A 57,472-nucleotide genomic window follows, 5' to 3' on the forward strand; every position below is an offset into this window, starting at 1 on the left:
TCTGGTCACGCTAAAACGGGCAGGCGTAGCTAACGTCGTGATCGCCGCAATGGTTGATCGTTGTACGGGTGCATCAAAATCGCAGGGCGCGGTCAATGAAGCATCTGATCCAACTGTCAAGAGAAGCCCTGGCTTATATATAGATTTAGGCACAGATACGGCGCACAAGCTGGTCAAAATACGACCGACCAATGCCAGTGGCGGCACAGTTACTGGTAATGGCAGTTTGCTTTTCCCATTTCGCGTTAAGTTAGCAATTCCTCGTGCTTCTGCTCAGTCGGTTTCAACATCGTCGTCGCCAAAATTCTTTTTTTACTTTGAGACGGATGATGCAAAGGTTGGTGAATTTGGCACCTCTGCTACCGCAGCCGCACAATCCCCTACGGAATTTAGTCTTATTCGATTCAAAGAAAAAAATAGTCAGCGCGAAATTTTGATACGAAAGCAAACTATGTTTGTAGGAAGTATTGGAATAGATCCCAAGGAAACTATTCAATTTTCGGTAGAGGAGATCGGAGATGGAGCTTTTAAAGTTTCATCCAATTCTCCGTTACTCTCTGGAGAATATGGATTTTTACTGCGAGCTGGAAGTGAATCTTACCGGATTTACGATTTTCACATACCTTAATTTAGTTTTTTCGGCTGAATAAATAAGGGGCGCCGCCGGGGGCCGGCGACGCCCCTCTTTTATGCCCGGCGCCCTTGGGGAGGGATATTGCCGGAGCGGAAGGGACGGACCGGGAGGGTCTGTGGGGTGTGGCCCGTCCTTTCCTGTTCAAGACGTCACAGGACGAAGTTAACCGTCGCCCTAAATGAGATGGCGACGTGATTTTGTTGTTCCTCCGCGCCGAATTCCCCGCCGACGCGGAACGTGTCGGTGCCGCCATAGAGGCGCGCGCGTCCGGTCCAGCCGTTGGTGCGGTCTTCCGATACCAGCGTGAACTGGTCGCCATCCTTGAAGGAGGCGGTGGTGTCGCCCAGCGATCCGCCCAGTATCTGGCGCCGGCCGCCTTCCAGTTCGATGCGGACCCAGCCGTCTTCCCTGTTCAGGCTGCCAAAATCATATCCGGCCGTGACCGTGCCGTTGGCGGTCAGTTCGTCGCTGGTGCGGCCCAGCACGGTCAGGTTGAATGCGTCGCCGCCGCCGGTTTCGCTATAACCGTCTTCCTTGAGCCGGTAATAGTCGATGCCGACCGCCGGACGCAGGCTGAAGCGGCCCATGTCGATCTGGTAGGCCGCGCCCGCCGTGGCGGACATCAGCGTGCCGTTCCACTTGCCGTCCGCGGTGCGGGTGACGTCGCCGCTTTCGAAATGGCGGGTGCCGTCGAACTTGATGCGGGCGGCCGACAGGCGGGCGAAGCTGAGCAGCGGCCCCCATTGGCCGCGCCAGTGCGCCGCCAGCTCGAACTGGTCGGAATCGACCGCATTGTTCGAACTGCCGCTGCTGTCGCTGCCATGGATATAGGCGAAGGAACCGCCGAACGCGCCGATGTCGCTCAGATATTCCAGGCCGCCGCCCGCACCCCAACCCGTGATGTCGTAGGAAGCGGTGCTGCCCACGCTCTTGGCGCTGCCGAAGGCGACCTGCTGGAGCCAGAAGCCGAGGCGTCCGTCCTTGGTGCGATAAATGCCGTTGGGGTCGGACAGGATGCGGGCGGTGGCGCGCGAACCCGACGTGACCGCTTCGAACGTGCCGCCGGCATGGTCGGGCAGCATCTGGCGCAGGTTGCTGGTCAGGGTCGCCCCGTCGTCGATCGCCAGATAGGCGCCAGCGACACCGGCGTCATTGTCCAGCGCGTTGAAGATCGCCGAATAGGCACTGGCGGTCGATCCGCTCAGGCCCAGTTCCGATACGCTCTTGGCCGCGACGGACAGGGTGACGGTGCCGGCCGTGCTGTCGCCGGCCACGCTGCCCTTGAACATATAGGGCAGCAGCGTGGCGGTGGCGAGCGTCGGCGAACCGCTGAGCGATCCGGCGCGGACGATGACATAGTCGCCCACCGATCCGCCGACCTGGGTCAGGTTCACCTTGACCTGCGATCCGCTGGCGAAGCTGGCGGCCCCGGCCACGTCATAGACGGTGCTGGCCCCGGTTGCGCCGTTGATGGTGACGCCCAGGGTCGATGTACCGCTGGCGGAGAGCGAGCCGAGCGCGACCGAGCCGGTGGCGCTGCTGCCCAATGTACCGCCATTCAGCACGACGGCGACATTGCCGGCGTTGGCGATCGTGCCCGACAGGGACGATGTGCCACCCAGCGTCAGCGTGCCGGCGCCGCCGCCGAAATCGACCGTGCCGGCGGCCTTGGCGGTGTCCGTCAGGGTCAGGCTGTTGGCACCGGCGCCAAAAGCGATATTGCCGGTCAGGCTGGACGTGCCCGACAGGGCGACGCTGTCATTGCCCGCACCCAGGCTGAGGTCGCCTGTGATGCTGCCGGCCGACACGGTCAGCGCATCATTGCCCGATCCCAGGCGGATATCGCCGATGATGCTGGGGGCGGTGGCGGTCGAGGATGCCAGCGCCTGGGTCAAAGTGACGCCGCTGTTGTTGGCGGACAGGTCGATCGCGATGTTCGATCCCGTCTTGCCGCCGGTGGCGCTGATCTTGCCGGTATTGGCCAGGCTGGACACGGTGCCTGAAGAATCGAGAATCGCGATCGCGCTGCCCTTTTCGGTGCTGCCTGCGGCCGCGCCCACGGCGCCGCTGACGACGATCGATCCCACCGTCGCGCCGGAGTCGATCACCAGGCCGCGTGCGACCGTGCCGTCCTTCGTCGATCCGCTGGCCGCCACCGATCCGCTGACCTCGATCGTGCCGGCGCTCGCGCCGGAGCCGACGCGCAGGGCGGTGGCGTTGCTGTCATAGGAAACGGCCGCAACCGTCCCCTTCACCTGCACGCCCTTGGCGATCGACACGTCGCCGCCCAGGCCGCCGATGACCAGGCCGTTGGCATCGATGCCGTCATAGACGCCATAGCCGGCGATACCGCCATTGACGATCAGGCCGTAACCGGTGTTGCCTGCCGCGACCGCGCCGATGACGGTGTCGCTGTCGGCCGCGCCGATCTGGACCGCTGCCGCCTTGCCATAGGAGATGACGGCGGCCGTGCCTTCGCTGCTGTCGGTCAGTCCGTCGTCATCGACGTCGGTGTCCTTGTCGTCCAGCGTCGGGGGGACGTCGAAAATGATGCCGCCGGTCACATTGCCGGCGATGACGAGCGCGGAACCGCCCTGCAGCAGGTCGTCCGCGTCGAGCTTCGTCACGTCGGTCGGACGGGTCGTGCTGCGGTATCCGGTGCTGGTGATCGTACCCTGGATCTTGACCGCCCCGTTCACATCGCCCAGCAGCGCCGCGCCGATGCTGTTGGCGCCCGCGACGGAGGTGGTGCCGCGCAACGTGACATTGCCGGTCACGTCGTTGGCGACCACGCCATAGCTGTTGTCGCCGATCACGCTGGTGGTGCCGCTGGTCGACAGATTGCCCGTCAGCGCGCCATCGAGGCGGATGCCCGCCGACTGGTTGCCCTCGATCGAGATCGTGCCGCTATGGTCGATATTGCCCGTATGGCCTGCGCCGGACTGGACCCAGATCGCGGTCTTGCCCGTGCCTTTGGCGAAGGGACCGTCAATGTCGCCATCGCTGTCCGTGTCGGTCGCGGTATAATCTTCGGTCAGCGTGATGGTGCCGCTGTTCGTGATGGCGCCGGTCGTGCCGGGCGCAATCAGGATGCCGGTGACATTGTTCGCGTCGTTGATGGTGATGGTGCCCGCGTTCGACACCTTGTTGTTGCTGTCGACCGTGACCGCGGCGCCGCTGGTCAGCTTGATCGAGCCCGCCGCACTGATGGTGATGTCGTCAGCCGCACCGTTGGCCACGGTGGAGGTCTTGACGGCAGCGGTGGTGGCGGTGGCGATGGTGGTTTCGGCCGCGGCGTTGGCCACGGTAAGGGCCACAAGCACGGGCGCGATCGCCGTGCAGGCCAGTAGATGTCGCATGATGTCTCCTCTGCGTATCGCGCTGTATCAAATGCGCGCGTGCGCATGGGACGACGCCGGACCGTGGCTTCCGTCAGGCGATGCGATGAATGGTTGTTCAGAAAGCGAAATCGATCCCGAAGCGGACGGTGCGTGGCCGCAGCGGCGTATAATAGTCGGTGCGCAGGTCGAACGGCGTGCCGAGCGAGAAGCGGTTGCCGTCGCTGTCCATCAGGTTGGTCAGCGACAGCGAATATTGCACCGGCCCGCGGGTCAGGCTGGCGGACAGGCTGGTATCGACATAGTCGCCCTGGGTCTGACCCAATATCGGCCCGACGCCCAGGCGCGACTTGCCGACATAGCGGGCCGATCCGGACAGGTGCAGATCCATCTCGCCGCCGATCTGCGTCCGATAGTCGAACGCCAGCCGGCCGCCCAGATTGGCGACATTGGGCAGGGTCAGGGACCGGCCGTCATAGGAGAGCGCGCGCACGAAATCATTGGGCTGGGTCAGGCGGCTGTCATTATAGATGACGCTGCCGTCCAGGGTGATCGCCGGGGTCGGCCGTACGACGATGCGCCCTTCGACCGTGTAGATGCGCCCGTCGCCGATATTGGCGGTGGTGGGCAGGCCGATACGGTCGGTGACATCGGCCTGGATATTGCGCCAGTCGGTATAGGCGATGTTGGCGCTCGCGGCGAAGAGGTCGCGGCCCGGCACGCCCTTGCGCGCGCCGATCTCCACGGTGGACACGCGATCATTCTGGAACCGGCGCACCCGCTGGTCGTCGACGGCCAGGCCGCCGGGGCGGAAGCCCTGCTGGAAGCGGGCGTAGAGCGTCACGTCGGGGATGGCGTCGGTCAAGATCGAGGCGGAGGGCAGGAATATCGTTTCGCTGCGGTCGGCCTGCGCCTCCGCGCGCGCCAGTTCGCTGTCGGAAAGCGCGGCGACCGGATCGAGCGCCTCGCCCGACAGGCGGCTGTTGGTCAGGCGGCCGCCAAAGGTCGCGATCAGCCCCTTGACCGGTTCGAAGGAGGCTTCGCCGAACAGGGTCGCTTCCTTGACCATGTTGCGCACGCCGGTTGCCGGTGCGGCCATGCCGCGGCCGAACATCGCGACGCCGGGGATGATGACGGGCTGCATCGCGGCGGTGCCGAAGGACGTCAGCGATCGATTGAGGTCGGACGTGCTTTGCAGATAGGAGGCGCCCAATATCCAGCCCAGCCCGTTGTCGAGATCGCGCACCAGCCGGTTCTCGGTCGAAAAGATGGTGACCTTGTTGCGCTGGCGGAACAGGGCGGGCGGTCCGTCCGGCTGGGTCGCATCATAGCTTTCGGCCAATATGTTGCGGACATAGCCGGTCGAAGAGACGAAGCGCAGGCTGTCCCATTGTTTTTCGATCCGCAGATTGGCCAGCATATAGTCCGAATAATAGGGCTGGGCGACGGCGGAGGCGCGTTCCAGCCGGCCGACAGATCGGGTCGCATATTGGGCGTCGTCGCCGTCGATATGCTGGTAGACGCCGTTCAGGTCGATGGTCCAGTCGGCGTCGGGCGCGAAGCGCAGCGCGGCGCGGCCGCCATAGGTGCCGGTGCGGTTGACGTCATCCTTGCCGCGATTGACGTCGTCGATATAGCCGCCATCCCGCACGCCATAACCCACGACGCGCAGCGCCAGCTTCTCCGCCACGATCGGCAGGTTGAGCGTCGCACTGATGTCGCCGCCCGGATCGCCATGCTGGGTGGCGGACAGGCCGGCCGACATCTGTCCGCCATATTCGGCGAGATTCGGCGCATTGGGCATGACGCGGATGATGCCGCCCAACGATCCCGCGCCATAGAGCGTACCCTGCGGCCCCTCCAGCACCTCGACCCGGCCGACATCATAGAGCTTCAGGTCCGGGTCGGGCGCGGCATAGTTCAGGCGCATGTCGCCCAGATACTGGCCGGTGGTCGCCTGGGTCGGTCCGGCGACCCCCGAATCCGCGATCGCGCGGATGAAAAGCTTGTTGCGGCCCGCCCCGGCATGGGTGGAACTGAGGCTGGCGACGCGCGCCAGCAACGTGGCGGTGCCACCCGATGCTTCGGCTGTGGTGAACAGGCCGGCGTCCAGCGCCTCGACCATGCCGGCATAGCGGGGCAGCGGCGTGTCGCGCTTGGACGCGGTGACGATGATCTCCGCCGGCGCCTGTTCGGCTATGGGCGCGATCTGGATCGGGGCGGGCGCAACGGCGGGGCGCGCCGGCGCGATGCGGGCGCGCACGATGCGCCAGCCATTGCCGCCGATCCGCTGCGCCTTTGCGCCGCTGCCCTTGAGGAGTTGCTTGAGCGCCGCCTCCGCGCTCATCCGGCCCTGGACGGGAGGGGTGCGGATGCCGGCCAGCGACTGGTCCGACATGCCGATGCTGGCGCCGGTTTGACGGCCGAGCGCTATCGCTGCCTCGCCCAACCTGCCGGGGGCGATGCTGATATCCTGTCTGTCCGCCCCTGATGCGGGCGTTGCCGTCGCTAGGACGATCGCGATTGCGGGGGCGGTGACGAAAAGGAGGTCAGCTCTGCGGCCCATTCCCTTCTTTCATTGGCCCTTCTTTCATTGGCCCTTCCTGCAAGAGCCAGCCATCGCCCTGACGCACGGCGGTCAGCCCCATCAGCGGCGCGGCCTGCGCAAGGAAGCGCGCCGGATCGCGATCCAGCCGGATCGTGCCGGTAAAACGCATGGCCTGCGCCTGCGGCGTGAAATATACCGTCAGGTCGAGCGAGCGGGCGGCGTCCTCCGCCACCTGCGTCACGGGGGCGTTGCTGTAGACCAGCTGCCCCTGACGCCAACTCGCGACGGCGGCGGGCGCGATGTCCATCACGCGCAGGCCCTGCGCGTCCTCCGCCAGCGCGCGACCGGCAGGCAGGGCGATCGCTTCGGCCTGCGGATTGTAGATCACCTTGCCTTCCGACACGCCGATGCGGGTCGCAGCGTTGGTGTGGACGATGTTGAATATCGTGCCGGCATCTTCGAACACCGTGTCGCCCACGGTCACGCGGAACGGGTTGGCGGCGTCATGGCGCACGGTGAAGGCGGCTTCGCCCGTGTCGAGCGCGGCGAAACGCGCATCCTTGCGATCGAAGCGCATCGTCGTGCCGCCATTCAGTGCGACGCTGGTGCCGTCGTCCAGCGCGATCACGCGGGTTTCGCCGGGGCGGGTGCTGACGCTGTAGATATCGCTGCGGTTGAGGACGGCGATCGAGACGGTCGCGACCAGTGCGGCCGCAATCGCGCCGCCGCCGATCCAGCGCAGCGGACGGCGGGGGCGCACACCCGGATCGTTCGCCGGGACTGGCAATATGGGGGGCATGGCGACCGGATCGGACGGCAGGATGCTGTCCAACTCGCCGTCTGCCAGCATCATCGCGTCATAGGCTGACACATGCGCAGGATCAGCCTCCAGCCATGCGGTGAAGGCGTCCCAGTCGGCAAAGTCGGGATCGCGCGTGCGGATGACCCAGCCCAGCGCCTCCTCGTTTATCATGGCTCCAGCCCCGTTTCTTTTGTGCCCCTTGTCGGCACTGACGCCGCCGCCGCGCTCATTCCGTATCCAGTTTCTGCTTGAGCGTCAGCATCGCACGATAGGCTTTTTGCAAATCCTTCTCCACCGTGGTCAGGCTGACACCCAGTTCATCGGCGATCAGGCGCTGGCCCACGCCTTCGATCCGGAAGCGGCGGAACACCATTTCGACCCGCGGCCCCAGGTCGCGCAGCACGGCGCGGGCCTGGTCCAGCTGTTCGTTGAGGACCATGCGGTCGTCGACGGCGATATCCTCGGTCGGATCGGCCATCACGCCGCCCGCGCCCCCGGCCCAATCCTGTTCGCGCCGCTCGCGCCGCGTGGCCGAGCGATAACGGTCCAGCATCAGATTGTTGGCCATGCGATAGAGATAGGGCAGCGGATCGGAAACGGGGCCAAGATCCTTCGCCTCCAGCTTCATCCACATATCCTGCAACAGATCCTCGGCATCTTCGCCCGCCCCGCGCGCACGCAAGAAGCGGAGCAGGGCGGCGCGGTTGGCCATGAAGATTGCGGAGAGGCCGGTGGCCATGCCTGTCATGCGTCCAGTCAATATGGTCTGGCGCGTTGCCATAGAGGGGCGGGTGGGGTCTTGGCAACGTCCAAGCTGTTTACCTGTCCGCGTCGCTGGGTTAGCGGGAGGGATGATTAGCGGAGCGGCGAGCGGCATGGCGGACGGAATCGGTGCGGAGGGGATCGGCGCGAACGGCATCGGCGTAAACGGCATCGGCGTAAACGGCATCGACAGGGCGGCGTGTCAGGCGGCGGGGATGGACCCGGACCGGCTGGAGGCGCTGGTCGGCGTTCTCGACCGCACCTATCTGGTCACGGGCAAGCTGCCGCACATGCAATTTCTGCTGTCGCGCGACGAGCGGCCGCTGCTATCGGTGACGCGCGGCGCGGCACGGGCGACCGGGGAGCCGCTACGTGACGACGCGCTGTTCCGCATCGCATCGATGACCAAGCCGGTCACGTCCGTGGCCTTCATGATGCTGGTGGAGGCCGGGCGGGTCGCGCTCGATACGCCCGTCGCCGACGTCATCCCCGAATTTGCCGATCTGCGCGTGGGGCAGGCCAATCGCGCCAGGCCCAAGCGGCCGATGCGGATGATCGACCTGCTGCGGCATACGTCCGGCCTGACCTATGGCCTGCAACGCCAGACCCCGATCGATGCGCGCTATCGCAAGCTGGGCCTGGACGAGTTCCAGCAGAAGCGCACGTCAGACCAGTTCATCGCCCACCTCGCCACCCTGCCGCTGGAATTTTCGCCGGGCGACCGTTGGAATTATTCGGTGTCGACCGACGTGCTGGGCGTCGTGGTCGAACGACTGTCGGGCATGGACCTGGAGGCGTTTTTCCGCACCCGCATCTTCGATCCGCTGGCGATGGTCGATACGACCTTCGTCCTGCCCGATGACAAGGCGGACCGCATGACCGACGCCTGGCGGCTGGACGAGGCGGGCGGCCTTGCCATCGCGGACATCGGCGCGCGCAGCGGCTGGCGCCGCACCGGGCGTTTCCTGTCGGGCGGCGGCGGGCTGGTGTCGTGCGTGGCGGACTATCACCGCTTCGCCCGCATGTTGCTGCGCGGCGGCGAGTTGGACGGCGTGCGGCTGCTGGCGGCGGAGACGGTGGAGCAGATGCGCAGCAACCAGTTGCCGGGCGGCGGCGACCTGTCCAGCCTGTCCAGCGCAATGTTCAGCGAAGCGGATTATCAGGGCGTCGGCTTCGGCCTGGGTTTCGCCATGGGCATGGAAAGCCACGAATATTATTGGGGTGGTGTGTTTTCGACCTATTTCTGGATCGATCCGGTCGCACGGCTGATCGGCATTTTCATGACCCAGCATCTGCCTTCCAGCACCTATCCGGTGCGCGCCGAACTGCGCGCTGGCGTGGCCGGGGCCGTAATAGGGCGATAACGGCGTAAGGTTCCATCCGAAAACGGCTGAAAACAGCCGATATTTCTTGCTGCGCTGCAAAAATGTGCATGGCGTGGCGCGGGGGGCTGTGTCATCATCGGGTCCGACTCAGCGAAGGGGGACCGCGCCTGTGAATCTCAAGGGCCAGACCAAGCTTCCCATACCCGCACCGCGGCAGGTGGACCCGGAAGTCCTGGCCCATGAGATTGTCGAGCGCCTGACCTATCGCATCGGCAAGAATGCGGCGGCGGCCAAGCCGCATGACTGGCTGCATGCCGTCATCCTCGCGATCCGCGACCGGGTGATTGACGCCTGGATCATCTCGACGCAGAAAACCTATGAGGAGGAAGGACGACGGGTCTATTATCTGTCCCTCGAATTCCTCATCGGCCGGCTGATGCGCGATGCGGCGTCCAACATGGAAATGCTGGACGACATGCAGGCGGCGCTCGCTTCCCTGGGGGTCGATATCGACATCATCGCCGCGCTGGAGCCGGATGCGGCGCTGGGCAATGGCGGGCTGGGGCGGCTGGCGGCCTGCTTCATGGAGAGCATGGCGACGGTGGACGTGCCCGCCTATGGCTATGGCATCCGCTATGTGAACGGTATGTTCCGGCAGGAGATCAGCGACGGCTGGCAGGTCGAACTGCCCGAAAACTGGCTGGCGCACGGCAATCCGTGGGAGTTTGAACGGCGCGAGGCGAGTTACGAGATCGGTTTCGGCGGACGGGTCGATCCGGCCGAGGGCGAGGATGCCGGGCCGCACCAGATGCGCTGGCGGCCGGCCGAGCGCGTCATCGCCACGCCTTATGATACGCCGATCGCGGGCTGGCGCGGCAAGCGGGTCAACACGCTGCGCCTGTGGGAAGCGCAGCCGATCGACCCGATCCTGCTCGACAAGTTCAATGCCGGCGACCATCTGGGGGCGCTCGCGGAGAGCAACCGGGCGGAATCGCTGACCCGCGTCCTCTATCCCGCCGACAGTTCGGCCGCAGGGCAGGAATTGCGGCTGCGGCAGGAATATTTCTTCTCCTCCGCCTCGCTACAGGACATCGTCCGGCGGCATATTCAATATTTCGGCAGCATCCTGACGCTGCCGGACAAGGCGGCGATCCAGCTCAACGACACCCATCCCGCGGTCGCGGTGGCGGAGCTGATGCGCATCCTGCTGGACGATCATGGCGTGGATTTCGCCGAGGCGTGGGACGTCACCCGGCGCACCTTCAGCTACACCAACCACACCTTGCTGCCCGAAGCGCTGGAAAGCTGGCCGGTGCCGCTGTTCGAACGGCTGCTGCCCCGGCATATGCAGATCGTCTATGCGATCAACAGCAAGCTGCTGGGCGAAGCCCGCAAATCGGGCCAGTTCACCGACAGCGCGATCGGCGCCATATCCCTGATAGACGAAGGCGGCGACCGGCGCGTGCGCATGGGCAACCTCGCCTTTGCCGGCTCGCACAGCGTGAACGGCGTGTCGGCGCTGCATACCGATTTGATGAAGGTCACGGTCTTCGCCGACCTGCACAAGCTTTATCCGACGCGGATCAACAACAAGACCAACGGCGTCACCTTCCGTCGCTGGCTGATGCAGTGCAATCCGGGCCTGACCGGGCTGATCCGCGAGGCGATCGGCGACCGTTTCCTGGACGATCCCGAAGCGCTCCGCGATCTGGACGCTTTCGCCGACGACAGCGGCTTTCAGGAAAAGTTCGTCGCGGTGAAGCGCGCCAACAAGGCCGCCCTGTCGGACCTGCTGCGCAAGCGGGTCAATGCGCGGGTCGACCCCGCCGCCCTGTTCGACATCCAGATCAAGCGCATCCACGAATATAAGCGGCAGTTGCTCAACATCGTCGAGGCGGTGTCGCTCTACGACCAGATCCGCTCGCACCCGGAAAAGGACTGGGTGCCGCGGGTGAAGCTGTTCGGCGGCAAGGCGGCGTCGAGCTATCACAACGCCAAGCTGATTATCAAACTGGCGGGCGATGTCGCCCGTGCGGTCAATCACGACCCGGCGGTGCAGGGGCTGCTCAAGCTGCAATTCGTGCCGAACTACAATGTCTCGATGGCGGAGGTGATGATCCCCGCCGCCGACCTCTCCGAACAGATTTCGACCGCGGGCATGGAAGCGTCGGGCACCGGCAACATGAAGTTCGCGGTCAATGGCGCGCTGACGATCGGCACGCTGGACGGCGCCAATGTCGAGATGCGCGACCATGTGGGCGAGGATAATATCGTGATCTTCGGCCTGACCGCGCAGGAGGTGAACGACCGGCGGGCGCAGGGCTATGTCCCGCGCGAGGTGATCGGCCAGAGCCGCGAACTGGGGCAGGCGCTCGATGCGATCGCCAGCGGCGTCTTCTCGCCCGACGACCCCGATCGTTACAAGGGGCTAGTGCAGGGCATTTACGACCATGACTGGTTCATGGTCGCGGCCGATTTCGACAGCTATTCCGCCGCCCAGCGACAGGTCGATGCGCTTTGGCTGGACCAGCCGCTCTGGGCGAAGAAGGCGATCCACAATGTCGCGCGCATGGGCTGGTTCTCGTCCGACCGCACGATCCGCGAATATGCGGCCGACATATGGAAGATCACGCCATGAGCGTAAGCGAAGGATAGGTCGGTGCTGACGCCGGAACAGATCGACCGGCTGGTCACGGGCCTTGACGACGATCCCTTCGCCACGCTTGGCGTGCATCCGGCTGGAAAGCATTTCACCGCCTGCCTGTTGATGCCCGAAGCGGTCAGCGTGACGGCGCAGACGCTGGACGGCAAGCCGGTCGGCGCTCTGGCGCGGGTCCATGGCGATGGCCTGTTCTTCGGCAATGTCTCCATCCGCAAGCGCCAGCCGCTGCGCTATGTCGCCACCTTTGGGGATGGCGGCACCTATGCGTTGGTCGATCCCTATGGCTTCGGGCCGGTGCTGGGGCCGATGGACGACCATTATCTGGCGCAAGGATCGCACGGCCGCCTGTTCGACAAGCTGGGCGCGCATGTGATGACGCATGAGGGTGTCGAGGGCACGCATTTCGCGGTCTGGGCGCCCAATGCGCGGCGCGTGTCGGTGGTCGGCGACTTCAATCGCTGGGACGGGCGGCGCGGGCTGATGCGCCGTCGCGCCGATGCGGGCCTGTGGGAGATTTTCCTGCCCGAAGTCGGAGCGTGCAGCGCCTACAAGTTCGAGATCATCGGCGCGGACGGCGTGCTGCTGCCGCTCAAGGCCGATCCCTATGCCTTTCAGAGCGAATTGCGACCCTCCACTGCCTCGATCGTCGCGCCGCCGCTTGACCACAAATGGGGCGATGATCGCCATCGGGACCATTGGCGCACAACCGACGCACGCCGCCAGCCGGTGTCGATCTACGAAGTCCATGCCGGATCGTGGCAGCGCGATGATCGCGGCGAATTTCTCAGTTGGGACGACCTCGCCAACCGCCTGATCCCCTATGTCGTCGGCATGGGCTTCACCCATATCGAATTTCTGCCGATCAGCGAATATCCCTATGATCCGAGCTGGGGATATCAGACGCTGGGCCTCTATGCGCCGACCGCACGCTTCGGCGATCCGGCGGGGTTCGCGCGCTTCGTCGATGGGGCGCATCGGGCGGGGGTCGGCGTCATCCTGGACTGGGTGCCGGCGCATTTCCCGACCGACGAACATGGGCTGGCGCATTTCGACGGCACGGCGCTCTACGAACATGCCGACCCGCGCAAGGGCTTCCACCCCGACTGGAACACCGCCATCTATAATTTCGGCCGGCGCGAAGTGGCGCAATATCTGGTCAACAATGCGCTATTCTGGGCCGAGCGCTATCATGTCGACGGGCTTCGCGTCGATGCCGTCGCCTCGATGCTCTACCTCGATTATTCGCGCAAGCCCGGCGAATGGGTGCCCAACGACCATGGCGGCCGCGAAAATGTGGAGGCGGTCGCCTTCCTCCAGCAGATGAACAAGGCGCTATATGGTGCGCAGCCCGGCATCATGACCATCGCCGAGGAATCGACCAGTTGGCCCGGCGTGTCGAAACCGGTCCACACTGGCGGGCTGGGCTTCGGCTTCAAATGGAATATGGGCTTCATGCACGACACGCTGCGCTATCTGCAGCGCGATCCGGTGCATCGCGCCCATCATCATGACGATATCACCTTCGGCCTGCTCTACGCCTTTACCGAAAATTTCGTGCTGGCGCTGAGCCATGACGAGGTGGTGCATGGCAAGGCCTCGCTGCTGCACAAGATGCCGGGCGACGACTGGCAGAAATTCGCGACGCTGCGGGCCTATTACGGCTTCATGTGGGGCTATCCCGGCAAGAAGCTGCTGTTCATGGGGCAGGAATTCGCCCAGCGCGGCGAATGGAGCGAAGAGCGCGCGCTCGACTGGGATCTGCTCGACCATGCGCCCCATCTGGGGGTGCAGAAGCTCGTCGGCGATCTCAACCATCTCTATCGATCCCGCCCCGCCCTGCATGAGCGCGATTGCGAGGCGGAAGGATTTGAATGGGTGCTGGTGGATGGCGCCGCGGATTCGATCTTCGCCTGGCAACGGCGCGCGCCCGGCATCCGGCCGATCGTCGTCATCAGCCATTTCACCCCGATGCTGCGGCATGGCTATCGCATGCGGCTGCCGTCGGGCGGGCGCTGGCGCGAGATATTGAACAGCGATGCGGCCGATTATGGCGGCAGCGGCGCGGGTAACATGGGTCAGGTGCAGGCGGACGAGGAAGGGTGGGCGAACATCACCATCCCGCCCTTTGCAACCTTGATGCTGGAATTGGATTATTGAACACCGACGGCGCGTGCAGGCAGTCGCGGGCGAAATGAGGAGAGGCCCTATGCAGAGCAAATATCAGCCGATCGCACGCGACGCCATGGCCTATGTCCTGGCCGGTGGACGCGGCAGTCGGCTGGCGGAACTGACCGACAAGCGCGCCAAGCCCGCGGTGCATTTCGGCGGCAAGGCGCGGATCATCGATTTCGCCCTGTCCAATGCGCTCAACAGCGGCATCCGCCGCATCGGCGTGGCGACCCAGTATAAGGCTCATTCGCTGATCCGGCACTTGCAGCGCGGCTGGAATTTCCTGCGCCCCGAACGCAATGAAAGTTTCGATATCCTGCCCGCCAGCCAGCGCGTGTCGGAAAGCCAATGGTATGAAGGCACGGCCGATGCGGTGTTCCAGAATATCGACATCATCGAAAGCTATGCGCCCGAATATATGGTGCTGCTGGCCGGCGACCATGTGTACAAGATGGACTATGAGCTGATGCTGCAACAGCATGTCGACAGCGGCGCGGACGTCACCGTCGGCTGCCTGGAGGTGCCGCGGATGGAGGCAGTGGGCTTCGGCGTCATGCATGTCGATGACACGGACAGGATCACCGCCTTCATCGAAAAGCCCAAAAACCCGCCCGGCATCCCCGGCCAGCCCGACATGGCGCTGGCGTCGATGGGCATCTATGTGTTCCAGACCAAATTCCTGATCGAACAACTGCGCCGCGACGCCGACGATCCGAACAGCAAGCGCGATTTCGGCGGCGACATCATTCCCCATATCGTCAAACATGGCAAAGCGGTCGCGCATCGCTTTTCCAGCAGCTGCGTGCGCGCCGAAAGCGAACTGGAACCCTATTGGCGCGATGTCGGCACGATCGACGCCTATTGGCAGGCGAGCGTCGACCTGACCGACGTGGTGCCCAGCCTGGACCTGTACGACCGTAGCTGGCCGCTCTGGACCTATTCGGAAGTCACGCCGCCGGCCAAGTTCGTCCATAACGAAGATGGCCGGCGCGGGTCCGCGACATCGTCGCTGGTGGCGGGCGGTTGCATCGTGTCGGGTTCCTCGCTCCATCGCAGCCTGCTCTTTTCGGGGGTGCGCACCCACAGCTTCTCGTCGGTGACGGAAAGCGTCATCATGCCCAATTGCGAGATCGGGCGGGGGGCGCGGCTGCATAAATGCGTGCTCGACTCCGGGATCATCATCCCGCCGGGCCTCATCATCGGTGAACATCCCGAAGAGGATGCGCAGCGCTTCCGCCGCACCGACAGCGGCATATGCCTGGTGACGCAGCCGATGATCGACCGGCTCGTGGCCTGACGCGCGCCATGACGATCAAACTGCTGTCGGTCGCATCCGAAATCTATCCGCTGATCAAGACCGGGGGGCTGGCCGATGTCGTCGGCGCGCTGCCCGGCGCGCTGGCGGGGCAGGGGGTCCAGGTACGCACGCTGGTGCCCGGCTATCCCGCCGTCATCGCGCGACTGGGCAAGGCGAAGGCGGTGCGCCGCTACGACGCCCTGTTCGGCGCGGGCGCCAGCGTGCTGGCCGCGACCGTTGACGGGCTGGACCTGCTGGTGCTGGACGCGCCGGATTTTTTCGCGCGCGAAGGCGGCCCCTATGGCGATCATGGCGGCAATGACTGGGCCGACAATTGGCGGCGTTTTGCGGCCCTGTCGCGCGCGGGGGCCGACATCGCGGCCGACGGGGTGAAGGGCTGGCGGCCCGACATCGTCCATGTCCATGACTGGCAGGCGGCGATGACCGCCGCCTATATGCGCTCCGGCCGGGCGGCGCAGGTGCCCAAGGTCGTGACGATCCACAATCTCGCCTTCCAGGGACGGTTCAGCGCGGGCATCTTCCCCGATCTCGGCCTGCCGCCCGAAGCCTGGGGCGTGGACGGGGTCGAATATTATGGCGGCACGGGCTATCTGAAGGCCGGGTTGGTGTCGGCCGACGCGATCACCACGGTCAGCCCCAGCTATGCGCAGGAAATCCGCTCGCCGGTCCATGGCATGGGACTGGACGGCCTGATCAACGGCCGGGTCGATCGGCTGCATGGCATATTGAACGGCGTCGATACCGACATCTGGAATCCCGCGACCGATAGCCTGATCGCCAAGCCTTACAGCCTTCGCGCGCCGGGCGGGCGGGCGGTGAACCGCCGCGCGCTCGAACGGCGCTTCGGGCTGGACCATGACGGTGCGCCGATCTTCATCATCGTCAGCCGCCTGACCTGGCAGAAGGGCATGGACCTGATGATCGACGCGGCCGAACATCTGGTCGCGATGGGCGGCAAGCTGGCCGTGCTGGGATCGGGCGATCATCCGCTGGAAGGCGCGCTGCTGGGCGCGGCGGACCGGCATCGAGGGCGGATCGGCGTGCAGATCGGCTATGACGAGCCGCTGTCGCACCTGATGCAAGCGGGCGGCGACGCCATCTTGATCCCCTCCCGTTTCGAACCCTGCGGCCTGACCCAGCTCTATGCGCTGCGCTATGGCTGCGTGCCGGTGGTGGCGCGGGTCGGCGGGCTGGCCGATACGGTGATCGACGCCAATGAGGCTGCGGTGGGCGCGGGCGCGGCGACCGGCATCGTCTTCACCCCGTCCGATCCGATGGCGTTGCATGGCGCGATTAACCGGCTGATGGACCTGTATGGCGACAAGGCGGCGTGGCAGGCGATGCAGCGCGCGGGAATGCGCGCCGACTTCTCCTGGCCCCATAGCGCGGCGAAATATGCGGACCTCTATCGCGCGCTGATCGCGGAGGCGGCGTGAAGCCGGGGGTGTCGGTGGAGCCAAGCGGCACACGCTTTTGCGTCTGGTCGCCCGACGCGACCCAGACATGGCTCTGCCTGTTCGACGCCGCCGATCGCGAAACCCGCCTGCCGATGCTGCGCGATGCCGATGGCTGCTGGCATGTCGAAGCGGCCGGCGTGGGCGCGGGCGCGCGCTATGGCTTGCGCGCCGATGGTCCCTATGATCCGGGCGCGGGCCTGTGGTTCGATCCCGACAAGCTGCTGCTCGACCCCTATGCACCGGCGATCGACCGGGCGTTCCGCTATGACCCCGTGCTGGCGGCGCCGCGTGGCGAGGGAGGCGACGCCGCCCCTTTGATGCCCAAGGGCGTCGTTGCCGCTGCCATCGAACCCTTGCCGCAGGCATCGCCCCGCTTCGCGCCGGGCGGGCTGATCTACGAAGTACAGGTGCGCGGTTTCACCATGCTGCATCCGGACGTGCCGGAAACGCAGCGCGGCACCATCGCCGCGCTCGCCCATCCGGCGGTGATCGCGCATCTGCAAAGCTTGCATGTGGCGGCGATCGAGCTGATGCCGATCAATGCCTGGATCGACGAGCGCCATCTGGGGCCGCTGGGCCTGACCAACGCCTGGGGTTATAATCCGGTCAGCTATTTCGCGCTCGACCCGCGGCTGGCGCCGGGCGGCATCGCGGAACTGCGCGCGACCGTGGCGGCGCTGCATGAGGCCGGGATCGGCGTGATCCTCGACATGGTCTATAATCATGACGGCGAAAGCGACCGCCAAGGACCGACCCTGTCGCTGCGCGGACTGGATGCGCGCGGATACTTCCGTCACGACGCCGACGGACGGCTGATCAACGATACCGGCACCGGCAACAGCATCGCCTGCAACGCGCCGGTCACGCGCCGGCTGATCCTCGATTCGCTGCGACATTTTGTCGCGCAGGCCGGGGTGGACGGCTTCCGTTTCGACCTTGGCCCGGCGCTGGGGCGGATGGCGGACGGCTTCGATCCACAGGCACCGCTGTTGCAGGAGATGCGCGCCGATCCGCTGCTGGCTGACCGCATCCTGATTGCCGAACCGTGGGACATCGGGCCGGGCGGCTATCAACTGGGTAATTTTGGCGAGGGGTGGCTGGAATGGAATGATCGTTATCGCGACGATATGCGCCGATTCTGGCGCGGCGATGCCGGAACGCTGGGGGCGCTGGCGACGCGGCTGGTCGGATCATCGGATATTTTCAGCGACGGCCAGACCCGCAGCGTCAATTTCCTCGCCGCCCATGACGGCTTCACCCTGGCCGACCTGACCGCCTACGAACAGCGTCATAATGACGCCAATGGCGAACAGAATCGCGATGGCCATGGCGAGAATCTGAGCTGGAACAACGGCGTAGAGGGCGTGAGCGACGACCCCGCCGTGCAGGCCGCCCGAACACGCGACGGCAAGGCCCTGCTGTCCACCCTGTTCGCGTCACGTGGCGCGATCATGCTGACCGCTGGTGACGAGTTCGGCCGTAGCCAGCAGGGCAACAACAATGCCTACGCGCAGGACAATGCGATCGGCTGGATCGACTGGGAGAGGCGGAATCGCGATCTGGAGGCGCATAGCTTCGCGCTGGCGGCGCTGCGGGCGGAGACGTCCGATCTGCGCGACGCAGCGCTGCTGTCCGACGCGGACGTCGAATGGCTGGACGAACATGGACAGGCATTGACGATAGGTCAGTGGGAAGACCCGGCGCGCCGCCGCCTGACGCTGCGCTATCGGGCGAGCGGGGTCGCGATCTGCGTCAATGGCGATACGGAACCCTGCCGCTTTCGGCTGGTGGACGGCGATGTCGATGTGGACGGCCGCTCCGTTGCCCTGATGCGACCGGCGCGATGATGGTGAGTCCAGCTGGGTTCGAACCAGCGACCTACTGATTAAAAGTCAGTTGCTCTACCGACTGAGCTATGGACCCCCGAAGCGGTGGAGGCTGCCCTAAAGGCGGCGGGGCGGATGGTCAACTCTTTGGCGCGGCTTTTTGCAGTCGCGCATGAAGATGGCGCACGGTGATCGCCAGATGCGGATCGCGCCATTCGGGGGCGACCGCCAGCAGCGGCGTTAGCACGAAGGCGCGGGTGCGATAGGCGGCATGGGGAATGGTCAGCGTCCGGCTGCGCCATGGGCCGCCCGACCAGAGGATGATGTCGATATCCACGCTACGCGCGCCCCAGCGGCGATAGCGGCGGCGGCCCAGCCTGTTTTCGATGTGCTGAAGGAAATCCAGCATCGCAGGCGGCGAGAGCGGGCTTTCAACCAGGATCGCGCCATTGGCAAAGCGGCGGGCGGAAGGACCGAGCGGCGGGGTGGAGAGAATGGGCGAGATGCACAGCACCCGTGCCTGTTCGCCGATCAGCGCTATGGCCTCCGCCAGCAGCCGGGCGGGCGTGCGCCGCGCGGACAGCGGCCGGTTCGATCCCAGCGCCAGCGCATAGAGATGGCGCGCGTCTATCGCACCGCGTCCCTTGCCTGCGCCTTCATCTGCGCATAGGCGCCCTCGCGCGCGTCGATGGGCAGCGACAGCAGATAGCGCAGGGCGTCCTTATAGGTCAGGAAGAGCCGATCGTCCGCCATGATTGGGACGGTCCGTCCATTATAGAGCCGCTTCAACAGCCGCTTTTGCGGACGGCTGAGGTCGTCGGTATGATCGATCGCGTCTTCGCCAGCGGTCACGCTCACTCAAATGTCCTGCGCGATCCGGCCGTAAAGCTCCGGCCGACGATCGCGGAAGAAGCCCATGCCGGCGCGATGCGTCCGCGCCTTCGCCAGGTCCAGCGTCGCCACCAGCGCGCCCTGATCCTTCGCATCGGCTTCGGCGGCAAAATCGCCCCATTCGTCGGTGATGAAGCTGTGGCCGTAGAAGAGCTGGCCGTCCTCGTCGCCGATCCGGTTGGCGGCGATCACCGGCATACAGTTGCTGACCGCATGGCCGATCATCGCCCGGCGCCACATGCGGCTGGTATCCAGCTCGCTGTCATAGGGTTCGGAGCCGATCGCGGTGGGATAGAAGAGCATCTCCGCTCCCATCAGCGCCATGCAGCGCGCGGTTTCGGGATACCATTGGTCCCAGCAGATGCCGACGCCGATGGTGCCATATTTGGTCGGCCACACCTTGAACCCCGTATTGCCGGGGCGGAAATAATATTTTTCCTCATAGCCCGGCCCATCGGGGATATGGCTCTTGCGATAGACGCCCATGATCTCGCCTGTGTCATCGATCATGGCGAGCGAGTTGTAATGATGATGGCCGTCGCGCTCGAAAAAGCTGGTGGGGATATAGACGCCCAGTTCCTTCGCCAGCTTGCGCATTGCCTGCACCGCGGGATGGGTGTCGGTCGGCTCGGCGCTGGCGAACAGCGCTTCGTCTTCGACCCGACAGAAATACGGCCCTTCGAACAATTCGGGCGGCAGGATGATCTTCGCGCCGCGGCTGGCGGCCTTGCGCACATGGTCCGCGACCTTGGCGATATTCTCGCCCATATCGTCGGAAAAGCTGAGTTGCAGCGCGGCTACTGTCACTTTGGTCATGTCTGTCCCTGAATCTATCAGACGGATGGCATTTGCTGGCTGCAACAATGGAAGCTGCCGCCGCCCGACAATATGGCGTCACTGCGCAGCCCGACAATATCCCGGCCAGGAAAGAAGGGACGGAAGGCGTCGAGCGCGGCCTGGTCGTTGGGCTGGCCATAGATAGGCACGATGACGGCGGCGTTGCCGACGTAGAAATTCATGTAGCTGGCCGGGATCGCCTCGCCGTCCACCAGCACCAGACCGGGGGAGGGGATGTCGATCACCTCGACGCCATGTGCTTTCGCGCGGCCGCGGGCGTCGGCATAGAGGGCCGCATTGGGATCGTCGTCGGTCGTCGCGATCGGCAGCGCCAGCTTGCCCGGCCCGACGAAACGGGCGAGATTGTCGACATGGCCGTCGGTATGATCGTTCAGCAAGCCGTCGCCCAGCCACAGCATGTCCGACAGGCCCAACGCGCCGGCCAGCAGCGTCTCGATCTTGCCGCGGTCCAGGTCAGGGTTGCGATTGGGATTGAGCAGGCATTGCTCCGTGGTCACGAACAGGCCGGAGCCGTCGGTGTCGATCGCGCCGCCTTCGAACACCCAATGCTGGGTGGAAACGGGCATATCGGTGGTCGCAGCCAGCCGCGCGCCGATATCCTCGTCGCCCGGCATCTGATATTTGCCGCCCCAGCCGTTGAAGCCGAAATCGACCAGTGCGCGACTCCCTGCGCCGTTCAGCACCGCGATCGGCGCGGTGTCGCGCAGCCAGACGTCGCCCAGCTTATGGACGATGATCGATACGCCCGGCGCAACCAGCGCGCGCGCCGCTTGCGCATCGCCCTCATTGGCGACGACCAGCCGCACCTCCTCGCCCTTGCCGTCGGCATGGAGGGCGCTGGCGAAGGCGGCGATCTGCGCGCGCGCCTCCTCGAACGCGTCGGGCCATTCTGCGGGGTTGGTCGGAAAGCCGATCCAGGTCCAGTCGTGCGGCGCCCATTCGGCGGGCATGCGGAAAGTCATGGCTTTTGTCCTTGCTCGACCGGGGGCCGATCCGTGATAGCGGGCGTTGCGCGCGCTCCATAGCGTGCCGGACGGCGTGTGGACAGAGGGCGAAGGCCATGAAGAGACGAGTTTCGACGATCGCGGCCGGGCTGCTGCTGCTGTTCTCCGGCCAGGGTCAGGCGGGCGAACTGCCCGACTGGCTGACCGGCGAATGGCTGCAAAAGCGGGACGATCGCTGGACCGAGGAAGTCTGGACGCTGCCGCGCGGCGGCACGATGATCGGCGTTGGGCGGACGGGGCGCGGGGAAACGCTGCGATCCTGGGAGGTGATGCGCATCGTGCGCGCGCCCGACGGAGCGCTGACCCTCCATGCCGCGCCCGAAGGCGGTGCGACGACGATCTTCCCCGTCGTCGCCGAAGGCGTGCGTGACATCAGCTTCGCCAACCCGAACCATGATTATCCCCAGCGCATCCGCTACTGGCGGGAGGGGCGGCTGCTGATGGCCGAAACCGCTAGGATGGATGGCAGCCAGGCGCAGAGCTGGACCTATTCCCCGGCCGGGGAATAGGTCGCTTCCCTCTACTTCCCCGCGCGATCCTTGTCGCGAATGGCGCGGAATTCGTCGCCGTCCACCCAGTTGGGCCAGTCGGTCGTGGTCGCCAGGTCGCGACCTACGCTGTAATAGAGCTTCAGGTCCGCCAGCACCCCGGTCCAGTCCCAATTGGGATCATATTCGTCCTTGGGGCCATGATAGCGGTTCTTGGTATAATCCTCCGCCGCGGCCAGCCCCGCCGCAGTACCGCCCTGCACCAGATCCTCGCCGCCCTCGAAATAGAGCATCGGCAAGCCGTGCTTGGCGAAGCTGAAATGGTCGGAACGATAGTAGAAGCCCTTTTCCGGGGTCGGCTCCAGCGTCGATACTCGGCCTTGCGCGCTCAGCGCCCGGTCGAGATAGGCGTCGAGCTGCGACTTGCCCTTGCCGATCACTACGACATTCTTGGCGAGGCCCGCGACGCTGAGCGCGTCCATGTTCACGCCCCCTACCGTCTTGCTGAACGGGAAGACGGGGTTGTCGCCATAATAGGCCGACCCCAGCAGCCCCGATTCCTCGGCCGTCACCGCCAGGAACACCTGGCTGCGGTCGGTCGGGCCGGCCTTCACATTGGCATGCGCCAGCGCCACCAGCGCCGCAGTGCCGGTCGCGTTGTCCACTGCGCCGTTGCAGATGTCGTCGCCGTCCGGCGCCGCCTGGCAATGGCCCAGATGGTCCCAATGGGCGCTGTAGAGCACATATTCGTCGGGCCGCGTCTTGCCCGGCAGCAGCGCCACGACGTTTTTCGACATATGCTTGCGCAGGTCGTTGTCGAACGAGACCGTCGCCTTGACGCCCGTCAGCGCCACCGCCTTGAAGCCCGGCTTCTTCGCCGCGGCCATCTGCGCGTCGAGGTTCAGGCCCGCGCTGGCGAACAAAGCGGCGGCCTTGTCCTTCTGGATCCAACCGATCGCCTGGCTCTGGTCGGCATTGCCGTTGGCGCTGTCGGCGACATGCTGCGCGCCGGTCCAGCTCGACTGCACCACGTTCCAGCCATAGGCGGCGGGTACCGTATCATGCACAATGATCGCGGCAGCCGCGCCTTGGCGTGCGGCTTCCTCGAACTTGTAGGTCCAGCGGCCATAATAGGTCATCGCCCGGCCGTTGAACGGGCCGGTCAGCCCCGGCGTCTCATAATCCGGGTCGTTGACCAGGATGACCACCGTCTTGCCCTTGACGTCCAGCCCGGCATAGTCGTTCCACCCCTTTTCGGGCGCGTTGATGCCATAGCCGACGAAGACGACCGGGCTGTCTTTGATCGCAATCCTGGGCTGCGTGGTGCGATAGGTGCCGATCACCATTTCGGGGCCGTAGTTGGCGGTGACGGCGCTCTTGCCGCCGGTGAAGCGCAGCGGCGAGACATTTCTGGCATTGATCTCGACCAACGGCACGTCCTGGAACCAGCTACCCTTGTTGCCGGGCTGGAGGCCGAGCTTGCCGAATTCGGCGGCGAGCAGGGCCAGCGTTTTTTCTTCGCCGGGCGATCCGGGCGCGCGGCCCTCATAGGCGTCAGAAGACAGTAACTGCACCAGCCGCTTCATCGTGTCGATCGACGGCTCTGCGGCGGCCGTTGCGGGCAGCGTCGCGGATGCCGCAGCGGGCGGGGTGTCGGCGCCGTCGGTCGCGCAGGCCGACAGGGCAAGGACGGCGGCAATCGCCGCGATGGAGCTACGCATGGAAGTCACCCTTTATTTTACGAATGATCAGGTGATGCCACCGTGCGCGTGCAAGGGCAAGCAAGGCGGTTGCCAACTTACGATGCTTGTCTTAGCCGTTGATACAGAGGGATTTTAGCAGGGGGAATTTTGGGGCATGTATTATTTTGCCAAGTCGGCGCTGCTCGCGCTTCTGGCGACGGGAACGGCGCAGGCCGCACTGGCGCAGGGCCAACCGGATGCGCTCGCCAGGGCTTTCGGCGCGCGCGAAACGGTGATTTCCGCCAGCCTGTCTCCCGATGGGCAGAAGATCGCGCTGATCGCGGCCGGCAACGGGCGCACGACCAAGGCCTATGTGCTGGAGGCGAAGGAGGGTGCAGAGCCCAAATCGGTGGCGGCCACGACCGGCCAGCCGGAGAATCTCTATCGGTGCAACTGGGTGTCCAATGATCGGCTGGCCTGCGAGATTGGCGGCGCCAGCCGCGTGGGAGACGATGTCTACGGGTTCAGCAGCATCTTCGCCGTCGATGCGGCGGGGGGCAATATCCGTGCGTTGAGTCGTCGTCAGAGCCAGAATGCGCTGGGCTTCGATCTGCGTGGCGGCGATATTCTCGATCTGCTGCCGGCCGAAGACGGCGCGGTGTTAATGACGCGATCCTATGTGCCCGAAGCCAAGATCGGCAGTTTGGTGGATAACAAGCTGCGCGGTTTGGGGGTCGATCGGATCGATACGCGGTCGGGTGCAACCAAGCGGATCGAACAGCCAGAGACGTTGGCCATCGACTATATTTCTGATGGTCACGGCACGGTCCGGGTGATGGGCTTGCAAGAGAATAAAGGCTCCGGCTTCGCCAAGGGCACCTTCCGTTACCTCTATCGTCCGCAGGGCAAGTCGGGATGGAGCGACCTGAGCATCTACGACATGCGCAATCGCAGCGGTTTCTACCCGGTCGCCGTCGATGCCGAAAAGAATATCGCCTATGGCTATGAACGGATCGACGGCAGGCAGGCGCTGGTCAGCGTGGCGCTCGATCCAGGCCTCGAAAAAACGGTGTTGTTCACCCATCCCAGGGTCGACGTTGCCGGGTTGGTCACCGTGGGGCGGGATCGTCGTGTCGTGGGCGTCGGCTATACCGAAGAACATAGCGAAGTCGCCTATTTCGACGAGAAGGTGAAGGCGCTCTCGGCATCGCTCGGCAAGGCGCTAGGTGGGAAGGCCGTCCATATCGGCGATATGAGCCAGGACGGGCAACGCGTTCTGGTGTGGGCGGGCAGCGATACCGATCCCGGTCAATATTATCTGTTCGACCGGACCGCCAAGAAATTGTCACCGGTGATGCCCGACCGGCCGGCGCTGGCCGACCGGCTGCTGGCGACAATGAAGCCGGTTACTTACAAGGCCAGCGACGGCACGACGATCCCAGCCTATCTGACCCTGCCGCCGGGCAAGGAGGATGCGAAGGGTTTGCCCGCCATCGTCATGCCCCATGGTGGGCCGGAGGCGCGCGACGAATGGGGGTTCGACTGGCTGGCACAATATTTCGCCGCCCGCGGGTTCGCCGTGATCCAGCCGCAGTTCCGCGGCTCCAATGGGTTTGGCGAACAATGGCTAATCCAGAACGCGTTCAAATCCTGGCGCACCGCCATCGGTGACGTCGCCGACAGCGGACGCTGGCTGGTGTCACAGGGGATCGCCGATCCTTCAAGGTTGACGATCCTGGGCTGGTCCTATGGTGGCTATGCGGCGCTGCAGGCGCAGGCGATCGATCCCAATCTGTTCAAGGCGGTCGTGGCAATCGCGCCGGTGACCGATATTGGCGACATGCTGCGTCGCGGGCGCTGGAATGCGGACTATGTGATCTCTAGCGAGTATCTCGGGCAAGGGACGAAGGCGCAGGAAGCCTCGCCCGCCAATCATGCGGCGGAATTTGCAGCACCCGTACTGATGTTTCATGGCACAGACGACAATAATGTCGACATCAGCCAATCGAAAATCATGCAGGGTAAATTACAGGGCGTGGGCAAGCGCAGCCGCCTCGTGGTATATGACGGACTGACCCATAATTTGAACGACAGCGATGCGCGCGCCGACATGCTGCAGCAGAGCGCCGACTTCCTGCTGGCGGCAGGAAAATGACAGGAAAGGAGGGCGTGGCGACCCTTCTTCCTTTCCCAATCGTTTCAGACATAAAAGAAGGGCGGCTCCTTACGGGGCCGCCCTTCTTTGTAACTCTGCTCGGAAGACCGATTAGCGCGAATAGAATTCGACGACCAGATTCGGTTCCATCTTCACCGGATAGGGCACTTCGTCCAGCGTGGGCACGCGGACATAGCTGACCTTGGCGGCGCCGTCGGGGGCGACATAGTCGGGGATGTCACGCTCGGGCAGGCTCTGCGCTTCCAGAACCAGCGCCATTTCCTGCGCCTTCTTGCCCAGGGTGATTTCGTCGCCCGGCTTCACCAGACGCGACGCGATGTTGCACTTCACGCCGTTCACATAGATGTGGCCGTGCGACACGATCTGGCGGGCCGAGAAGATGGTCGGCGCGAACTTGGCGCGGTACACGACGGCATCCAGGCGGCGCTCCAGCAGGCCGATCAGGTTCTGGCCGGTGTCGCCCTTCATGCGGCTGGCTTCGAAATAGTTCTTCTTGAACTGCTTCTCGGTGATGTCGCCATAATAGCCCTTCAGCTTCTGCTTGGCGCGCAGCTGGATGCCATAGTCCGACATCTTGCCCTTGCGGCGCTGGCCGTGCTGACCGGGACCATATTCGCGCTTGTTGACAGGCGACTTGGGACGGCCCCAGATATTCTCGCCCATACGACGGTCGAGCTTGTACTTGGCGCTGGTGCGCTTCGTCATAGATAATTCCTAGTCATTGCGTCTAACGTTGTTCCCGGTATCGCCTACGTCCGTTTTGCGTTTGTGCGCTCAGGGGCAGGGCCACCGCTTCACCGGGATGCGGAGCCAATTGCGAAGGCGCGCCTATGACCAGAAGAGGGATATATGTCAAGCCTCGACAGGTTGCGTGCGGCGGCTTAGTCGGACAGGCATGACTCCCGAACACTATTCCACCATGGCGCAGGTGCGCGCCGGCGTCGACAATCTCGACCGGCAGATCGTGGCCCTGCTGGCCCAGCGCTTCGCCCATATGCGCGCCGCCGCCCGGATCAAGCCCGATCGCAGCGCCGTCCGCGACGAAGCGCGCAAGGCGGAGGTCATCGCCAACGCCTGCGCCGAGGCGGAGGCGTCGGGGGTGCCGTGCGACCTGATCGCGGGCATGTGGGAAGAGCTGGTCGAAGCGTCGATCGCCTATGAAATGGCGGAGTTCGACCGGACGCGGGGTTAACTTGCCCCCGTTCGGTTCGAGCCTGTCGAGAACCCTGGCGCCAGGGTTCTCGACAGGCTCGAACCGAACGGAAGATGAGCTCACCGCTCCCGCGGTCTCGCCAGGTGCGACAGCACGCCGCGCAGCGTCCGTACCTCCAGATGGTTCCAGCCCGGCTTGGTCAGCAGGTTGCGCAGCGTCAGGCGGGTCGCACCGGCGCGGTCGGGCGGGAAAAAATAGCCGGCCTTCACCAGCAGCGCATCGAGCTGCTCGATCATGCCCTCCAGCTCCGCCTGTGGCGCAGGTTCGCCCAGATCGGTGATGGTGGGCTGTGCCAGATCGGCCTGTTTCGACCATTCATAGGCGCACAGGATCACCGCCTGCGCCAGATTGAGCGACCCGAATTCCGGGTTGATCGGCACGGTCAGGATCTTGCGCGCGACCGCGACATCCTCCGTCTCCAGTCCCGACCGCTCCGGCCCGAAGACATAGGCGGCGCGGCCCTGCGCAGTATGGATTTCGCGCGCGGCTTCCTCCGGTGTGACGACCGGCTTGGTCACGCCGCGCTTGCGGACCGTGGTGGCATAGACATGAGCGCAGTCCGCGACCGCATCGGCCAGCGTTTCGAACACCTGCGCCTGATCGAGGATGAAGTCCGCGCCGGCCGCCGCCGGGCCGGCATCGGGATTGGGCCAGCCATCGCGCGGGGTCACCAGCCGCATGTCGGTCAGCCCGAAATTCAGCATCGCGCGCGCGGCCTTCCCGATATTCTCGCCCAGTTGCGGGCGGACCAGGACGATGACAGGGGAGGGGGCAATAACTTCGGTCATATTTCCGTTCGTCCTGAGTAGGGGCTGAGCTTGTCGAAGCCCCGTATCGAAGGATTTGCGCGCTGCCTGCCTGATTGCGTCCCAATCACCGGCGATCAAACCTTCCTTCTTTCTTCGAGACCAGCCCTTGATCTGCTGTTCGGCGGACAGCGCTTCATCCCGCGAACCAAACTCTTGACTCCACACTAAAATCACTGGGCGGCGGCTGTGCGTATATCCTGTAATTTCGCCTGACTGGTGCCGCGCGATACGCTGTTCCAGATTGTCAGTATGGCCCAGATAATAGCTGCCGTCCGCGCAAAGGAGCATATAGGCATGAAAGCTCATTGTGCGGTCCTTCGATACGCCATTTCGACTTCGCTCAATGGCTACTCAGGACGAACGGAAATAGGAAGCTAACTGGACGGCGATTGAAACTTGGGGCCATTACCGTCTCACTCCCGCCCGACTTCCTTCACCGTCCCGGCAAATTCCTCGAAATCCTTGGCGTCGGTGAAGTCCTTATAGACGCTGGCGAAGCGGATATAGGCGACACTGTCGAGGCGTTTCAGCCCTTCCATCACCAGTTCGCCGATCGCGCGGGCGGGGACTTCGCTGTCGCCGCTGGTTTCCAACTGGCGCTGGATGCCGGAGATCAGCTTTTCCAGGCGACTGGGGTCGATCGGCCGTTTGCGGCAGGCGATGCCGATGGAGCGGGCCAGCTTGTCGCGCTCGAACGCTTCCTTGCGGCCTTCGCTCTTCACCACCCAGATGTCGCGCAACTGGATGCGCTCGAAGGTGGTGAAGCGCGCGCCGCACGCTTCGCACTGGCGGCGGCGGCGGATGGCGTTGCCATCTTCCGTCGGCCGGCTGTCCTTCACCTGGCTGTCTTCATGGGCGCAGAAGGGGCAGCGCATGGGTCTTTTTACTCCGTTCGCCCTGAGCGAAAGTTGAAGCCTGTCCTGAGCGACTGCTGCAGGCAGTCGGTCGAAGGGGGCAGGGCTGAGCGTAGCGAAGCCTTCACTCCGTTCGGGCTGAGGCTTAGACGTCGCTCAGCCCGAACGGATCAGGTATATCAGTAAATCGGGAAGCGCGCGGTCAGGCCCAGCACCTTTTCCCGCACATGCTGCTCGACCTGGCCATCGCCTTCGTCGCCATTGCGCTTCAGGCCTTCCACGACCTCGGCGATCAGGCGGCCGATTTCGCGGAATTCTTCCTCGCGGAAGCCGCGCGTCGTGCCCGCAGGCGTACCCAAACGGACACCCGAGGTGACGAACGGGCTGGCCGTGTCGAACGGCACGTTGTTCTTGTTGCAGGTGATATAGGCGCGATCGAGCGCCTTTTCCGCGGCCTTGCCGGTGGTGTTCTTGGCGCGCAGGTCGACCAGCATCAGATGATTGTCGGTGCCGCCCGACACGATCGACAGGCCGGCATCGGCCAGCGTCTCGCTCAGCGCGCGGGCGTTGGCGACGATCTGATGGGCATAGGCTTTGAATTCGGGCGTCAGCGCTTCCTTGAACGCCACCGCCTTGGCCGCGATGATGTGCATCAGCGGGCCGCCCTGCAAGCCGGGGAAGATCGCGCTGTTCAGCTTCTTGGCGATCGCCTCGTCATTGCTGAGGATGATGCCCGATCGCGGACCGCGCAGCGACTTGTGGGTCGTGGTCGTGGTGACATGGGCGTGAGGGACCGGCGAGGGATGCGCGCCGCCGGCGACCAGGCCGGAAAAATGCGACATGTCGGCCAGCAGATAGGCGCCGACCTCATCCGCGATTTCGCGGAAGCGCTTGAAGTCCCACACGCGCGAATAGGCCGTGCCGCCGCAGATGATGAGCTTTGGCTTGCATTCGCGCGCGATGCGGGCGACCTCGTCCATGTCGATCAGATGATCGTCGGGGCGCACGCCATAGGCGACCGGCTTGAACCACTTGCCCGACATATTGACCGGCGACCCGTGGGTCAGGTGGCCGCCCGACGACAGGTCGAGGCCCATGAAGGTATCGCCCGGCTGGAGCAGCGCCAGGAACACGGCCTGGTTCATCTGGCTGCCGCTATTGGGCTGCACATTGGCGAAGTTCGCACCGAACAGCTCTTTCGCCCGCTCGATCGCCAGCGTTTCCACGACATCGGCATATTCGCAGCCGCCATAATAGCGCTTGCCCGGATAGCCTTCCGCATATTTGTTCGTGAAGATCGAACCGGCCGCTTCCAGCACCGCCTTCGACACGATATTTTCCGACGCGATCAGTTCGATCTTGTCCTGCTGGCGCTTCAACTCGTTACCGATCGCGCCGAAGATGTCCGGGTCCGCGCGGCTAAGCGATTCGCTGAAGAAGCCGTCCTGGCGGATGGCGGGGGCGAGGGTGTCAGTGCTCATCGAAACGTCCTTTCAGAGCGCGGGCTGGGAGAGTTTGTCGACGCGGCCACTATGGCGGCCACCGCCGAAATCGGTGGTCAGGAAAGCGGTGACGCAGGCTTTCGCCATGTCCACGCCGGTCAGGCGCGCACCCATGGCGAGGACGTTGGCGTCATTATGTTCGCGCGACAGGGCGGCCGACAGCGGCTCGCCCACCAATGCGCAGCGGCAGGCCGGGTTGCGGTTGACCGCGATCGAAATGCCGATGCCAGAGCCACATAGCGCAATGCCGCGCTCCGCGGCGCCCGATGCGACGGCTGACGCGAGTTTGTAACCATAATCGGGATAATCGACGCGGTCGGCGGTGGCGGGGCCAAGATCGGCGACCTCATGCCCTTCGTCGCGCAACCATTGCGCAAGCTCCGCTTTCAGGTCGATGGCGGCATGATCGGAAGCGATGGCGATTTTCATAGGTGCAGCCCCTGCGTTCTTGGGGTGATTCGTTCTGCGCGCCTCATAGGGGGACGGGACGGCAATTGCCACCGTCGAGCTTGGCGCTTAAGGCAACGCCCATGGCTGGCACGATTTTATCCATATTGATGCTCGCGGGCATGCTGCTGACCGGCGGCGGCGTCTATGCGATCGTGAAGAAGGGCGACCGCAAGCGCGGCGGCCTGATGATCCTCGCGGGGATCGTCATGTTCGGCAATGTCGCGATCAGCGCGATTCCCGGCCCGGATCTGCCGGCGCTGGAGCAGCGCTAGCCCGAAGCGCCAGCGAGGCCAGCAAATCGGTCTGGGTCACCAGCCCCTGCAATCTGTGATCGGCATCGACGACGATGGCGGCGCGCCGCGCGCCGCTGCTCAGGGGACCGATGAGCCGCGCGACCGGCGTGTCGGCATGGACCAGCAGGGCGCGGCGGGCAATGTCGCCGGCGCGTTCGCCCTCCCGGCCAAGGTCGAGAGCGCCTATGATTCCCTGCACGCGCCCTGCCTCGTCCAGCACCGGCAGCGACAACAGGCCGCGCGCCAGCATCAAGGCGCGCACCTGCTCCATCGGCTGGCTGGCGGGCACATGGATCACGTCGCGCGCCATGATCTGCGCGCAGGGCACCGCGCCATGCAGCCGTTCGGCCGCGCGCAGTTCGGCGTCCGCCAGCAACTGGCGCAGGTCCGCCTGGTCCACGTCCAGTGCATCGCCATAGCCCTGCACCGCGTCGGCCACATCCTGCGCGCTCGGACCGGCGCGCAGCAGCGGCGCGGGATCGGCGGTGCCGTGCGGGGCGGGCGCTTTGGGCGCCACATGGGGATAATTGTGACCGGCGATGCGATGGAACAGGACCGCCACGACCAGCAGCAGCAGGGTGTTCACCCCCACCGGCACCAGCGCGAACAGATAGCTGCTCGCCACCCCCTTTACGCCCAGCGCGGCGGACAGCGCCACCGCGCCGCCGGGCGGGTGGAGGCAGCGGAGCAGCGACATGATGGCGATCGCCGCGCCCACCGCCAGCGCGGCGGCGAAGGTGGGATCGGGAACGGCCTTCGCCACGAAGATACCGACCAGCGCGGAAATGACGTTGCCGCCCAGCACCGGCCAGGGCTGGGCCAGCGGACTGGCAGGAACCGCGAACAGCAGCACCGCCGACGCGCCCATCGGCGCGACCAGCAGCGGATGGGCCAGACCATTGCCCAGCATCAGCCCGCACAGCAGCCCCGTCACCGCGATCCCGCCGATCGCCCCGCTCGCCGCTTTCAGTCGGTCGACAAAGCCCGGTCCCGACGGACCGGCGGGGATGAAGGCGCTGTAATAGCGGCTCCAGATCAGGCGAACGTCGTTTTTCGGGGCGTCGGACATGGCGCGGATCGCTATCGCCGGCCGGACGGTGCGCCAAGCGGGAAATTATGGGGCGGGGTAAAGGGGGCTTTGCACGGTCGCGTCCGGCCGTCAGGCGCGGCTTGCGCTAGCCGGTATCCTGCGTCCCGCATGTCTGGTAGGATCGACGTCATGCTCAACCGATCGGCCTCGACCATCCTGGCAGCGCTTGGCTGCCTGATTGCGACCCCCAGTCTTGCCGCCCCAGGCCATGCCGCGCCGCCAGCGCCGCCGCCGGCCGTTTCGCCCGTGCCGCCTGCTCCGGCGCAGATCCGCGGCCTGTCCTGTACCGCCGACGACCGATCCGTGCGGGAAATCGTGATCGATTTCACCGCTGGCCGGTGGCGCGAAGGCGGCCAGGGCTGGAACAAGATCGCGGCGCAGGACGATGCGACGATCACCCTGGTCCAGCAAGGCGGCGGGATGTTCAGCGGCCTGCTCAGCGACATGCGGCGGCTGGAGCGGCTGGACCGGTCGACCCTTGTCCTGTCGACCGAACTGCACACCGGCCTGATCGACGAAGTGCGCGCCTACCGCTGCAAGATCGTCGCGCCTTTCGATGCGAAGCGTCAGATATAGGGGAGGGCGTAAAAGCGGTTGGTCGGGAAGCGACCAAAAATTGCCACCAAAGGGCTTCTGCGGGCTTCGCTAAAGCTGACATGCGTTATCGGGTCTTGCTGCAACCTGTATCTTGCCACATCATTCGCAGATGAAACTTAATACCATTCCCCTTCGATCGGCTTTGTCTTTTTCGTCACTTTTGCCCGTCTTATTTCTCGCCAGCTTGCCAGCGTACGCATGCTCCTTCCCTCATATCGAAACATCCCCTGCGAAAATCAAACATGCCGCCGAAATCGCATTTTCCCAAAGTGATTCGGTAATCGACGCTGAAGTACTTTCGCCAATGGTCCTTGGCTCCGCGTGGAAAGATGGCCTCACACCAATGGCAGTATTGAGGGTCTTAAACTCATGGAAGGGACCACATGAGAAAGGCGACTTCGTGTTCGTCATCTTTCTCAGCTCTTGCGATATTGCGCTTCAGAAAGAAGGAGAAAAAATAAGAATACTCCTCACTGGTAGCCATGAAATGTATCGAGCAGAGCAATCGTTCAATGGATACGGAAATGCACGAAGGCCATACAACGTCGAAATAGACCGGTTAATTAAGCGAGTGCGTCCCGCATATATATCGGCCGATCCCGGCATGTGGAAACAGCCATCTTTCTCGAAATGAGGTCCGCTTTGAGTAGATTTGGCCGTAAAGCTGACGGTCTCAAATCCACCCTCCCAGCCTCACATGACACAAAAAAAAAGGCCGCCTCGCGGGCGGCCTTTCTCGTTCGTCGACTTCCCGATCGCTCAGCGGATCGGCGAATCCGGGGACAGGCGCATGTCGAGATAATTGTCGACCGACTTCATCAACTGGTCCAGCTCATGCTCGAAGAAATGGTTCGCGCCGCGAATTTCGTCATGATGGATGGTGATGCCCTTTTGCGTGCGCAGCTTGTCGACCAGCTTCTGCACCGCGCTCGCGGTCACCACTTCGTCCGACGTGCCCTGCACGATGATGCCCGACGAGGGGCAGGGCGCGAGGAAGGAGAAGTCGTACATGTTGGCGGGCGGCGCGACCGAGATGAAGCCGCGGATTTCCGGGCGGCGCATCAGCAATTGCATGCCGATCCAGGCGCCGAAGGAGAAGCCCGCGATCCAGGTGGTCTGGGCTTCGGGGTGGAAGCTCTGCACCCAGTCGAGCGCCGCCGCGGCGTCGCTCAGCTCGCCGATGCCATTGTCGAACGTGCCCTGGCTGCGGCCGACGCCGCGGAAGTTGAAGCGCAGCACGGCGAAGCCGCGCTTCACGAAGGTCTTGTAGAGCGCCTGGGTGATGCGGTCGTTCATCGTGCCGCCGCCCTGCGGATGCGGGTGCAGGATCATGGCGACCGGCGCACGCGGGCGGGGCGGGGGGCTGAAGCGGCCTTCGAGGCGACCTTCGGGTCCGGGGAAAATGACGTCGGGCATGGCACCTGTTATCGTTCTGGGCCGTCCTGCCCGCATGGGCTGGCGGCGAATGGATGCGGATCGCACAGACGGTCGCATGGGCAAATGCTATTGCTGGCGCTGCGCGGCAGACCGCCTATATAGAAGCCGCCGCCATTTCCGCAATCAATGAGTAACGCCGCTTGGCCGCCGACCGCCTTTATCTCGATCATGCCGCTACCACGCCGATGCTGCCCGCCGCGCGCGACGCGATGATGGAGGCAATGGCGAACTGGGCCAACCCGTCCAGCCCCCATGCCGACGGCCGCGCCGCCCGCGCCCGGTTGGAGGATGCCCGGCGGCGCATCGCGGCGGCGCTGGGCTGGAGCGGGCATGTGATCTTCACCTCCGGCGCGAGCGAGGCGATCGCGATCGGCCTGCTGCGCGCGAAGGGCGGGCGCATCGTCACATCGCCGGTCGAGCATGACGCGGTGCTGCGCGTGACGAAGGGCGCAGCGCGGCTGGCGGTCGCGTCAGATGGTCTTGCCCTTTCTTCCCGCGAAGGCGGGAATCTATCTCCGGCCCTGTCCTCGAACGCCGCGCAGGAGATGGATCCCCGCCTTCGCGGGGATGACGATCAAGCAGAGGTAGGGACACTCCTTGCCATCCAGCACGTCAATAACGAAACCGGCGTGATCCAGCCGCTCGACCGGATCGACCGCGACGGCGCGATCCTGTTCGCCGATTGCGCCCAGAGCGCGGGCAAGCTGCCCCTGCCGGACGCGGACATGATCGCGATCAGCGCGCACAAATTCGGCGGTCCGCCCGGCATCGGCGCGCTGTTGATCCGCGACCTGGCGCTGATCGAGCCGAGCGGCGGGCAGGAGCAGGGCTATCGCGCCGGCACCGAAAATCTGCCCGCGATCCTGGCCATGGTGGCGGCGCTGGAGGCGCGGGAGGACTGGCTGCCCCGCGCGACCGCCCTGCGCGCGCGGCTGGACGCAGGGATAGAGGCGGCGGGCGGCATCATCGTGGCGCGCGATGCGCCGCGCCTGCCCGTCATTGCCAGCTACCGGATGCCCGGCCTGTCGGCCCGCGCGCAGCTGATCCAGTTCGACCTGGCGGGCATTTCCGTGTCCGCTGGCAGCGCCTGTTCCTCCGGCTCGCTCAAGACCAGCCATGTGCTGGGCGCGATGGGCTGGGACGAGGACGCCGCGGCTGAGGTCGTGCGCGTCAGCTTCGGCCCGCAAACATGCGACAGCGACATGGACAGGTTCCTCGCCATTTGGAAAAGCATGGCGGCCAAGGCTTTTGGGCGAGCAAGCCAATGATCTATCTCGATTATCAGGCGACGACACCGCTCGCGCCCGAAGCCTTCGATGCGATGGTGCCGTTGTTGCGCGACCAGTTCGCCAACCCGCACAGCGCGCATCGCCTGGGCCGCTTCGCCGCCGCGCAGGTGGAGGTGGCGCGGGACGAGATTGTCCGATTGCTCCCCCCCGGCGGCACGTTGCTGTTCACCTCCGGCGCGACCGAGGCGCTCAACATCGCGATCCAGGGCGCGCCGCCGGGCGGCATCGTGACCATCGCGACCGAACATGCCGCGGTGCTGGACACAGCCGAAGCGATGGCCCGGACCGGGCGGGATGTGACCGTGCTGCCGGTCGGACCGGACGGTGTCGTCGATCTGGAAGCCGCTGCCCGCGCCATCGGTCCAGCTGTCGCACTCGTCGTCGCGATGCTGGTGAATAATGAGATCGGCGTGATCCAGCCGGTCGCGGCGCTCGCCGACCTCGCGCACCGCGCGGGTGCGCTGTTCCTGTGCGATGCGGTGCAGGGCTATGGCCGCGTCCCCATTCCGTCCATCTGCGACATGGTCGCGATCAGCGCGCACAAGATCCATGGCCCCAAGGGCGTGGGCGCGCTCTGGCTGCGCGACGGTGTCCGGCCAGCGCCGCTGATCCATGGCGGCGGGCAGGAGGGCGGGCTGCGTTCCGGCACATTGTCGCCCGCCCTGTGCGCGGGATTCGGCGTCGCGGCGCGGCTGATGCGCGACCGGGCGGACAGCGACCGCGCCCATGTCGAAAGCCTCGCCGCGCTGGCCGCCAAGCTCTTTGCGGACTGGACGTTGAACGGCTCGCAAACGGCGCGCTATCCGGGCAATCTCAACCTGCGGCGCGACGGAATCGACGGCGCGCGGCTGTTGTCGGATTGCCGCAATGTTGCTTTTTCGCTCGGTAGCGCTTGCGCAAGCGGGTCCGGGCGGCCTAGCCATGTCCTGCGCGCGCTCGGGCTGACAGATGCACAGGCGCGTGGATCGGTGCGGATCGGCTTTGGCCGCTACACGCGCCGGGAAGAGTTGGAGAGGGCGGCAGAGGCATTGCAGGAAGCGGCAGCCGCACAAGCGGCGCCGTAAAAGGGAGCGCACGCATTAGCATGACCAGGGTCACCTTCATCAGCGCCGACGGCGAGAGACGACAGGAGGTTGACGCGCCCGCGGGATCGGTGCTGCTCGATATCGCCCAGGCCGCCGGCCAGCCGCTGGAGGGCACATGCGAAGGGCAGATGGCCTGTTCCACCTGCCATGTCGTCGTCGATGCCGAAGATTTTGCGCGCCTGCCGCGCGCCAGCGAGGATGAAGAGGATATGCTCGACCTTGCCGCCGCCGCCACCCGGACCAGCCGCCTGTCCTGCCAGATCATCCTGGACGACAAGATGGACCGGCTGACCGTCCGTATTCCCGGTGAATTCAACAATATGCAGGGCATGTGACCGTGAAGATTCTGACCGCTCTGGCGACGCTGGCCCTGCTGGCGGCGCCGTCGATCGCCGCCGACAGGAAGAAGGCGCCGGCCAGGCCGCCCGAACCCACCGGCCGGCTCGATTCGCTGCTGCCGGCTGCGCCGCGCTATCTGGTGCCGCAATCGGCGCTCGCCTCGGTGCGCAACCCGGCGGAGATCGAGAAGGAGACCGGCGGCCGCCTCGGTGTCGCGCTGGTTGATCGGAGTGGCGCGCTGCTGCTGGGCTTCAACCGCGACGAGCGGTTCGCCATGTGCTCGACCTTCAAGGCGCCGTTGGCCGCCGCCATGCTGATCGGCGCGGAAGGCGGCAAGTTCGGGCTGGAGGGAGAGATACCCTTTAGCGGCGACGATATCCTCGATTACGCCCCGGTGGTGAAGAAGAACAAGAAGCGCGGCCGCATGAGCATGGGTGAACTGGCCCAGGCCGCGGTCGAGGTGAGCGACAACAGCGCCGCCAACCTGCTGCTGCCGATGCTGGGCGGGCCGGAGGGGCTGACCGCCTTCATGCGCGCCCATGGCGACGCCGTGACCCGGCTCGACCGCACCGAACCGACACTCAATGAAAATACGGAGGGTGATCCGCGCGACACCACCACGCCGGCCGCCATGGCCGGGCTGATGGGTCGGCTCTTCTTCCGCGACATGCAGCCGACGAGCGTCGACAAGCTGCGCACCTGGTTCAACGCCAGCAGCACCGGCGACAAGCGGATCAAGGCGGGCCTGCCCGCGGGATGGACATCGGGCAGCAAGACCGGGACATGCGGCACCGCTTATAATGACGTGGCGCTGGTGAAGGCGCCCAATGGCGACGAATATGTCCTGGCCATCTATCTCGACCGGCCAACGGTGGACGCGAAGAAGGCCGAGGCCGCGATCGCCGAAACCGCGCGCGCCGCGCTCGATTTCGTGGGCAAGGCGCAGAAGAGCGGGCTGGAGTAGCCAAAAATCATCCGTTCGCTTCGAGCGAAGTCGAGAAGCGCGCAGGAAAGATTTCTCGACTTCGCTCGAAACGAACGGAGACGGGATTGTGCCCTTGCCATCCCGGTCCCCTTTCGCCATATGCCGCGCCGGGAGTCGGGCGGACGTGATCGTCGCGAACCTGGTCAGGTCCTGACGGAAGCAGCCACAGTGATTTCGTCACGGGTCGTTCCGGCTCCCACCCTCCACCTTCATCCAGCTTCGACAATAGCCACCCGAACGGCTAGACGATGACTATGTCCGATTCCCCGCAGCCCTATCGCGTCCTGGCGCGCAAATATCGACCGCGCAGTTTCCGTGAACTGATCGGGCAGGATGCGATGGTCCAGACGCTGGGCAATGCGATCAGGCGCGGCCGGCTGGCCCACGCCTTCCTGATGACCGGCGTGCGCGGGGTAGGGAAGACCTCCACCGCGCGGCTGATCGCCAAGGCGCTCAACTGTATCGGCCCGGACGGGCAGGGCGGGCCGACCATCGACCCGTGCGGCGTCTGCGAACCCTGCGCCGCCATTGCCGAGGGTCGGCATATCGACGTGGTCGAAATGGACGCCGCCAGCCACACCGGCGTGGACGATGTGCGCGAGATTATCGAGGCGGTGCGCTATGCCGCCGTGTCGGCGCGCTATAAGATCTACATCATCGACGAAGTCCATATGCTCTCCAAAAACGCCTTCAACGCGCTGTTGAAGACGCTGGAGGAGCCGCCCGCCCATGTGAAATTCCTGTTTGCCACGACCGAGGTGAACAAGGTGCCGGTGACGGTGCTGTCGCGCTGCCAGCGCTTCGACCTGCGCCGCATCCCTGCGGAACTGCTCGCCGCCCATTTCACCCATGTGGTGGAAGCCGAAAGCGTTGCGGCGGAACCCGATGCGCTGGCGCTGATCGCGCAGGCGGCCGAAGGGTCGGCGCGCGACGGCCTGTCGATCCTCGACCAGGCGATCGCCCATGCGGAAATGGGGCCGGATGGCGCAGACGGCGACGCGCCGATCGTCACCGCCGCCCAGGTGCGCGACATGCTGGGCCTGTCCGATCGTGGATCGGTGCGCCGCTTGCTGGGGCTGCTGCTGGAAGGCGATACGGGCGCGTTGCTGGGCGCGGTGCGCGACCAATATGCGCTGGGCGTCGAGCCGCTTGCGCTGATGCGCGGCCTGATGGAACTGGTCCATGCCGTGACCCTTGCGAAGGCCGGTCGCGACATCGCCAGCCCCGGCCAGTCGGCCGAAGAGCGGGAAGCACTGGCCGACTGGGCCGCGCAACTGGGCTTCGCGCCGCTCCATCGCCTGTGGCAATTGCTGCTCAAGGGGCATGACGAGGTGGCCAGCGCCGTCCTGCCGATCGAAAGCTGCGAAATGGCGCTGCTGCGCGTCATGCACGCCGCGACCATGCCCGATCCGGGCGAACTGGCGCGGATGCTGCGGGAGGGGGCGCCCGCCATGGTTGCGCCTGCTTCCGGTGGAACGCCTGCCGCGCCGTCCTCCGCGCCCGCCGCGCGGCTGCCCGCTACGATGCAGGAAATCGTCGCGCTGATCGACCGGCAAAAGCCGTTGCTGGCCAATCACCTCAATGATTGCGCCGCGCTCGTCTCGCTCAGCCCGCCCGATATCGCCATTCGCCTGACCCATGCGTGGACGCATGGCGACTTCAAGCGCGACCTGGAGCAGGCGCTGAACGCCGCGACATCCGGAACGCGATGGGTCGTGACGCTGGCGGAGAGCGGCGGCGAGCAGACGCTGCTGGAGCAGGAGCAGGCGGTGAAGGCCGCTGCGCGCGCCGATATATTGGAAACCCCGGTGGTCAAGGCGGCGATCGCCGCCTTCCCCGAAGCGGAGTTGGTCGAAACCGACCGGCCCGAACAATGGAGTGCAGGACAATGAAGGACTTGAACGAAATACTGGGCATGGCGAGCCGTGTTCAGGAAGAATTGCAGCGTGCGCAGGACAATCTCGACAAGCTGGAGGTCGAGGGCGCGGCCGGCGGCGGGCTGGTCAAGGTGCGGGCCTCGGCCAAGGGGCGCATCCTGGGCGTATCGATCGACGACACGCTGCTCGCGCCGTCGGAAAAGCCGATATTGGAAGACCTTATCACCGCTGCGTTCAACGATGCGCGCAAGAAGGCGGACGAGATCAGCAATGCCGAAATGGGCAAGATGACCGCGGGCCTGCCGCTGCCCCCCGGCTTCAAACTGCCCTTTTGATGACGGCTTGGCTGGGCGGCGATGGATCGATCACCTGACGTTCATCGTTTCGTCATTATGACAGCTCGCAATTGATTGCTGCGACGGGCATCCCCATAAAGGCGATGAACCGTAGGAGAGGGCCGCTTCTTTCGGCCCCGGAGACTGAATGACTGTGCAATATCCCCTTCTGCCGCTGCGCGACATCGTCGTCTTCCCGCAGATGATCGTCCCGCTGTTCGTCGGTCGCGACAAGAGCGTCGCTGCGCTCGAAGCGGCGATGGAAGGCTCGAAGGAAATCTTCCTCGTGTCCCAGCTCGACCCGGCGGAGGATGATCCGGGCCGGGATTCGCTCTACGACACCGGCGTCGTCGCGATTGTGCTGCAACTGCTCAAGCTGCCCGACGGCACCGTCCGCGTGCTGGTGGAGGGCAAGCATCGCGCCCAGCTCGAAACGATGGAGGCGCGCGACACCTATCTCGTCGCCAATGTCGATGACGTGGAAGAGATTGTGGCGGAAGGCCCCGAAGCCTCCGCGCTGATGCGCTCGGTCGCCGAGCAGTTTGAAAATTACGCCAAGCTCAACAAGAAGCTGCCGGCCGAAACCCCGGTCCAGTTGCGCGAGATCGAGGATGCCGGTCGTCTGGCCGACGCCGTGTCGGCTAACATCAACGTCAAGGTGTCCGACAAGCAGTCGCTGCTGGTCGAGGCCGATCCGGTCAAGCGCCTCGAAATGGTCTTCGCCTTCATGGAAGGCGAATTGGGCGTGTTGCAGGTCGAAAAGAAGATCCGCGGTCGCGTGAAGCGCCAGATGGAAAAGACCCAGCGCGAATATTATCTCAACGAGCAGCTCAAGGCGATCCAGCGCGAACTGGGCAATGGCGAGGGTGAGGAAGGCGATGAACTCGCCGAACTGACCGAGAAGATCGCCAAGACCAAGCTGTCCAAGGAAGCACGGTCGAAGGCCACGGCGGAACTGAAGAAGCTCAAGGGCATGCAGCCCATGTCGGCCGAAGCGACCGTCGTGCGCAATTATCTCGACGTGCTGCTCGGCCTGCCCTGGGGCAAGAAGGGCAAGGTCAAGAATGACCTCAAGAAAGCGCAGGATATCCTCGATGAGGATCATTTCGCGCTGGAGAAGGTCAAGGACCGGATCATCGAATATCTGGCCGTGCAGGCGCGCACCAACAAGCTGAAAGGGCCGATCCTGTGCCTCGTCGGCCCGCCGGGCGTCGGCAAGACCTCGCTTGGCCGCAGCATCGCGAAAGCCACGGGCCGAGAGTTCGTGCGCCAGTCGCTGGGCGGCGTGCGCGACGAGGCTGAAATTCGCGGCCACCGCCGCACCTATATCGGCTCGCTGCCGGGCAAGATCGTCACCAACCTCAAAAAGGCGGGGACGATGAACCCGCTCTTCCTGCTGGATGAGATCGACAAGCTGGGTCAGGATTTCCGGGGCGATCCGGCGTCGGCGCTGCTGGAGGTGCTGGACCCGGAACAGAATAGCAAGTTCCAGGATCATTATCTGGAGATCGACGTCGATCTTTCGGACATCATGTTCGTGACGACCGCCAACTCGCTGAATTTGCCGCAGCCTCTGCTCGACCGCATGGAGATCATCCGGCTGGAAGGCTATACCGAGGACGAGAAAGTCGAGATCGCCCAGCGCCATCTGGTCGCCAAGCAGATCGACGCCCATGGCCTCAAGGGCGACGAGTTCGTGGTGACGGAGGATGCCGTCCGCGACCTCATCCGCTATTATACCCGCGAGGCCGGCGTCCGCACGCTGGAGCGCGAGATTGCGCGCCTCGCCCGCAAGGCGCTGCGCAAGATCCTGGAAGGCGCCTATGACAAGGTCGTCATCACGCCCGACAATCTGGCCGATTATGCCGGTGTGCGGAAATTCCGCCACGGCGTGGGCGAGGAAGAGGATCAGATCGGCGCGGTGACGGGCCTGGCCTGGACCGAGGTTGGCGGCGAGCTGCTGACGATCGAGGCGGTGACCGTACCCGGCAAGGGCATGATCAAGACCACCGGCAAGCTCGGCGAGGTCATGAACGAATCGATCCAGGCGGCTTTTTCCTATGTCCGGGCGCGCTCGCCCGGCTATGGCATCAAGCCCAGCGTCTTCAACCGCAAGGACATCCATATCCATCTGCCCGAAGGCGCAGTGCCCAAAGATGGTCCGTCTGCGGGCATCGGCATGGTGACCTGCATCGTGTCCACGCTGACCGGCATCCCCGTCCACAAGGACGTGGCGATGACCGGCGAGGTCACGTTGCGCGGGCGGGTGCTGCCGATCGGCGGCCTCAAGGAGAAGCTGCTGGCCGCGCTGCGCGGCGGCATCAAGACGGTGCTGATCCCGCAGGAAAACGAGAAAGACCTGGCGGAAATTCCGGCCAACATTCGCGACGGTCTGGAAATCGTGCCGGTCAGCCATGTGGACGAGGTGCTGGCGCGTGCGCTGGCGTCGGTTCCCGAAGCGATCGCCTGGACCGAAGAGGACGACCTCGCCGCCCAGCCGAGCAATGCGCCCGGCCGCGACAGCGATCCCGCGCTTCGGCATTAAGCCAAACCGAAACCGGCGGTTTGCCGTCGGTTTCGGCATATTTCGCGCAGGCGGGCGCAAATTTCGATCGCAGCGAAGGACTTTGTCGCTTTCCCTTTGACAGGCGCAGAAATCCGCGCCTTATTGCGCCGCCTACGCCGCGATTCCTAAATCAACCAACAGCACAAGGGGGTTCCCAAGGCATGAACAAGCAGGATTTGATCAGCGCAGTCGCTGAAAGCAGCGGCCTCAGCAAGAATGACGCGACGAAGGCTGTAGAAGGCGTGTTCGACGCCATCACCGGCGCTCTGAAGAAGGGCGACGAAGTGCGCCTCGTCGGCTTCGGCACCTTCTCGGTTTCGCAGCGCAAGGCTTCGACCGGCCGTAACCCGCGCACCGGCGAAACCATGACCATCAAGGCTTCGGCGCAGCCGAAGTTCAAGGCCGGCAAGGGCCTGAAGGATTCGGTCAACTGACGGATGGGGCGCCTGCCATTGGCGGGCGCCCACCGTTTGACGACCTACCGGCATCGCGGCCGGAAAGTTTTTCAGGAGAGTGATGCGGCGACAGGAAGTTGATCTTCCGCGACGCAGATGCCGAAAGGCGAAGGGGATGAAGAGGCGCCATGCCTTTTCGTCCCCTTCTTTTTGCCCGATCGGCCTCGACCCGCCCGCCTGCCGGCGATAGGAAGGCGGCATGACGGGACGCGCGGGCAGGCACATCTGGATCATTTGCGGGTTCGCGACGCTCTCCGCTTGCGCCGGCGGCGACTATCGTCCGGTGCGCGATACGCCGGTCCGGATCGGCCCGCCCTACAAGGTGCGCGGCGCAACCTATGTCCCGGCGGCGGACCCCGGCTATGACATGCTGGGCTATGCGAGCTGGTATGGTTCGGAATCGGGCAATCGCACCGCCAATGGCGAACGCTTTCGCGCCAAATGGATCACCGCCGCGCACACCAGCCTGCCGCTGCCCAGCTATGTCGAGGTGACCGCGCTCGATACCGGCCGGACCATCCTGGTCCGCGTCAACGATCGCGGCCCCTTCGCCGGGCGCGGGCGGGTGATCGACCTGTCGCGCGGCGCGGCCGAGCAACTGGGCATCCGCGCCCAGGGGCATGCCGCGGTGCGCGTGCGGTTCGTCGATCCGCCGGAAAAGGACAGGGAACGACTGCGCAAGGGGAAGCCCGCGTCGGATCGCCCAAAGGTGCCGGAACGGACGCTCGTCAATCTCCGGGCGCAATTGCAGGCGGCTGTGCCGTCACCATGATTGTGGCGCCATGACCGTGGCGCAGGAGAAGGCGGTGCGCCGCATCGCCTCCAACCATCCGGTCGCCGACGCTATTCTGCGGCGCTGGTCGCAACTGGGCCTGCCCGACGCCTGGCTGTCGGGCAGCCTTCTGGCGCAGGCATGGTGGAACGCCTGTTTCCATCTGCCGCCGCTGCATGGCATCGCCGACGCGGACATCATCTATCATGACGCCGCCGACCTGTCGGAAGCGGGCGAGGCCGCGGCCGCGGCGCATGTGGCGCAATTGTTCGCCGATCTGCCGGTCCGTTTCGACGTCAAGAATCAGGCGCGCGTCCACCTCTGGTATCCCGACCGCTTCGGCATCGCGATTCCACCCTACCGTTCGGCGTTGCAGGCGACCACGACCTATCCGACCACCGTGTCCGCGGTGGCCATCAGCGACGTCGCCCTCTCCGCGCCTTTCGGCCTGGACGATTTTCTGGCGCCCGTCGTGCGGGCCAATGCGACGCTGATCGAGGTCGGTATATGAAGCCAAGACGCAGCGCTGGGCCGCTTGCTGGCCCGATCTGGCGATCCTGCCATGGAGCGCGGCAGTCCGTCATTCGCACCTGCAATGACGGCATAATCGCGATCATCCTGCATCGGGTGCATTTGTCTGCTTGACGGCCGGTAATGGGCCGCATATGTGGCCAACTCTCGCGGGCCGGAAGGCCCTGTGGCGATCGTAGCTCAGTTGGTTAGAGCGCCGGTTTGTGGTACCGGAGGTCGCGGGTTCGGATCCCGTCGATCGCCCCATTTTCTGATTTTCCCCCTGATCCGAGGGGATCGTCTCGCGCCGGGACGGTCATGCCTTTCCTATCATCGGATACGCAAAAGCGGTTCCCACTTGTCCGCGCGATGCTCTATAGCGCCCCCATGACCGATGCGCGCGACAAGGGGCTGACCCTTAATCCCAAATATGACGATCATGGCCTGATCACCGCTGTCGTGACCGACGCGGCCGACGGTGAAGTGCTGATGGTCGCGCATATGAATGCGCAGGCGCTGGCGCTGACGGTCGAAACCGGCCTCGCCCATTTCTGGTCGCGCAGCCGCCAGGCGCTGTGGAAGAAGGGCGAGACGTCCGGCCATATGCTGGAGGTGCGCGACATCCGCATCGATTGCGATCAGGACGCGGTCTGGGTGAAAGCGGTCCCGGCCGGCCCGACCTGCCACACCGGCGCGCGGTCCTGCTTTTTCCGCCGGGTCGGGCCGGATGGCCTGACGCCCGTCGATCTTGCGGCTGATCCGTCCATCGATGCCGCGGGCTAGCCTCGCGCTTCTTCTCCTGCTGGCGGCGTGCCAGCGCGCGCCGACGGCCGCCGACGCCGCCGCATCGGATGCTGGTGGTGCGCCGGCGTCCGGGCTGGAACGGGCCGCTATCGAAAGCGGGGCGATCACCGATACGGGCAAGACGTCGCCCGTCGGCCTCTACCAGCGCAGCCATGAAGCCGGGCGCGATCTGCTCTGCGTCATGCCGGCCAAGGATGCGGCCTTCCGCTTCGGCTTGCAGGCCAATTTCGGCGAGGACCAGAGCTGTCGCGGGCAGGGTATGGCACGCCGCGCGGGCGACAAGCTGATCCTCAGCTTCAAGGGCGGCGACCGCTGCATCGTGGTCGCCCAATATGATGGCGACCAGGTGGCGCTACCGGGCGTGGTCGACATGGCCTGTGCGGACCTGTGCGAGGGACGCGGCACGCTGGAGGGAGTCAGCTTCCCCCGCATCGCCAACGACGCCGCCAGCGCGCTGCGCGCCCGCGACAGCGACGGCAAGGCGCTCTGCGAGGGCTAGCGGCCTTGGAGCGATTTCTAATCCGATGGAATCATCTGATGACTCGGACATCGCGTAAATCCAATAATCTGGAGCGGCTGGTCCGATGCAATCGGACCGCGAACCGCTCTAGTGGCCGATATAACGCCCCGGCCGGTGATTGACGATCAGCACCGCATTGATGGCGGCGGCGGACAGGATCGACAGGCCGAACCGCTCGACGCTCAGGATCGGCAAGGACGCCAGCAGGATCGCGATGTCGCACAGCATCTGGGTACGCCCCGCATTCCAGCCGCGCGACCGTTGCAGGATCAGCGCGACGACCCCGACGCCGCCCACGCCCGCGCCATGGCGGGCGATCGCCAATATGCCGAAGCCGATGATCGACCCGCCGAACAGGGCGGCGAAGAAGGGGCTGATTCGCGCGATGTGCAGCGCCGCCGGCATGGCCAGCCCCACGCCCATGATCGCGACATTGGCGAATAGCGTCTTCAACCCGAACGCCACCCCCATCGCCCGGCCCGCGAAGAGAAAGAAGGGAATGTTGATGAGCAGGAACAGGAGCGCGGGCGACCAGTGGAGCAGATAGGATAGCAGCAGCGCGATCCCCGCCATCCCGCCGGTCACCAGATTGGCGGCCTTCAGCATCATCAGCCCCAGCGCGATGAAGGCGCAGCCGATGGCGATGGCATAGCCGTCCTCGGCCAGGCTGTGGGGGCGGGGAGAAGGGGCGGTGATGGTCATGTGGGCAAGGTTCCTGGGATCATGCCCGGCCATCCTCTTGCCCATTTTTCGGCGTCATATGTGCTTATGCGCTGCTGATAGCGGGACGGCGCGTCCCGTTCAACCGCCGGTATCGACCTGTGCCGGCCCGAAGGCGTCGATCGCCTGGAACAATCGGATCAGCGCCTCGCGCTCCTCCGCACCGATCTCCGGCCGCCACATCTCGAACAGCAGCACGACGCGCGTCTCCGCGCTGCGGTTCCACGCCTCATGCTCGACGCTGTCGTCGAAGATCAGCATTTCGCCCCGGCGCCAGTTGCGCGTCTCCGCGCCGACGCGCAGCGCGCAATCGGGTGGCGTCAGCAGCGGCAGGTGGCAGATCAGCCGGGTGTTGAGCAGGCCATGATGCGGCTGGATATGGGTGCCGGGCTTGAGCAGCGACCATAATGCCATCGGCGATCGGCCTGCGATCACCGGCATGGGCGCCAGCGCCAGTGCCTCCATCACCGCGGGGCAGCGCTGCGCATTTTCCGCGACCGGTGCGCCGCCCTGCCAGAAATAGAGCGCGCCCCAACTGGGATCGTCGCGCAGCGGATTGTTGGGCGCAGGGCGATCGGCGGCGGTCTGGACATAGGGGGCGAAATCCGCCTCCTGCGCGCGCACGGCGTGCAGCTCCGCGACGATCGCATCGGTCATCGCCTCCATCGGCGCGACCCAGTCGAACTCGTCCCGTTCGTAGAAGGCGCGCTGGGGCAGGCCGGGGAAATAGAACATGCTGGGCTGTTGCAGAAACAGGTCGCGCTTGCCCAGCAGCAGGTCGGTGGCGTGGGCGATCCGGGGCAGCGGCGGCAGGTCGGCAATCGCGGCGGTCAGATGATCCTCGAACCGCTGGCTCGACCGGGCGACGCTGGCCTGCGCCTGTTGCAACAGCGGCTGGAGCTGCGGCGGCGCGCCGGTCGCGGCCGCCTGCGCCAGCGCCGCGCGGAACCAGCTTATCGATCCGCGCTCGTCGTCGCGCCGCAGCGCATTCTGCCCCATGGCGAGCAGCGCCGGCAGGTTGCGCATGTCGCTGTCCAGGATGCGCCGCAGCGCCGCCGCTTCGCCATCCAGGTCGCCGCTGCGGTTGCAGGCCTGCGCCAGCAGCATCGCGGGCGGATCGCCCATCTCGCGCAGCGTCGCCAATGCACCATCGGCATCGCCGCGGCGCAGGGCGGCCACCGCCGCCTCCTGCAGTCTCGTCTCTCTCGCCGGATCATTCATGCCACTGCCATATCCGGCGGCGATGCGGCGCGAAAGCGGCTTATTCGGCGGCGGCGGGGATCAGGCCCGGTCCGCGCCGTTCCAGCACGATCGCCAGCAGGAAGACGGCGAGGCCGCCCAGCGCCAGCGCGGCGCCGATCCAGCCCGTCGAAACAAGACCATAGCCTGCCGCGATCGACAGACCGCCCAGCCAGGGACCGATCGCATTGGCGACGTTGAAGGCGCTGTGGTGCAGCGCGGCGGCCAGTGTCTGCGCGTCGCCCGACACGTCCATCAGCCGCGCCTGCAACGGCGTGCCCAGCCCCCCGCCAATGCCGATCAGGAAGACGATCAGGCTGAGCGTCCAGATATTGCCGGCCATCAGCGGGAACAGCGCCAGCGACGCGGCGCTCCATAGCAGCACTCCGATGACGGTGCGGTTGCGCGCCTTGTCCGCCAGCCAGGCCACCGCCAGATTGCCCAGCGTCATGCCGATACCGAAGATCGCCAGGATGAACGGAACATAGGTTTCCGACACATGGGTGACTTCCATCATGGTCGAGGCGACATAGGTATAGACGGCGAACAGGCCGCCGAAACCGATCGCGCCGGTCAGCAGGGTCAGCCATACCTGCCCCTTGCCCAGCGCCGTCAACTCGCGCATTGGGCTGGCCTTTGCGTCGCCCGCGTCGCGCGGGGCGTAGAGCGCCACCAGCGTCATCGTCGCCACGGCCAGCGCCGCCACGACGAAGAAGCCGGAGCGCCAGCCCAGCGCCTGCCCCATCCAGTTGGCGACCGGCACGCCGATCACCGTGGCCACGGTCAGGCCCGACATGACCTTGGCGATCGCCAGCGTGCGCTGTTCGATCGGCACCAGATTGGCGGCCACCAGCGCCGCGACGCCGAAATAGGCGCCATGCGGCACGCCGCTCAGGAACCGGAACAGCAGCATCCAATGATAGCTGGGCGACAGGGCGGACAAGCCGTTGGCGAGCGCGAACATCGCCATCAGGCCGATCAGCAGCGTGCGCCGCGGCAGGCGCGCGCCCAGGGCGGCGATCACCGGCGCGCCCGCCACCACGCCCAGGGCATAGGCGCTGATCGCATGGCCGGCGGTCGGCAGGTCGATGCCCAGATCCCGCGCGAAGAAAGGCAGCAGGCTCATGGCCGCAAATTCGGTGGTCCCGATCGCGAACGCGCCGACCGCCAAGGCGAACAGGACGAGCGCGGGGGGCGCCTTATGGGGAAGCGCGGTCTGGAAAGGGGCGCCCATGGCAAGCTCCATGCTGCAATGCAAAATTATACGGAAGTCGCGCAGATGGGCTTGATGACAGCGCTGGTCAACCCTGCATTCGTATGAGTTTTCTGCACCTGCGTCATCACGCGGTGCAATCGTTGCCGAGCGCGCGCAAGGCGCTCGCGCGCGGCGTCGGATCGTCTATAGGCTTGGCGCATGGACAGAAACGGCGGACAGGATACGGGCAGGGTGGCGCTGATGGGGGCGGGGGCGGTGCTGGCGTCGCTCATCTCGGTCAATTTCGGCGCGGCCTTCGCCAAGACGGTATTTCCGCTCCTCGGTGCGGCGGGCGTCTCGGCGCTGCGCATCAGCCTGGCGGCAGCCCTGCTATGGCTGATCCGACGTCCATGGCGACAGCGCGTGCCCGCGGGCGCGGGCTGGTGGCTGGCCGGCTATGGCGCGACGCTGGGACTGATGAACCTGTGCATCTATCTGGCGTTCGAACGCATACCGCTGGGCGTGGCCATCGCGATCGAGGTGGCGGGGCCGCTGGCGGTCGTGCTGTTCGGGTCGCGGCGGCCGCGCGATTTCTGCTGGCTGGCGGCGGCGGTGGCCGGCCTGCTGCTGTTGCTGCCGCTGCACAGCGACGCCCCGCTCGATCCGGTCGGCGTCGCCTTCGCCTGCGCGGCCGGCCTGTGCTGGGCACTCTATATCGTGGCGGGCAAGCGGGTGTCGGGCGCGGTCGGCGGGGATGCCGTCGCCTGGGGGATGCTGGCCGCGGCGATCCTGGTCCTGCCGCTGGGCGTCGCCCATGCAGGCGCGGCGCTGCTATCGCCCGGCATCCTGCTCGTCGGGCTGGTCATCGCTATCCTGTCGAGCGCCTTGCCCTATTCGCTGGAGATGGAAGCGATGCGGCGCCTGCCCGCCCATGTCTTCGGCCTGCTGGTCAGCGCGTCGCCGGCCGTCGGCGCACTGGCCGGTTTTATCGTGCTGGGCGAGCGGCTGACGCCGCTTCAGTGGATTGCGATCGCGTGCATCATGGCCGCGTCGGCCGGCAGCGCGCTGACCGCGGGCCACAAGCCCGCAATCGAGGATGCGCCGCAATAAGCGGACGGCCTACCCGCTTACCTGGGCCTGGCTGACGTCCAGCATCTTGCCGTCGGTAATCACCACCATGTCGCCAACCTTTGTGACGCCAAAGAGCTTCTTGGCGAATGCGACAGGCACGCCGATGCAGCCATGGGTGCCGCGCCCCCATTGCACGTCGCTGCCGTGGATGAAGACGCCGTCGCTGGTCAGCCGCTGCGCGAAGGGCATGGGCGCATTGTCATAGGTGCGCGAAAAATAGTCGGCCTGTTTCGCCATGATCGGGAAAGCGCCCTTGGGGCTGGGTTTGTCGGTCGCGCCATATAGGATCACTGCCGCGCCGATCTCATAGCCTGCGCGGAACACCGACAGGGTCTGGGCGCGCAGGTCGACGGTGATGATGACCGGGCCGGTCGCCGGCGAGCCCTGTTCGTCCCAGGCATAGTCGCCATGGCGGAACGGCCCGTCGATCTTGAGCACGCGCTTGACCCGCAACGCGCCCGGATCGACCGCCATGCCCTGGTCGCTGCGCCGCTCGATCGGCTTGGCGGGGGCGGGGGCAGGGACGGAGGGAGGGGAGGGTGTAGCGGCGGGCGCGGCCGCCGTTTCGGACGACGCATGGCCTTCCAGCGCCGGCCGATCGATCGATGCGAACACAACCAGGCCGGTCAACGCCACTATCCCGCCGATCGCCAGCTTCGGCCCGACCTGTTTCAGGAAACCCGCCATCTCTATCCTCATGCCTCCATGCCCGGCCAGCATAGGCGCCAAAGGTTAATCCTAGCCTTCCCGCGCCACTTCCGCCGCTGCGATCGCGGTCAGATTGAGGATGCCGCGCGACGTGACGCCGGGCGTCAGCACATGGATCGGCTTGCTCAGGCCCATCAGCATCGGCCCGACCGTGGGCGAACTGGATGACGCCGACAGTGCGGTCAGCGTGATGTTCGCCGCGTCGAGGTTCGGCATGACCAGCAGGTTGGCCGGCCCCTCGAACCGCGAATCCGGGATCAGCCGTTCGCGCAGCGCCTGGCTGAGCGCCGCATCGGCATGCATTTCGCCGTCCACCGCCAGTTCGGGCGCAGCGTCGCGCACGATCTTGAACGCTTTGCGCATCTTGCGCGCGCTGTCGGTGTGCGACGCCCCGAAATTGGAGTGGGACAGCAAGGCCGCGCGCGGCGTCAGCCCGAAATGCTGGATCTCGGTCGCCGCCAGCAGCGTCATTTCGGCGATCTGCTCGGGCGTCGGGTCCGGCACCATATGGGTGTCGGTGATGAACAGCGCGCCTGCGTCCAGGATCAGGCCCGACAGCGCATAGACGCGGCTGTGGCCCGGCGTGCGATCGATGATGCGCAGCACATGCTCGACCTGGCCCCAATATTCGGACCGTCCGCCGACCAGCGCGGCGTCGACCCGTCCGGTCCGCAGCAGCATCGCGGCGGTGATGGTCGGGCGGCGATAGACATGGCGCAATATCTCGTCCGCAGGCACGCCCCGGCGCGACGCGACCGTGCGATAGGCTTCGACCAGTTCGCCCATCACCAGATGGTCGGTCTCCGGATCGATCACCTCGACATCGCGGTCCAGGTCGAAGCTCAGCCCCAGTTCGGGCAGCTTCTGCGCCAGGATACGGCGACGCGCGACGATGGTCGGGCGGACGATGCCTTCGTCCAGCGCATCACGGATGGCGCGCAGCACGCGATCGTCCTCGCCCTCGCCATAGGCGATGCGGCATTCGGTGCCGCGCGCGGCTTCGAACACCGGCAGCATCAACTGGCCCGACCGCGCGCTCTGGCGCGACAGGCTGCGCCGATAGTCTTCCAGGTCCAGCGTCTTCTTCGCGACGCCAGTGTCCATCGCCGCCCGCGCGACTGCGACAGCGATCTCGCCGATCAGGCGCGGATCGAAAGGCGTGGGAATGATATAGTCCGGCCCGAACACCAGCCTGCGCCCGCCATAGGCCTGCGCGACGCTGTCATGCGCGGGCATCCGGGCGAGCGCCGCAATGGCGTCGGCGGCCGCGACCTTCATCGCCTCGTTGATCTGCGTCGCACCGCAATCCAGCGCGCCCCGGAAGATATAGGGGAAGCACAGGACATTGTTGACCTGATTGGGATAGTCTGACCGGCCCGTCGCGATGATCGCGTCCGGCCGCACTTCGCGCGCGGCCTCCGGGCGGATTTCCGGCTCCGGATTGGCGAGCGCGAAGATCAGCGGATTGGGGGCCATCAGCGGCAGCCATTCGGGCTTCAGCACGCCGGGCGCCGACAGGCCCAGGAACAGGTTGGCGCCCGGCAGCACATCGGGCAGGGTGCGCGCATTGGTGGTGCGGGCATAGCGCGCCATATTGGGCAACATGCCTTCACGCCCCGCATGGATGACGCCATCCTTGTCGGTCATGGTGACGTTTTCGATCGGCAGGCCCATCGACACCAGCAGGTCGACGCAGGCCAGCGCCGCTGCACCCGCGCCCGACGTCACCAGCTTCGCGTCGGCCAGCGTCTTGCCCTGCAGCACCAGCGCGTTGCGCACGGCGGCCGCGACGACGATGGCGGTGCCATGCTGGTCGTCATGAAAGACCGGAATGTTCATCCGTTCCTTCAGGCGACGCTCGATCTCGAAGCACTCAGGCGCCTTGATGTCTTCCAGATTGATGCCGCCGAAAGTCGGCTCCATCAGTGCCACCGCTTCGACGAACTTGTCCGCGTCGGTCGTGTCGATTTCGATGTCGAACACGTCGATATCGGCGAATTTCTTGAAGAGGACGGCCTTGCCCTCCATCACCGGCTTCGACGCCAGCGCGCCGATCGCGCCCAGCCCCAGAACCGCCGTGCCGTTGGAGATGACGGCGACCAGATTGCCGCGCGCGGTATAGTCCATCGCCTTGTCGGGATCGGCCGCGATCTCCACGCAGGGCGCGGCGACGCCGGGCGAATAGGCCAGCGCCAGGTCGCGCTGGTTCACCATGCGCTTGGTCGGCTCTATGCGGAGCTTACCGGGCTGGGGATAGCGATGATAGTCGAGGGCGGCGCGGCGGGTGTTATCGTCCATGCGATGCGCCTTAGTGACTGCGTTTCGTCAGGGCAACCCAATGCGGTCCCAGGGCGGCTTCGGGACATAAAGTGTAACAAGAAAATCGATGAACGCGGTGATCGCGGCAGGCGGATTCTGCTGTGGCAGTTGCACGGCGAACAGGCTGACATCGGTCGACCCCTCATAATCCGGCAGGATTTGCCGAACATCGCCGCGGTCGAGCGCGGCGCTGATATCCCATAGCGATCGCAGCGCGATGCCGCCGCCCGCCAACGCCAGTTCGCGCACCAGTTCGCTGCTGTTGGTGCGGACATGGCTGCGCCCCTCGACCGCTACCGGCCCCTTCGGCCCGACCAGTCGCCAGGGCATCTGTCCTTCGGCGGCCAGCAGGCGATGGTTTTTCAGGTCCGCGATCGTCTCCGGCACGTCGAACCGCTCCAGATAGGCGGGCGCGGCGCACAGGATGCGGCGGTTGGCGGCGAGCTGGCGCGCGGTCAGGCCCGGACCAGGATCGGCAGTGATGCGGATGGCGAGGTCCGCGCGGCTCTCGATCAGGTCGCTGAAATCGTCCGACAGGTCGATGCTCAACTCCACCTTCGGATGCGCGTCGATGAAGCGCGGAAGATAGGGCGCCAGATGCATTCGCCCGAAGGATGTCGGCGCGGTGATGCGCAGCGGCCCGCTCGCCACCGCCGACGCACCCGACACGCGCCGCTCCGCCTCGTCCAGCGCTGCCAATATGCCGCGCAGGTCGGCATGGAGCCGCTCGCCCGCCGGCGTCAGCGCCAGCCGCCGCGTGGTGCGATGCACCAGCTTGGCACCCAGCCGCTCCTCCAGCCGCGCCAGCCGCTTGGACATCATCGCGGGCGAGATATGCAGCCGTCGCCCGGCCGCCGCCAGCCCGCCCTCATCCACCACGCATACGAACAGTTCATGATCGGGGTCCATCATATTCGTTCACCAAAGGAATGACTGTCTTCGTATAATAGCGTCTACACGGCATAATGGGAATCGGCTATCGCTATCGCAACAGTCGTCCTTTCCGCCTGCGCGGGAAGGATGAAGGATGGAGCAGGAGAAGACGATGACCGACCGCATGATCGACAAGGCCGGCCTTCAGGTCGCCGAGCCACTGGCCGATTTCATCGACAGCCGCGCGCTGCCCGGCACCGGTATCGCGCCCGACGCCTTCTGGGCGGGCACGGCGGACCTGTTCGCCCGTTTCGCCCCGGAAAACGCGACGCTGCTGCGCAAGCGCGACACGTTGCAGGCGCAGATCGATAGCTGGCATGAGCGGCGCAAGGGGCAGCCGCATGACGCCACCGCCTATCAGGCCTTTCTGCGCGAGATCGGCTATCTGGTCCCCGAACCCGCACCTTTCGCCATCGGTATTGAAAATGTCGATGACGAGGTCGCGCGGCTGGCGGGGCCGCAACTGGTCGTCCCGATCCTCAACGCCCGCTTCCTGCTCAACGCCGCCAATGCGCGCTGGGGCAGCCTCTATGATGCGCTCTACGGCACCGATGCGATACCGGGCGCGGCGGCGGGACAGGGCTATGACGCCGCGCGCGGCGCACAGGTCATCGCCTGGGCCAAGGCCTTTCTGGACGATGCGATCCCGCTGGCGGACGGCAGTTGGGCGGATCTGTCCAGCGACGCCATTATCCTGCGCGATCCGACCCAATATATCGGCGCCAGCGAGAAGGGCCGCCTGTTCCGCCACAATGGTCTGCACATCGAAATCGTCTTCGATGCCACGCATCCGATCGGCGCGACCGATCCGGCAGGCATAGCCGACGTCATTCTGGAATCCGCGCTGACCGCGATCTGCGACCTCGAAGACTCCGTCGCCGCCGTCGACGCGCAGGACAAGGTCGCGGCCTATGCCAACTGGCTGGGCCTGATGCAGGGTGATCTGACCGACACGTTCGAGAAGGGCGGGAGACAAATGACCCGCGCCCTGAACCCCGACCGCGCCTATACCGCGCCGGATGGCAGCAGCTTCACCCTGCCGGGGCGCAGCCTGCTGTTCGTCCGCAATGTCGGCCATCTGATGACCAACCCGGCGGTCCGCCTGCCCGATGGCGACGAAGCGCCCGAAGGCATATTGGACGGCATCGTCACCAGCCTGATCGCGCTCCACGATTTGAAGCGCGACGGCGGCAACAGCCGCGCGGGCAGCGTCTATATCGTCAAGCCCAAGATGCATGGGCCGGAGGAAGCGGCTTTCACCAACCGTCTTTTCGATGCGATCGAGGATCTGCTGGGCATGGCGCGCCACACGATCAAGGTCGGCGTCATGGACGAAGAGCGCCGCACGTCGGCGAACCTTGCCGCCTGTATCGAGGCTGTCCGCGACCGCATCGTCTTCATCAACACCGGCTTCCTCGACCGCACGGGCGATGAAATGCACACGTCGATGCAGGCCGGTCCGATGATCCGCAAGGGCGAAATGAAGAGCAGCGACTGGATCACCGCCTATGAGGATCGCAACGTCCAGATCGGCCTGGCCTGCGGCCTGTCGGGCCGGGCGCAGATCGGCAAGGGCATGTGGGCCGCGCCCGATCGCATGGCCGACATGCTGGAGCAGAAGGCGGGCCATCCGAAGAGCGGGGCCAACACCGCCTGGGTTCCCTCGCCGACCGCCGCCACGCTGCACGCGACCCATTATCACCGCATCGACGTCTTCGCCCGGCAGGACGAACGCAAGGCGGAGGGGATCGCGCCGCTGGACAAGCTGCTGACCATCCCCGTCGCGGTCGGCCGCAATTTCTCGGAAGAGGAGATCGCGCAGGAACTGGACAATAACGCGCAGAGCATCCTCGGCTATGTCGTCCGCTGGATCGACCAGGGCGTCGGCTGCTCCAAAGTGCCCGACATCCACGATATCGGCCTGATGGAGGACCGCGCGACGCTGCGCATTTCCTCGCAGCATATGGCCAACTGGCTGTTGCACGGCGTCTGCACGGCGGAGCAGGTCGATGCTGCGCTGCAACGCATGGCCGACAAGGTCGACGCCCAGAACGCCGGCGATCCGCTCTATCAGCCGATGAGCGGGCGCGAAGCCGAAAGCCTCGCCTATCAGGCCGCCCGCGCGCTGGTGTTCGAGGGTGTCGAACAGCCCAGCGGCTATACCGAACCGCTGCTCCACGCCTTCCGTGCGGAACAGAAGGCCGAGGCGCTGGAAGACGCATAACATTTCCAAACCTGTTGTGGCGGTTCCCATGCTGCGTTACGCCCTCACCGGCGGGCAGCATGGGAGCCATCATGACGATCCTCGTCCACCACCTCAATAACAGCCGATCGCAGCGAATCCTCTGGCTGCTGGAGGAACTGGGCGAACCTTATGAAGTCCGCCGCTATGAGCGCGACCGCAAGACGATGCGCGCGCCCGAAAGCCTGCGCGCCATCCACCCGCTCGGCCGGTCGCCGGTGGTGGAGGTGGACGGCCATCGCCTGATCGAAACCGGCGCGATCATGGAACATCTGGTCGCCCGCGCCGGCAACCGCTTCGGCCCGCCCGCCGATACGGAAAGCGCGATCCGTTATCGCCAATATATGCACTATGCCGAAGGATCGATGATGCCGCCGCTGCTGGCGTTGCTCATCATCGGCAAGCTGGGCCTGCTCGGCCGCCCCGCGCGTCCGACCGTGCAAAAGATGCTGGACGATCATCTCGACTGGATCGAAACCGAACTGGCGAGCCGCCCCTATTTCGCGGGCTACGCCTTCACCGCCGCCGACATGATGATGAGCTTTCCGCTGGAGGCGTCCCGCGCACGCGGCGGCCTCAACGAATCAGGCCCCAACACTCTCCGCTGGCTGACCGCAATGCATGACCGCCCCGCCTATCAGGCCGCTCTCCAGACCGGAGGCAAATATGCCTACGCCTGACCGCCGCACGCTTCTGCGCTATACGGCCGCGACCCTCGCCACCGCCGCGATAAGCCCGCGCCTGTTCGCGCAGGAGCGAGCCGCCGAAGCGCTCGCATCCCTCACCGGCGCCGTGACCCCGATCGGCAAGGCCGAACGCGCCGACCGCCTCGCTCGCGCGCAGAAGATGATGCAGGCGGCGGGCATCGACGCCCTGCTGGTCGAACCGGGCGCCAGCCTTATCTATTTTAGCGGCATCCGCTGGCACCGGTCGGAGCGCCTGACCGCGCTGGTCATTCCGGCCAGCGGCACGCCGCTGGTCGTCTGCCCCTTCTTCGAAAAGCCCTCTATCGACGAATCGCTCGCCATCCCCGCAGAGGTGCGCGTCTGGCAGGAGCATGAAAGCCCCTATGCGCCGATCGCCGACTATCTGACCGCCAAGGGCCTTGCGAAGGGCCGCATCGGCATCGAGGAAACGGTCCGCTATTTCGCGGTCGACGGACTCAAGGCCGCGCTGCCCGACGCAAGCCTTGTGAAAGACCCCGTCACCCGCGCCATTCGCATGCGCAAGACCGCCGCCGAAATCGCCCTGATGCAGACGGCC

General features: G+C 65.4%; 50 protein-coding genes, 2 tRNA genes, 1 other RNA gene and 1 pseudogene (1 of these 54 cut by a window edge). 31 read left to right on the forward strand and 23 right to left on the reverse strand.

The window, feature by feature from the left end; translation table 11 throughout:
- Positions 1-628, forward strand: a 628-nt coding sequence (locus K9B33_RS15855; protein WP_224550059.1) for a hypothetical protein, incomplete at its 5' end; no start/stop codon positions are given.
- A 155-nt stretch (positions 629-783) separates the two neighbouring features.
- On the opposite strand, the gene K9B33_RS15860 is transcribed toward K9B33_RS15855, so the two are convergent.
- The 4 genes from K9B33_RS15860 to K9B33_RS15875 all read right to left on the reverse strand — a co-directional run bounded on the left by K9B33_RS15860 (position 784) and on the right by K9B33_RS15875 (position 8,061).
- Complete coding sequence (locus K9B33_RS15860) at positions 784-3,993, reverse strand: autotransporter domain-containing protein (protein ID WP_224550060.1); 3,210 nt, start codon at positions 3,991-3,993, stop codon at positions 784-786.
- A 97-nt stretch (positions 3,994-4,090) separates the two neighbouring features.
- Entirely contained in the window at positions 4,091-6,538 is a 2,448-nt protein-coding gene (locus K9B33_RS15865; protein ID WP_224550061.1) for a TonB-dependent receptor domain-containing protein, read from the reverse strand.
- Entirely contained in the window at positions 6,522-7,493 is a 972-nt protein-coding gene (locus tag K9B33_RS15870; protein ID WP_224550062.1) for a FecR family protein, read from the reverse strand. The genes K9B33_RS15865 and K9B33_RS15870 overlap by 17 nt, the downstream gene beginning before the upstream one ends.
- A 55-nt stretch (positions 7,494-7,548) precedes the next feature.
- A complete protein-coding gene (locus K9B33_RS15875) occupies positions 7,549-8,061 on the reverse strand; it encodes an RNA polymerase sigma factor (RefSeq protein ID WP_224550150.1) in 513 nt (170 codons plus the stop codon).
- Between the two features lie 238 nt (positions 8,062-8,299).
- Here K9B33_RS15875 and K9B33_RS15880 point away from each other — a divergent pair, with 238 nt between their 5' ends.
- The 6 genes from K9B33_RS15880 (at position 8,300) to glgX (ending at position 18,862) form a co-directional block, all read left to right on the forward strand.
- Positions 8,300-9,448: a serine hydrolase domain-containing protein gene (locus K9B33_RS15880; protein WP_224550151.1), complete on the forward strand. Its 1,149-nt coding sequence runs from the start codon at positions 8,300-8,302 to the stop codon at positions 9,446-9,448.
- Positions 9,449-9,578: 130 nt separating this feature from the next.
- Positions 9,579-12,047: a glycogen/starch/alpha-glucan phosphorylase gene (locus K9B33_RS15885; protein ID WP_224550063.1), complete on the forward strand. Its 2,469-nt coding sequence runs from the start codon at positions 9,579-9,581 to the stop codon at positions 12,045-12,047.
- A 21-nt stretch (positions 12,048-12,068) separates the two neighbouring features.
- Positions 12,069-14,228 carry a 1,4-alpha-glucan branching protein GlgB gene (gene glgB, locus K9B33_RS15890; RefSeq protein ID WP_224550064.1) on the forward strand — a complete coding sequence of 720 codons (2,160 nt, stop codon included), beginning with the start codon at positions 12,069-12,071 and terminating at the stop codon, positions 14,226-14,228.
- Positions 14,229-14,277: 49 nt separating this feature from the next.
- A complete protein-coding gene (gene glgC, locus K9B33_RS15895) occupies positions 14,278-15,537 on the forward strand; it encodes a glucose-1-phosphate adenylyltransferase (RefSeq protein WP_224550065.1) in 1,260 nt (419 codons plus the stop codon).
- An 8-nt stretch (positions 15,538-15,545) separates the two neighbouring features.
- Positions 15,546-16,994, forward strand: a complete 1,449-nt coding sequence (glgA, locus tag K9B33_RS15900; protein WP_224550066.1) for a glycogen synthase GlgA — start codon at positions 15,546-15,548, stop codon at positions 16,992-16,994.
- Positions 16,991-18,862: a glycogen debranching protein GlgX gene (glgX, locus tag K9B33_RS15905; protein WP_224550067.1), complete on the forward strand. Its 1,872-nt coding sequence runs from the start codon at positions 16,991-16,993 to the stop codon at positions 18,860-18,862. The genes glgA and glgX overlap by 4 nt, the downstream gene beginning before the upstream one ends.
- On the opposite strand, the gene K9B33_RS15910 is transcribed toward glgX, so the two are convergent.
- From K9B33_RS15910 to K9B33_RS15930, 5 genes and pseudogenes are all read right to left on the reverse strand, one after another.
- Positions 18,863-18,938 (reverse strand) — tRNA-Lys (locus tag K9B33_RS15910).
- A 20-nt stretch (positions 18,939-18,958) separates the two neighbouring features.
- Positions 18,959-19,472: pseudogene (gene folK / locus K9B33_RS15915) on the reverse strand (2-amino-4-hydroxy-6-hydroxymethyldihydropteridine diphosphokinase).
- On the reverse strand, positions 19,469-19,699 hold the full coding sequence (locus K9B33_RS15920; protein WP_224550068.1) for a hypothetical protein: 231 nt from the start codon (positions 19,697-19,699) through the stop codon (positions 19,469-19,471). The pseudogene folK and the gene K9B33_RS15920 overlap by 4 nt, the downstream one beginning before the upstream one ends.
- Positions 19,700-20,548, reverse strand: coding sequence for an N-carbamoylputrescine amidase (gene aguB, locus K9B33_RS15925; RefSeq protein ID WP_224550069.1), 849 nt, complete (start codon positions 20,546-20,548; stop codon positions 19,700-19,702). It abuts the gene before it with no gap.
- Positions 20,549-20,565: 17 nt separating this feature from the next.
- The gene (locus K9B33_RS15930) at positions 20,566-21,552 is read right to left on the reverse strand and encodes an agmatine deiminase family protein (RefSeq protein WP_224550070.1); all 987 of its coding nucleotides are present in this window, start codon (positions 21,550-21,552) and stop codon (positions 20,566-20,568) included.
- Positions 21,553-21,650: 98 nt separating this feature from the next.
- Here K9B33_RS15930 and K9B33_RS15935 point away from each other — a divergent pair, with 98 nt between their 5' ends.
- Positions 21,651-22,103, forward strand: coding sequence for a DUF6265 family protein (locus K9B33_RS15935; protein ID WP_224550071.1), 453 nt, complete (start codon positions 21,651-21,653; stop codon positions 22,101-22,103).
- Positions 22,104-22,114: 11 nt separating this feature from the next.
- On the opposite strand, the gene K9B33_RS15940 is transcribed toward K9B33_RS15935, so the two are convergent.
- On the reverse strand, positions 22,115-23,803 hold the full coding sequence (locus K9B33_RS15940; RefSeq protein WP_224550072.1) for a M28 family metallopeptidase: 1,689 nt from the start codon (positions 23,801-23,803) through the stop codon (positions 22,115-22,117).
- A 136-nt stretch (positions 23,804-23,939) separates the two neighbouring features.
- Between K9B33_RS15940 and K9B33_RS15945 the strand changes: the two genes are divergently transcribed.
- Positions 23,940-25,919: an alpha/beta hydrolase family protein gene (locus tag K9B33_RS15945; RefSeq protein ID WP_224550073.1), complete on the forward strand. Its 1,980-nt coding sequence runs from the start codon at positions 23,940-23,942 to the stop codon at positions 25,917-25,919.
- A 111-nt stretch (positions 25,920-26,030) separates the two neighbouring features.
- Here K9B33_RS15945 and rpsD read toward each other — a convergent pair whose 3' ends face one another.
- Complete coding sequence (gene rpsD, locus K9B33_RS15950) at positions 26,031-26,645, reverse strand: 30S ribosomal protein S4 (RefSeq protein WP_088183640.1); 615 nt, start codon at positions 26,643-26,645, stop codon at positions 26,031-26,033.
- A 190-nt stretch (positions 26,646-26,835) separates the two neighbouring features.
- Between rpsD and K9B33_RS15955 the strand changes: the two genes are divergently transcribed.
- Positions 26,836-27,132, forward strand: a complete 297-nt coding sequence (locus tag K9B33_RS15955) for a chorismate mutase (RefSeq protein ID WP_224550074.1) — start codon at positions 26,836-26,838, stop codon at positions 27,130-27,132.
- A gap of 80 nt (positions 27,133-27,212) precedes the next feature.
- Here the strand turns inward: K9B33_RS15955 and K9B33_RS15960 are convergent, their stop codons facing one another.
- From K9B33_RS15960 to rpiB, 4 genes are all read right to left on the reverse strand, one after another.
- Positions 27,213-28,268, reverse strand: a complete 1,056-nt coding sequence (locus tag K9B33_RS15960; RefSeq protein ID WP_224550075.1) for a TrmH family RNA methyltransferase — start codon at positions 28,266-28,268, stop codon at positions 27,213-27,215.
- Between the two features lie 107 nt (positions 28,269-28,375).
- Positions 28,376-28,837, reverse strand: a complete 462-nt coding sequence (gene nrdR / locus K9B33_RS15965; RefSeq protein WP_224550076.1) for a transcriptional regulator NrdR — start codon at positions 28,835-28,837, stop codon at positions 28,376-28,378.
- 158 nt (positions 28,838-28,995) lie between these two features.
- On the reverse strand, positions 28,996-30,297 hold the full coding sequence (gene glyA, locus K9B33_RS15970; protein WP_224550077.1) for a serine hydroxymethyltransferase: 1,302 nt from the start codon (positions 30,295-30,297) through the stop codon (positions 28,996-28,998).
- Positions 30,298-30,309: 12 nt separating this feature from the next.
- Entirely contained in the window at positions 30,310-30,747 is a 438-nt protein-coding gene (gene rpiB / locus K9B33_RS15975) for a ribose 5-phosphate isomerase B (protein ID WP_224550078.1), read from the reverse strand.
- 101 nt (positions 30,748-30,848) lie between these two features.
- Between rpiB and K9B33_RS15980 the strand changes: the two genes are divergently transcribed.
- Complete coding sequence (locus K9B33_RS15980) at positions 30,849-31,040, forward strand: hypothetical protein (RefSeq protein WP_224550079.1); 192 nt, start codon at positions 30,849-30,851, stop codon at positions 31,038-31,040.
- Here the strand turns inward: K9B33_RS15980 and K9B33_RS15985 are convergent.
- Positions 30,994-32,130, reverse strand: a complete 1,137-nt coding sequence (locus tag K9B33_RS15985) for an HPP family protein (RefSeq protein ID WP_224550080.1) — start codon at positions 32,128-32,130, stop codon at positions 30,994-30,996. The two genes, K9B33_RS15980 and K9B33_RS15985, sit on opposite strands and share 47 nt — an antisense overlap.
- A 150-nt stretch (positions 32,131-32,280) precedes the next feature.
- On the opposite strand from K9B33_RS15985, the gene K9B33_RS15990 reads away from it, so the two are divergent.
- Together K9B33_RS15990 and K9B33_RS15995 are read left to right on the forward strand one after the other, a co-directional pair.
- The gene (locus tag K9B33_RS15990; protein WP_224550081.1) at positions 32,281-32,727 is read left to right on the forward strand and encodes a hypothetical protein; all 447 of its coding nucleotides are present in this window, start codon (positions 32,281-32,283) and stop codon (positions 32,725-32,727) included.
- Positions 32,728-32,857: 130 nt separating this feature from the next.
- Positions 32,858-33,382, forward strand: a complete 525-nt coding sequence (locus K9B33_RS15995) for a hypothetical protein (protein ID WP_224550082.1) — start codon at positions 32,858-32,860, stop codon at positions 33,380-33,382.
- A 125-nt stretch (positions 33,383-33,507) separates the two neighbouring features.
- Here the strand turns inward: K9B33_RS15995 and K9B33_RS16000 are convergent, their stop codons facing one another.
- Positions 33,508-34,164 carry an alpha/beta hydrolase gene (locus tag K9B33_RS16000; RefSeq protein ID WP_155186460.1) on the reverse strand — a complete coding sequence of 219 codons (657 nt, stop codon included), beginning with the start codon at positions 34,162-34,164 and terminating at the stop codon, positions 33,508-33,510.
- 161 nt (positions 34,165-34,325) lie between these two features.
- Between K9B33_RS16000 and K9B33_RS16005 the strand changes: the two genes are divergently transcribed.
- The 14 genes from K9B33_RS16005 (at position 34,326) to K9B33_RS16070 (ending at position 45,701) form a co-directional block, all read left to right on the forward strand.
- On the forward strand, positions 34,326-35,453 hold the full coding sequence (locus K9B33_RS16005) for a cysteine desulfurase family protein (protein ID WP_224550083.1): 1,128 nt from the start codon (positions 34,326-34,328) through the stop codon (positions 35,451-35,453).
- Positions 35,450-36,538: a cysteine desulfurase family protein gene (locus K9B33_RS16010; protein ID WP_224550084.1), complete on the forward strand. Its 1,089-nt coding sequence runs from the start codon at positions 35,450-35,452 to the stop codon at positions 36,536-36,538. Before K9B33_RS16005 ends, K9B33_RS16010 begins: the two co-directional genes overlap by 4 nt.
- 20 nt (positions 36,539-36,558) lie before the next feature.
- Positions 36,559-36,894 (forward strand): 2Fe-2S iron-sulfur cluster-binding protein, encoded by a 336-nt coding sequence (locus K9B33_RS16015; protein WP_224550085.1) that lies wholly within the window; start codon positions 36,559-36,561, stop codon positions 36,892-36,894.
- A gap of 2 nt (positions 36,895-36,896) precedes the next feature.
- Positions 36,897-37,862, forward strand: a complete 966-nt coding sequence (gene blaSGM / locus K9B33_RS16020) for an SGM family class A beta-lactamase (protein WP_224550153.1) — start codon at positions 36,897-36,899, stop codon at positions 37,860-37,862.
- 127 nt (positions 37,863-37,989) lie between these two features.
- Positions 37,990-38,087: signal recognition particle sRNA small type (gene ffs / locus K9B33_RS16025), an RNA gene on the forward strand.
- A gap of 50 nt (positions 38,088-38,137) precedes the next feature.
- Positions 38,138-39,775: a DNA polymerase III subunit gamma/tau gene (locus tag K9B33_RS16030; protein WP_224550086.1), complete on the forward strand. Its 1,638-nt coding sequence runs from the start codon at positions 38,138-38,140 to the stop codon at positions 39,773-39,775.
- On the forward strand, positions 39,772-40,095 hold the full coding sequence (locus tag K9B33_RS16035; protein WP_224550087.1) for a YbaB/EbfC family nucleoid-associated protein: 324 nt from the start codon (positions 39,772-39,774) through the stop codon (positions 40,093-40,095). The genes K9B33_RS16030 and K9B33_RS16035 overlap by 4 nt, the downstream gene beginning before the upstream one ends.
- A gap of 148 nt (positions 40,096-40,243) precedes the next feature.
- Positions 40,244-42,640, forward strand: coding sequence for an endopeptidase La (gene lon / locus K9B33_RS16040; RefSeq protein ID WP_224550088.1), 2,397 nt, complete (start codon positions 40,244-40,246; stop codon positions 42,638-42,640).
- Between the two features lie 182 nt (positions 42,641-42,822).
- Positions 42,823-43,095, forward strand: coding sequence for an HU family DNA-binding protein (locus K9B33_RS16045; RefSeq protein WP_024019962.1), 273 nt, complete (start codon positions 42,823-42,825; stop codon positions 43,093-43,095).
- A gap of 220 nt (positions 43,096-43,315) precedes the next feature.
- Entirely contained in the window at positions 43,316-43,888 is a 573-nt protein-coding gene (locus K9B33_RS16050; RefSeq protein WP_224550089.1) for a septal ring lytic transglycosylase RlpA family protein, read from the forward strand.
- 10 nt (positions 43,889-43,898) lie between these two features.
- Positions 43,899-44,399, forward strand: coding sequence for a nucleotidyltransferase family protein (locus K9B33_RS16055; RefSeq protein ID WP_224550090.1), 501 nt, complete (start codon positions 43,899-43,901; stop codon positions 44,397-44,399).
- Positions 44,400-44,588: 189 nt separating this feature from the next.
- A tRNA-His gene (locus tag K9B33_RS16060) sits at positions 44,589-44,665 on the forward strand.
- A 120-nt stretch (positions 44,666-44,785) separates the two neighbouring features.
- Entirely contained in the window at positions 44,786-45,181 is a 396-nt protein-coding gene (gene hisI / locus K9B33_RS16065) for a phosphoribosyl-AMP cyclohydrolase (protein WP_224550091.1), read from the forward strand.
- Positions 45,168-45,701, forward strand: a complete 534-nt coding sequence (locus tag K9B33_RS16070) for a hypothetical protein (RefSeq protein ID WP_224550092.1) — start codon at positions 45,168-45,170, stop codon at positions 45,699-45,701. The genes hisI and K9B33_RS16070 overlap by 14 nt, the downstream gene beginning before the upstream one ends.
- Positions 45,702-45,809: 108 nt before the next feature.
- Here K9B33_RS16070 and K9B33_RS16075 read toward each other — a convergent pair whose 3' ends face one another.
- From K9B33_RS16075 to K9B33_RS16085, 3 genes are all read right to left on the reverse strand, one after another.
- Complete coding sequence (locus K9B33_RS16075) at positions 45,810-46,424, reverse strand: YitT family protein (RefSeq protein WP_066602978.1); 615 nt, start codon at positions 46,422-46,424, stop codon at positions 45,810-45,812.
- Between the two features lie 99 nt (positions 46,425-46,523).
- Positions 46,524-47,663, reverse strand: coding sequence for an aspartyl/asparaginyl beta-hydroxylase domain-containing protein (locus K9B33_RS16080; protein WP_263499612.1), 1,140 nt, complete (start codon positions 47,661-47,663; stop codon positions 46,524-46,526).
- Positions 47,664-47,703: 40 nt separating this feature from the next.
- On the reverse strand, positions 47,704-48,927 hold the full coding sequence (locus tag K9B33_RS16085) for an MFS transporter (protein ID WP_411974029.1): 1,224 nt from the start codon (positions 48,925-48,927) through the stop codon (positions 47,704-47,706).
- Positions 48,928-49,095: 168 nt separating this feature from the next.
- Here K9B33_RS16085 and K9B33_RS16090 point away from each other — a divergent pair, with 168 nt between their 5' ends.
- Positions 49,096-49,986: an EamA family transporter gene (locus tag K9B33_RS16090; RefSeq protein ID WP_224550095.1), complete on the forward strand. Its 891-nt coding sequence runs from the start codon at positions 49,096-49,098 to the stop codon at positions 49,984-49,986.
- Positions 49,987-49,995: 9 nt separating this feature from the next.
- Here K9B33_RS16090 and K9B33_RS16095 read toward each other — a convergent pair whose 3' ends face one another.
- Genes K9B33_RS16095 through K9B33_RS16105 form a run of 3 tightly spaced genes read right to left on the reverse strand, consistent with a single transcriptional unit; the run spans position 49,996 to position 53,946 of the window.
- Positions 49,996-50,706, reverse strand: coding sequence for a L,D-transpeptidase family protein (locus tag K9B33_RS16095; RefSeq protein ID WP_411974030.1), 711 nt, complete (start codon positions 50,704-50,706; stop codon positions 49,996-49,998).
- A 39-nt stretch (positions 50,707-50,745) separates the two neighbouring features.
- The gene (locus tag K9B33_RS16100) at positions 50,746-53,013 is read right to left on the reverse strand and encodes an NADP-dependent malic enzyme (RefSeq protein WP_224550096.1); all 2,268 of its coding nucleotides are present in this window, start codon (positions 53,011-53,013) and stop codon (positions 50,746-50,748) included.
- 27 nt (positions 53,014-53,040) lie between these two features.
- Positions 53,041-53,946 (reverse strand): LysR family transcriptional regulator, encoded by a 906-nt coding sequence (locus K9B33_RS16105; protein WP_224550097.1) that lies wholly within the window; start codon positions 53,944-53,946, stop codon positions 53,041-53,043.
- 133 nt (positions 53,947-54,079) lie between these two features.
- Here K9B33_RS16105 and K9B33_RS16110 point away from each other — a divergent pair, with 133 nt between their 5' ends.
- From K9B33_RS16110 to K9B33_RS16120, 3 genes are all read left to right on the forward strand, one after another.
- A complete protein-coding gene (locus tag K9B33_RS16110) occupies positions 54,080-56,191 on the forward strand; it encodes a malate synthase G (RefSeq protein WP_224550098.1) in 2,112 nt (703 codons plus the stop codon).
- A gap of 71 nt (positions 56,192-56,262) precedes the next feature.
- Positions 56,263-56,889, forward strand: coding sequence for a glutathione S-transferase family protein (locus K9B33_RS16115; RefSeq protein WP_224550099.1), 627 nt, complete (start codon positions 56,263-56,265; stop codon positions 56,887-56,889).
- Positions 56,876-57,472 carry the start of a M24 family metallopeptidase gene (locus tag K9B33_RS16120; RefSeq protein ID WP_224550100.1) on the forward strand. It continues 663 nt past the right edge of the window, so the window shows 597 of its 1,260 coding nt (coding positions 1-597); it begins with the start codon at positions 56,876-56,878; its stop codon lies beyond the right edge, outside the window. The genes K9B33_RS16115 and K9B33_RS16120 overlap by 14 nt, the downstream gene beginning before the upstream one ends.

This window comes from Sphingobium sp. 3R8 (assembly GCF_020166615.1).
Classification (GTDB): domain Bacteria; phylum Pseudomonadota; class Alphaproteobacteria; order Sphingomonadales; family Sphingomonadaceae; genus Sphingobium; species Sphingobium bisphenolicum.

Bases quoted from the DNA above. Each gene is read 5' to 3' on its own strand.
- K9B33_RS15860 (WP_224550060.1), bottom strand. From the start codon at position 3,993: ATGCGACATCTACTGGCCTGCACGGCGATCGCGCCCGTGCTTGTGGCC.
- K9B33_RS15865 (WP_224550061.1), bottom strand. From the start codon at position 6,538: ATGGGCCGCAGAGCTGACCTCCTTTTCGTCACCGCCCCCGCAATCGCG.
- K9B33_RS15870 (WP_224550062.1), bottom strand. From the start codon at position 7,493: ATGATAAACGAGGAGGCGCTGGGCTGGGTCATCCGCACGCGCGATCCC.
- K9B33_RS15875 (WP_224550150.1), bottom strand. From the start codon at position 8,061: ATGGCCACCGGCCTCTCCGCAATCTTCATGGCCAACCGCGCCGCCCTG.
- K9B33_RS15880 (WP_224550151.1), top strand. From the start codon at position 8,300: ATGGACCCGGACCGGCTGGAGGCGCTGGTCGGCGTTCTCGACCGCACC.
- glgC (WP_224550065.1), top strand. From the start codon at position 14,278: ATGCAGAGCAAATATCAGCCGATCGCACGCGACGCCATGGCCTATGTC.
- glgA (WP_224550066.1), top strand. From the start codon at position 15,546: ATGACGATCAAACTGCTGTCGGTCGCATCCGAAATCTATCCGCTGATC.
- aguB (WP_224550069.1), bottom strand. From the start codon at position 20,548: ATGACCAAAGTGACAGTAGCCGCGCTGCAACTCAGCTTTTCCGACGAT.
- K9B33_RS15930 (WP_224550070.1), bottom strand. From the start codon at position 21,552: ATGACTTTCCGCATGCCCGCCGAATGGGCGCCGCACGACTGGACCTGG.
- K9B33_RS15935 (WP_224550071.1), top strand. From the start codon at position 21,651: ATGAAGAGACGAGTTTCGACGATCGCGGCCGGGCTGCTGCTGCTGTTC.
- K9B33_RS15940 (WP_224550072.1), bottom strand. From the start codon at position 23,803: ATGCGTAGCTCCATCGCGGCGATTGCCGCCGTCCTTGCCCTGTCGGCC.
- K9B33_RS15945 (WP_224550073.1), top strand. From the start codon at position 23,940: ATGTATTATTTTGCCAAGTCGGCGCTGCTCGCGCTTCTGGCGACGGGA.
- rpsD (WP_088183640.1), bottom strand. From the start codon at position 26,645: ATGACGAAGCGCACCAGCGCCAAGTACAAGCTCGACCGTCGTATGGGC.
- K9B33_RS15955 (WP_224550074.1), top strand. From the start codon at position 26,836: ATGACTCCCGAACACTATTCCACCATGGCGCAGGTGCGCGCCGGCGTC.
- K9B33_RS15960 (WP_224550075.1), bottom strand. From the start codon at position 28,268: ATGAGCTTTCATGCCTATATGCTCCTTTGCGCGGACGGCAGCTATTAT.
- nrdR (WP_224550076.1), bottom strand. From the start codon at position 28,837: ATGCGCTGCCCCTTCTGCGCCCATGAAGACAGCCAGGTGAAGGACAGC.
- glyA (WP_224550077.1), bottom strand. From the start codon at position 30,297: ATGAGCACTGACACCCTCGCCCCCGCCATCCGCCAGGACGGCTTCTTC.
- rpiB (WP_224550078.1), bottom strand. From the start codon at position 30,747: ATGAAAATCGCCATCGCTTCCGATCATGCCGCCATCGACCTGAAAGCG.
- K9B33_RS15980 (WP_224550079.1), top strand. From the start codon at position 30,849: ATGGCTGGCACGATTTTATCCATATTGATGCTCGCGGGCATGCTGCTG.
- K9B33_RS15985 (WP_224550080.1), bottom strand. From the start codon at position 32,130: ATGTCCGACGCCCCGAAAAACGACGTTCGCCTGATCTGGAGCCGCTAT.
- K9B33_RS15990 (WP_224550081.1), top strand. From the start codon at position 32,281: ATGCTCAACCGATCGGCCTCGACCATCCTGGCAGCGCTTGGCTGCCTG.
- K9B33_RS15995 (WP_224550082.1), top strand. From the start codon at position 32,858: ATGAAACTTAATACCATTCCCCTTCGATCGGCTTTGTCTTTTTCGTCA.
- K9B33_RS16000 (WP_155186460.1), bottom strand. From the start codon at position 34,164: ATGCCCGACGTCATTTTCCCCGGACCCGAAGGTCGCCTCGAAGGCCGC.
- K9B33_RS16010 (WP_224550084.1), top strand. From the start codon at position 35,450: ATGATCTATCTCGATTATCAGGCGACGACACCGCTCGCGCCCGAAGCC.
- K9B33_RS16015 (WP_224550085.1), top strand. From the start codon at position 36,559: ATGACCAGGGTCACCTTCATCAGCGCCGACGGCGAGAGACGACAGGAG.
- K9B33_RS16030 (WP_224550086.1), top strand. From the start codon at position 38,138: ATGTCCGATTCCCCGCAGCCCTATCGCGTCCTGGCGCGCAAATATCGA.
- K9B33_RS16035 (WP_224550087.1), top strand. From the start codon at position 39,772: ATGAAGGACTTGAACGAAATACTGGGCATGGCGAGCCGTGTTCAGGAA.
- lon (WP_224550088.1), top strand. From the start codon at position 40,244: ATGACTGTGCAATATCCCCTTCTGCCGCTGCGCGACATCGTCGTCTTC.
- K9B33_RS16045 (WP_024019962.1), top strand. From the start codon at position 42,823: ATGAACAAGCAGGATTTGATCAGCGCAGTCGCTGAAAGCAGCGGCCTC.
- K9B33_RS16050 (WP_224550089.1), top strand. From the start codon at position 43,316: ATGACGGGACGCGCGGGCAGGCACATCTGGATCATTTGCGGGTTCGCG.
- K9B33_RS16055 (WP_224550090.1), top strand. From the start codon at position 43,899: ATGACCGTGGCGCAGGAGAAGGCGGTGCGCCGCATCGCCTCCAACCAT.
- hisI (WP_224550091.1), top strand. From the start codon at position 44,786: ATGACCGATGCGCGCGACAAGGGGCTGACCCTTAATCCCAAATATGAC.
- K9B33_RS16070 (WP_224550092.1), top strand. From the start codon at position 45,168: ATGCCGCGGGCTAGCCTCGCGCTTCTTCTCCTGCTGGCGGCGTGCCAG.
- K9B33_RS16075 (WP_066602978.1), bottom strand. From the start codon at position 46,424: ATGACCATCACCGCCCCTTCTCCCCGCCCCCACAGCCTGGCCGAGGAC.
- K9B33_RS16080 (WP_263499612.1), bottom strand. From the start codon at position 47,663: ATGAATGATCCGGCGAGAGAGACGAGACTGCAGGAGGCGGCGGTGGCC.
- K9B33_RS16085 (WP_411974029.1), bottom strand. From the start codon at position 48,927: ATGGAGCTTGCCATGGGCGCCCCTTTCCAGACCGCGCTTCCCCATAAG.
- K9B33_RS16090 (WP_224550095.1), top strand. From the start codon at position 49,096: ATGGACAGAAACGGCGGACAGGATACGGGCAGGGTGGCGCTGATGGGG.
- K9B33_RS16095 (WP_411974030.1), bottom strand. From the start codon at position 50,706: ATGAGGATAGAGATGGCGGGTTTCCTGAAACAGGTCGGGCCGAAGCTG.
- K9B33_RS16100 (WP_224550096.1), bottom strand. From the start codon at position 53,013: ATGGACGATAACACCCGCCGCGCCGCCCTCGACTATCATCGCTATCCC.
- K9B33_RS16105 (WP_224550097.1), bottom strand. From the start codon at position 53,946: ATGATGGACCCCGATCATGAACTGTTCGTATGCGTGGTGGATGAGGGC.
- K9B33_RS16110 (WP_224550098.1), top strand. From the start codon at position 54,080: ATGACCGACCGCATGATCGACAAGGCCGGCCTTCAGGTCGCCGAGCCA.
- K9B33_RS16115 (WP_224550099.1), top strand. From the start codon at position 56,263: ATGACGATCCTCGTCCACCACCTCAATAACAGCCGATCGCAGCGAATC.